Origin of the sequence: Desulfomonile tiedjei (assembly GCA_016212925.1) — a bacterium.
In the GTDB taxonomy this organism is placed as follows: domain Bacteria; phylum Desulfobacterota; class Desulfomonilia; order Desulfomonilales; family Desulfomonilaceae; genus JACRDF01.
In genome coordinates, this window is sequence record JACRDF010000010.1 from 346,029 (window position 1) to 402,309 (window position 56,281).

Sequence of the window (56,281 nt, forward strand, 5' to 3'; positions counted from 1 at the left end):
ATTCTGCTTCTCGAATAGACGACTCCGGCGACCCTTCGCAACAGTGAGGGGAATATTGTCTGCACATGAGGATTCGAGAACATCATAGGTGCACGGTAACTGGACGGTGAAATGACCGGCAAGATTCTTGACCTCCGCGAAGAGAATTCCCGTAGCCTTGCTATTTTAGTCAGGCTGGAGCACGAACATGTCAATTCGGTTGCAGACTGTCTCAGCGGCCCAAAAGTGCCTTACCTATGGAGAAAGCCTTCCCCAGCAATTTGCCTATTCCGTAATATCCCAGATCGTCCGGAGCCCACAAGATGGGTCTGATTTTGCTTATGTCCGTTCCCTTTTCCGTCAATCCCTCTTCATCCACTTTGATGTCGACAATTTCGCCGATAAACTGAGTATGCAAGCCGATCTTGTGTTGGTGAATCACCTTGCATTCCAGGACAATGGGAAATTCTCCGACATAGGGAGCGTTCACCAAATCGCTTTTGACCGGAGTAAGTCCCGCTGCCGCGAACTTGTCCTCGTGCCTTCCTGAAGCCATGCCGAAATAGTCCGCGTGCACTACGTACGATTCCGAGGGGAGGCTTATGGTAAAGGCCTTCTGTTCCATAAGATTACCATATGTATGCGTGGCTTCTCGAACCGAAATGGAGACGCATGGGGGCGCGGAAGAACAAATTCCCCCCCAGGCCACGGTCATTACATTAGGTTTGCCATTCTTGTCGTAAGTGCCCACGACAAATACCGGAGTTGGATAGACTACTGTTTTGGCGCCGATTGACTTCTTCATAAGCTACCTCCTGACAGCTGACTGTCCCGCGCACCGGTCCAAAGAATGTGATTGTGTATCAGAAAAATATGATGGATCATATAAGTCAAGTCCAAAACGCGAAGGATAGTGAGCATTAAGTCCCTGGGACGCGGGCGGAAGGTCGTGGAATCCCCTCCCGCTTATGCCGAGTTCATGCAGTTTGGCCGGTTAGGAGCAATGTTCGCTCCTTGAATGGGAAAGGAGGAAGGACAGTATCATGGCCGGAAGAGTCGGTATCGTCGGAGCCGCTGTAACGCCGTTCAAGGCGACTTGGAGAGAGAAAACCTATTACGAACTTGCGCAAATGGCCACACGGGAAGCCGTTCAAGATGCCGTGATTTCCATCCGAGATGTGGACGCCGCATTCTACGGGATTTACAACGATATTTTCGAGAGGGCCGCCATTCCGGAGCACGCGATACACGGTTTGTGCGGAATGCAGAACAAGTTCGGCACGCGGATAAGCACCGGGGGCGCCACAGGGGCATACACGATTTCCGCTGCTCATGCCTATCTCGCAGCGGGGCGCTTCAAGACCGCCCTGGTGCTGGGTGTCGAAAAAGCCACGGACTGCTTCGACTTCTCTTCCATGTCAGCCACTCCCGAGGTCATTAAATCCATCGGATGGTCGGGAGACAGCTTCTTTGAACAATCTATAGGCTGGTCAGCGTCGGACAGTTACGCGGAAGTGGTCTTGGCCTATATGGACGAACATCCGGGAGATCTCAAACCGGAGATTACCGCACAGATCTCCTCGATTTTGAGCGAGTACGCAAAAGACAACCCCCTTGCCCAGCGGCAGCATGACCAGGTGACGCGCGAAGAGGTGATGAACTCCAGAATGGTGGTCTATCCGTTCAGAGAGTTGGAGATATGCGTTTACTCCGAAGGGGCCGCTGCGCTAATCCTGGCCGAGGAAGAAACCGCCCTTGCCATCTCAAGGAACAGCGGCAAACCGGTGGTATGGCTCACGGGGCTCGGCGAGGCCAATGAGCACTCATTCGCGGGGAAGAACCAGAAAGACATGGCCCGCATCATGTCGGACTATTACGGTTCACGGCGAGCCTACGAGATGGCAGGTATAACCGATCCCCCACGGGCCATCGAAGTGGTGGAGCTTCACGACGCGTTTGTTCATCAATTGGAAATCAGCATGGCCGAGTTCGGCCTGGTGCCGCTCGGTAGGGCGGACTCCTTGGTGGAAGAGGGACTTATGACGCCCGGCGGCAAGTATGTGGTCAACCGTTGCGGGGGCTTGATCTACTGCGGCCACGCTGTGGGCGCAAGCAACATCATGTCGGCATGGTCGGCCCGAAATCAATTGATTGAAAGGGGCCGCGGGACGGCGTTAGTTCATGGAACGGGCAGCACTGTGGCGCAATACACCTGCTGCATCACCCTGGAACTCCAGTAACCGGAGGGGGCGACACGATGAGCGACCGAAAAGATAAAATCATTCCGTCGAAATTCATACCCGAGGTGGGAGCGCACACCGAAACCATTGACGGCCAAAGGTATCTTATAGCCAATGACACGATGTACACCTTCTACAGGAGAACCAGAGGCGAATTCTCCGCGTTCTTTCTTGGATTGCGAGACCGGAAGAAGTTGCTGGGGTGCAAGTGCTCCAAATGCGGCCTGGTGAGGGTGCCGCCCTTTCTAACTCATTGCCCCGATTGCGACTTCGCCCCCACCGAATCGGTCGAGGTGGAACAGACAGGAGTTATGAACAGCACCCCACCCATCACCTACTTCGCCACCGCTCTGTTTCAGCACATGGCGCCCTACGGAAGGGGCAGGGTCGTTTTCCGGGGAGCGGACACGGCTATGAGCGTGAATTTGTACACCACGACAGGCATTCTCGTACCGGGGATGATCCGGAAAGGAACGGAAGTCAAGCTGGTTTTCCGAGACAAGAGAATCGGTGACGTGACGGACGTCTTTTGCGTGCCTGCTTCGGAACTTTCGCCCGAACAGATTAACAAAGAAGGGCTCCAGGAATCGGAGATCGATTGGGAAGCTCCTGTAGAGCCCGAGATTCCCTCGGCCTCCGAGCAGGATCAGGCGATTTTCCGCCAAGTCTTTGGCGAGATCAAGAGTGTGATATCTCAAATGAATTCAAACGATCGAGCCCGTAAGGATATTGCGGACTGGAAGCGCAACATCCTGGTCAAGACCAGAGGCGGTCAGTTCGTGATAGCGATTGACGACGGAAACATCGAAGTAGAAGAAATGGAGCCACTCACTTTGGATTTCGTCATGGTATGCGACGATCCTCGAACTCTTCTCGACGGCCTCTCTTACAGAGGGGCTATCACCGATTCAGTAATCAACAAGAAGCTATGGATCAGCAAGAACATGGAGTTCACCACGGTTTTCAAGCTGGACCGGATGGCCCGTTCCGTCGCGCGGGCCAGAAAAGCGGCCGAGTGAAGCAGAAACTGCGGGGAGAACTTTTTTGTAATCCCGCGGGACGCGGGACTCCCCGCACCCCTCTCCAAAAACTTCTGTATCATGCTCGCTGGGCAGCTCCCGTTGTTAGCGAAAACTGGCCGGAGCACACGACATAGAAGTATCTGGAAGGCAGCACCGAGAAACTTTTGTTACAAGAAGGTTCTGCTGGCGACATTCTTGTCTGAGCGAAACTCGGTATAACGCGAACAGAAGGTGTGACGAGGCATGGGAAACAACAGATTCCACTATGGTTGGGTTGTGGTTTTTGCCGGGTTGTTGGTGACCATCGGCGCTCACGGTTTCGGCCGCATGTCCTACACCGTGATCTTGCCGGCCATGAAGGACGGGTTACATTTCAACTACACCCAACTGGGACAGCTCGCCACAGGAAACTTTGTGGGCTATCTGCTCATGGCCTTGGTGGGGGGCTTCCTCGCAGCCAGGTTCGGGGCTCGTGTGGTGATCGCGTTGGCCTTGGTGCTGATGGGAATAACTATGATCCTCACCGGGTTTGCCGAGGCGTTTGGGTTCGCGTTTGCAATGAGGTTGATGACGGGATTAGGCAACGGGGCTGCTTACGTTCCGGCCATGGCTTTGGGGTCGGCCTGGTTTTCCGTTGAGCGCCGCGGTTTCGCCACGGGGATAGTGTCGGCAGGCATCGGCGGCGGTACGATGATAGCGGGATTTGTCGTCCCTGTTATCCTGAATGCGTACGGAACGGAAGGGTGGCGACTGGCTTGGTATTGCATGGGCGGCGCGGTCCTGGTGATCGCGGCAATTGCCGCGTTGCTGGTCCGTAACAGGCCTGAAGATCTGGGGCTCCATCAGGTGGGCGCGAAGCACACATCCGGGAATCCCGGATCTCCCAAGCCTATTGTGGCCCCGCTTGACTGGGGAAGCGTCTACAAGATGCCCGCGGTTTGGTTCCTGGGGCTCGTATACTTCATGTACGGCTTCTCGTACCCAATCTATGCGACCTTTTTTGCCGGATATTTGATCAAAGAGATGAAACTAAGCGGGGCCGAGGCAGGGGCGCTTTGGGCTCTCGTCGGCGGGCTAAGCATCTTTTGCGGGGTGCTGTGGGGCAGTTTGTCAGACAAACTGGGCCGCGGCCGAGGCGCGGCCCTGGCTTACGTTGTCCTTGGGGTGGCGTATGGGATTTTCGCCTTGTGGACAGCAAAGACCGGATTCTACTTGTCCGCGGTTGTGTTCGGTTTGACGGCCTGGAGCATACCCACGATCATGGCTGCAGCGGCAGGGGACTATGTGGGCCCGAGGTTGGCGCCCGCGGGCTTGGGATTCGTTACACTTTTTTTTGGAATTGGACAGGCCCTCGGGCCTTGGATCGGCGGTTATTTGGCGGACGTCACGCAAACCTTCAGGTGGTCGTTCCTTCTTGCTTTGACAGTCTCCGTCCTTGGAGCGCTTCTTTCTCTGCGACTTAGGCCGATCGCCACCAGGGATGGGTAGTCGCGTTTTATTGCCGGGTGTATGACAAAGCCGTAACCCCTGTGTGATTTTCAGACGCGTAACATATTGAAAGTAATAGCCTAAGGTTTTTTTGGCTGTTGGGTGTCCGATTTTAGGACACTTACCGGTCAATATTCGGTATTGATAGAAGAAAGAACGATAACGCATAGCACACATAACACAATAGTATTACAGTTAATTTAGTGTTTTGCTGTCCCGCCGCACGTCTTGGCACAAAAAATGCTTCTACTTGTAGTCATAGCGGAATGGGTGTCCATCACAGACTTTCACATTTGAAAAGCTCGGCCACGGTGCTCCAGGGAGGGTCTCAAACGGCCGGAAATGTGACAGCCAGAGGGCTAAGCATCGACGGGAGAGTTTTTGAGAAAGGGTGGACGATGATGGTGGAAAAGCGGATCGATGACATGATCGAAGCCGGTTGGCACGTGCTTGACAGCGACTTTGATACAGCAGCATTCCAACACTGGCGAAAACAGGCCTTTAAGTGCGTGAACGATCTGCTCGGTCCGGACCATACGTACACCCGTTCTTTCAAAGACTGCCTCCAGTCTGTGGAGGGAAAGAAAAGGTCACCTCAAGGGGGGGCACCCATTCCGAGGCCTGAGAAGGACTCTCCATGAGAATTGCTAGGTAGAAGAAGTAAGGGGGGAAGTCGCGACTTCTTCCGGCCGATCCTTTTTTGGGCCAATTACGCTGTGGGCAATCCCTTGAGGTTGCCCATATCTTTTTCGGCGCGTACACGCGGATTTCCTGCCAGGTTACCAAGCTTCATCCAGCCGCATGGCGTCCTTGATGTGGCTGCCGAATTCCTCTTTGTTCCTTTTCGGGTCGAGCCTTATCCCGACTTTTTCCACCTATACCCGGGCGCTTAGGCTTTTCCGTCAACGGAATTGTTCACTTTGCAAATAATGCCTCACTTTCGCGGAAATCATAGCGCCGACCGCATGGTATCCGTGCTTGTTTCTCATCGCCTGCTCCTGTACCGCGCGACCGGTGGTCGCCCTAACACGGGCGCATGCCATGCGCGCCGTACAGGAATTGGAGATGCAGCTCTGGATGATGACCAGCTAGCAGCCTCTTATTTGCCAAGTGCATGATTCCCTCGTAATCGAACAATATTCTTGACACTCGCTATATCTCTGCGCTCTCCGCGGCCTCTGCGGTGAAATGGTTTGGTGCAAGCACTCGGCCTCCCCGCGCAATGGAACAGGCGCAGGCACAATTTTTTTCATGTGTAAAAACCGACATTATTGTGATATAATACAACGAAAAACTAGTTAACTCCATAAACTCTGAGGTCCCACATAGGACTCAGACGGCCAGGAAAGCCGGAGAGTCGTTGGACACTTTAGACCAGCTTCTTCAGTGAGTTGCGCTCTGATCTCAGAATTCAGATTTATTTCGTTGCAAGCAGTAGGATAATGCAAGAACAGTTGATTCAGGCCGCGGCCTCGGGATCGCTGGCCAAGGTAAACGAACTCATCGCAGCCGGCGCTGATGTAAATGCCGACCTGGGTGCTGGGACGCCCTTGACGGCGGCAGCACTTGCAGGGCACGCGGACATCGCGGAGGTCCTTTTGAATTCCGGCGCACACGTTGACGCCACTGATGCGACCGGCTCAACGGCATTGATGGAAGCTGCTGTTGCCGGACAGACCCACGCCCTAAAGTTGCTCTTGGACCGTGGAGCGGATGTCAACATAAGGAACCTGGATGGGGAAACGGCCCTGGTCCGGGCCTGTGTATGGGGCCATGCTGAAGAAGTAGGGCTGCTTTGCGAACGTGGTGCGGACATCAATCTGCGAGACAAGGAAGGCAACACGGCCCTTGCATGGGCAATCAAGCAGGGCCACGCCGAAGTAGCCGAGCTACTTCTTGAGAGGGGCGCAGTTGTCGATTCCGAAGACAACCGGATCAATGCCGCTTTGGTTTTGGCTGCAGGGGCAGGGCAGCCTGCATTGGTAGAGCTGCTCCTGGATCGTGGCGCGGACGTCGAAGCAGAGGACGGCAACGGCGATGTTCCTCTGACCATTGCAGCTAGGGCCGCGGACGCGGAGGTAGTTGAATTGCTCCTTGAAAGGGGAGCGCATGTCAATGCCATTGATCCGAGGTTCGAGTGCACGCCGCTGTTCTGGGCCGCTTACAGCGGCAATACGAATGTGGTTTCACTCCTGTTGGATCGGGGCGCGGAGATTACGGCAACCAATAAGTACGGAACCACAGCGCTTCATTGGGCTTCGGTTGAAGGCGATGTCGAAGTGGCTACACTCTTGCTGGACCGTGGGGCTGATGCCAATGCAGCCAACCGCCTGGGCATAACCCCGTTGATGCTGGCCTCAAGGGCCGGAGATCATGCTGTGGGGCAACTTCTGATTGCTCGAGGAGCGAAAGTACAGGCACGAGACAAAGGCGGAAAGACAGCCCTGATATATGCTTGCAGCGTTGGCGCGGTGCCGTTGGCGGAACTGCTTCTGCAAACCGGCGCGGACGTTAATGCTCGCAGCAGACACGGGAATTCGGCCCTCTTTGTTGCTTCCTACAAAGGCCACGCAGAAACGGTCCGACTCTTGTTGGCTCACGGGGCTGATGTCAACGCGGCCAATCGCAATGGCCACACCGCCCTGTTCTGGGCCGCTCTGGCGGGAAGGACGGAAATCGTCGATCTGCTGCTGAATGCGAGGAGCACTGTGGACGTTAGGGACAAAAAATACGGGAGCACCGCGTTGTGTTGGGCCGCTTACAAAGGGCATGTCGACACGGTAGAGCTTCTTCTGGATCGAGGCGCAGATGTTCAGGCACAGGATGACGAGGGTAACGCCACTTTGATGTGGGCATGCCGATCAGGCCGCCCCGCTGTTGTTAGACTTCTCCTGAATCGCGGGGCAAGGCTGGACAGCAAAAACTCGGCAGGGTGGACCGCTCTCTCGTGGGTTTGCCGTAGAGGACTCACGGACATGGCCGAGACATTGTTGGACGCGGGCGCCACCGTCAACGGCTCCGTCGGGTGTGCTCTGTGCCAAGCCGCTTCCGGAGGCCATTTGCCCATAGTGAAACTGCTGGTATCTCGCGACGCCGGCGTGGATTCGGCCGATCAGCGTCACGGAAGCACTGCTTTGTCCTGGGCGGCTTATTCAGGGCATTCCCAGGTTTCAGAATGGCTTTTGTCCGCCGGCGCCTACGTGGATGCCCGGGATCGCAGGTACGGCAACACCCCGTTGTTCTGGGCTTCGTACAAAGGGCACTCCCAGGTGGTGAAAAACCTTCTGTCTTTTGGGGCTGACGTGAACCTTGCGAACAACTTTCGCAAGACGCCTCTCATGGTGGCCTCAATAGCCGGCCGACTCGAACCCGTGAAGCTGCTTCTACAAAATGGAGCCAATGTAAACGCGGAATGTGTCGACGGGAGGACTGCGCTGTTTTACGCTCTGAGTCAAGGCCATTCGGAATGCGCCGAAGCGCTGTTGAACGCTGGCGCGCAGATTGAATGCTGCGGCAAGACCCCGGATGAAGCTTTGATCGAGGCCGCTCATTGGTCCACTCCACCGCTCTTGGAGCTTCTTCTTGCCCGCGGGGCTGATCCAAACTCGACAGACGACAAATACCACAATACCCCGCTCTTTTGGGCCTGCCGTGGCGGCCGCGCGGAAGTGGTTGAACTCCTGCTGAATCATGGCGCACGGGTCGATGCAAGGAACAAGTTCGGCAATTCCCCGCTCTTCTGGGCGGCTCGAAACGGCAATCCTCGGATAGTCGACCTGCTACTTCAACACGGGGCTGACCCCGACGCTGCCGACAAAGACGGCAAGACAGCCTTAATGGTTGCATCATCCGCGGGGAAGCTTCCCGCGGTCAGAGCCTTACTGGCCGCAGGCGCTCAAGTCAACGCCAAAACCTATTTCGGCTGGACCGCATTAATGGAAGCCTATTTCGAGGGTAACGCCCAAGTGGTGGCGTTTCTAAAGAGAAACGGCGCTAATTTGGACGGATTCATGAAAAGCCGGTCCTGGCCTCCCGGCGGCTGGCAGGAATTGCATGCGTAGCTGAATATCGGTAGAGTGGCTTTGGAATCGCGTTAGCTCGGGCAAGACTGCTTTGAACACGAGTTGAACCAAGCTCGCAAGAAAAACGAAGTAACGAAATGAAACCGCCAAGTCTGAAAGAAATCCAAGCAATCTTGCGGGAACGGCGTGACGAGATGGCGCGGGATTACGGCGTCACGGAAATCGGCGTCTTTGGCTCGTGCCTCCGGGGGGAGGCTGCCGGCGACAGCGATATCGACATCCTGGTCACCTTTAGTAGGCCGGTGGGGTTCTTCAAGTTTCTGGAACTTGAGGAGCGCCTGAGCGAATGGCTCGGCGCCAAAGTGGATCTGGTGACCAAGGCGGCGCTAAAGCCTCATATCGGACGCCGCATTCTGAGCGAGGTGGCGATGCTGTGAAGCGCGAATATCGCGATTACCTCGAAGACGTACTGAAAGCCATCGACGAGTCGGCCGATTTCACCAGTGGCATTTCTTTTGAGGCGTTCACTCAGGACCGCAAGACGATTAATGCCGTGGTGCGCAGCTTGGAAGTGCTCGGCGAGGCCGCCAAGCACATTCCTGACGATCTGCGCTCCAAAGCGCCCGGTATCCCATGGAAATACATGGCGGGAATGCGCGACAAGCTCATTCACGAGTATTTCGGCGTTGACCTGAGCATCGTATGGACGGTCATCAAAAACGAACTGCCGCCTCTTCGCCCGGAAATCGAAGGTCTGAAGGCTAGGTTGGAACAAGAAAAATAACCCAAACTCGGTTTCGGATCGCTTGGCGAAGCACTTGTCCCTCATGAACCTTTGCTCTACAACTTTTGCGCCTTTCACACCACAATGAGAGCCACTTGATCTCAGTTCTTAATCGCAGACAGTTCACACTTGCCATGACGCCAAACATCCCGTGCTAGGGATCTCGTGATTGACAAGGTTACTCTGGGGTCTTATGGTTTTCACACAAAGGGCAGATCAATACTACGAAAGTTGAGACCATTCTCATGGATGATATCCAAAAAAGCAGAATTCGCCTGGTGCACTGGATCGAACACAACGTCGAGCACTTGAAAGGGTACGACGAGGTCGCAACGACTCTCGAAAGGGAAGGGCTCCACAGCGTTGCCGCAAAGATCCGAGAAGGCATCCATCTGATTGAGGCTGCCAACAGCGAGTTTCAGAAGGCCTTGGGGGAACTTCCGGGAATGGTGGGCCAGGCTGAAACCATGGGCAAAGAGCACCATACTCACTCGCACTCTCATGGCGAAGGTCATGAGCACTCGCACGAGCATGGCCATGCACATGGTCACCAACACCATCACAAGGACTAGTGCCTTTGGGGAGTCGCTTCTTGCGGGAAAGCGCTCCCTCTCTCACGCTGCTCAGTTTGCACTCAAGGCCTGATCAAGGTCTGCAAGAATGTCGTCGATGTCTTCGATGCCCACCGAGAGGCGGACCAAATCAGGCGGAACGCCGGCAGCTATCTGCTGCTCGCGGCTCAACTGTGAATGGGTCGTGCTTGCAGGATGTATGACAAGACTCTTAGCGTCTCCCACATTGGCCAAATGTGAAAACAGCGCCAGGTGGTTGATGAATTTCTCCGCGGCCGGCGTCTCCCCTTTTATTCCGAAGACCACCATTCCCCCGCCCAGGCCCTTCAGAAAGTAACGCTGGCACAGGTCATAGGACGGATCCGACGCAAGGCCGGGGTACCGGACCCAGTCGACTTTTTTGTGGGCTTCCAGGAATCGTGCAACGGCCAGTGCGTTCGAGCAATGCCGCTCCATGCGTAAAGAGAGTGTTTCGAGGCCCTGAAGGAAAATCCAGGAATTGTCAGGGCTGATGCACGCACCCAGATTTCGGAGAGGAACCAGGCGCATTCTCAGGATGTAGGCCATCGGGCTTAGCTCGCCGAGGTCCCGTCCAAACCGAAGGCCCCCGTAGGAGGGCTCGGGCTCATTAAACAGACGGAACTTGGAATCGGTCCAGTCAAACTTTCCTGAGTCGACGACAACGCCCCCTACTGCGGTCCCATGTCCTCCCATCCATTTTGTGAGGGAGTGAACCACTATGTCCGCGCCGTGCTCCAGAGGTCGAAAAATATATGGCGTGGTGAACGTTGAATCAACGATTACGGGAACATGGGCATGCTGCGCGACGCGAGCTATCTCCTGGAAGTCCGGGACTCCGAGTTTGGGATTGCCTATTGTTTCGAGGAAAATAGCTCTTGTCTTGGAATTCAGGGCGGCTCGGAATTCCTCGGGCCGGTCGTGCTCGACAAATCTTACTTTGATGCCAAATTGCGGGAGGATGTCGTTGAACATGGTGTACGTCCCCCCGTAAAGATTGCGGGCAGAGATGAATTCTTCGCCGGCCTCCATCAAGTTGATCAAAGCATAGAAAACCGCACTGGTGCCGGACGCAAGCCCTAATGCGGCAATTCCGCCTTCAAGCGCGGCCGCACGTTGTTCAAGGACATCGGTCGTGGGATTCATAAGTCTGGTGTAAATGTTGCCCAGTTCTTTCAACGTGAATAGATTTGCGGCATGTTTTGAATCCTTGAACACATAAGAAGATGTGCGGTACACGGGAACCGCGCGGCTCAAGGTCGATGGATCGGGCTTTTGACCCGCGTGAAGGGCCAGGGTGTCAAATCCATATTTCCTTTCTTCGTGGTTCAATTTACGGACCTCCTCGCCGCGTTGGCGACCCGCTCTACATGGCTCATTTTGAAGTACCTTAATTCGACAGAGTTGGCAACCTATAAGCCCACACGACACATAACGCATAGATATAGTTACCTAAACCCCATATCACTCCGATTGAGGAAATGTTTTTCAACTAATCCGACTAGTTAGCAATAAAAATCCTTGACAAGGCCTTAAATCCCAACTATACGCACCCAAGTGATTACGGCTGATTAGCCGTAACCTGGGGTGATGACAGGTGGAAACCGTCCAATCTCGGAAGTCCGACTATCTAATCGGATCTTCCCTTTGATGCTTAGATTTTTTGAATTTGGGGGTAAGGTTCATGGTTGCAAAGGCTGGATCTCCGCGGCAGAACGCCATCTCCTCTGTGAATGCCGGACCCGGAGCATATGACGATCTCAAGGCCATCTTAGCGTTGGCCACGAAAAACGGATGGGATGTGGAAAGCCTTGGGCTCATTTCCAAAGACCTCCGTCCAACCGAACACTCTCCACTCACGAGAAAACAGAAGCTGGAGCGAGACCGACTAGTAAAAAGTATTTTCAGGCGCTTCAGCTCCTTCCTTACCCCGCCCGTGCCGCCCGACCTGGAACAATCAATACTCAGCAGAGCCAAAGAAACCTGGCTCCCCTGGGAACGGGAAGTAATCGAACGAATTACCTCCTGGCGCCTGGAAATGAGCAAGGTCAAGCCCACAATCCTCGCGGAATTAAATAGCGTTCTGGGGTGAACCCGCGACCGCTCTTGGACGGAATCGCTGCCACGCAGCCTCTTATATTGTCGCACGCAGAGAAATGCGGTAGCACTAAATCCCTCTCTGAATCCACGGTTTCTTTGGGCACGGCGCGCCGTGCCCACTTCATACCAATACCCTTTCATATAAATGAACATGGCGGGCATCCCGCGTCTCGGGGGACAGCCACCACACTACGGTAGGGGCCATAGCCTGCCCCGGACCGCGATCCGGGGTCCCTGTCACGCCGGGGGCGTGATTGATTTATATGCGCATTGACCACCGGCACGGAGGCCGGTGGCTACCAAATCCAAAAACGTTTTTCACAATCGGACACTATTCTCTCTTTCGGGGAATGGGAGAAGCACCTGGCCTTCAGGGGAAGACTCCACCGCTTTCAGGCGGCGGAGTCTTCACTCTTGGCAATTGCTAAAATCCTCCTGTGCCGGCAGCGGCACCCAAGGAATGAGCCCGGTCTGTTGGACGACAAATAGGAAAAAGCAGAACATTTGGTACCCAACATGATGCCCGGAGCTTCAATGGTTCGAATGCAGGACATTGTCGATAGTATTTCTTGACATTTGACGTAATATCGAATAATTATCCGCACATGTTAAACAAGTTTATCGTACAACTTGAGAAGCGCACCTCCGTCAATGGCCTGGTCCACCGTTTCAGCAATTTGTTTCAACCCGATTCAACTGGGCAGCCCAGATTCTCAGACGACGCCTTTTCCGAGTTGCTGAGCTTTGTGGACAAGGGAGACGCCTCCTATCAGAGCGTCGCTGTGCAGGCCGGAGTAAGGTGGTCGGCATCGTCCCAGAAAGTGGCGTTGCGCAACACCCTTGTGCAGCGAGGCTTTTTTACGCCGTCTTGTCTGTGGGCCTACAAGCAGATGCGAGGCAGCGCCGATCACCTGTACGAGGATTTTCCTGCGCCCGAGATGGGGCTCATGCAAATCCTTCTTTTGAAGGAGTCGGACCCGAAACAATCTGTTCCGTTCCTCATAGAGAGGTTTTTGACCAGGCGGGAACTGCCGGAAGAGCTGAGAACCGCTTCGCGGCTTTGCATTCTGAGGCTGCTGGATTCCGGGATTTCTCCCGACCAGCTTGGATCTTTTCGAAAGCGCTATCCTGAGGTAGAGGTCCTGCAACAATGGCGTCCGGGCATTCCTGGCGGCCAGTCGCGGCTGCATCCGGTTCGCGACCCCGGCCCAATCGACTTCCACCAGATGGTGCGGTCTGTCCACGATATAAGAGAATTCTCTTCGCTGACCCGAACGGTTTACCTGCTGTCATTGTTTTATGTTCCTCTGGCAGAGAAGGAGTGGCGCTCCCTCTGGCTCAGCCGGACCGACCAGATCTTCCTGCAACGCCTCCAACTGGCAGGTATAGTAGAACAGAACGACAGTGGGCTAATGCTCGCCACTGACTCAGGCAAACAGTCGGTGGTGAAGAAGTTCTTATACGAATCTTATGCGCTTGCTAAGGACTCCGTTCGTCGTAATCGGGCCCAACGCGTTCGAGAGGAGAGGGAAAGGCGGGTCCGCACCAGTGAGCTGGACAGGCAGGCCCTTGAAATGGTCCCGGACGGAATCATCTGCGTGGACGGCCCCGGATTTTTGTACTATATGAACCCCGCCGCGGAACGCATGCTCAATGACAACAGACAGTTAAAGGAGAGCCTCTTCGGCGCGGGCTCCCTGGAGGATTCACTCAGTCTCTATTCCCGTGACAAAGTTATCGCGAGGATAACAGCGGCGATCAGACAGGGAGACGAATCTACCGAGATTTTCGGGGACCGGATAATAATCAAAGCAGGTGGAAAACGATTTGATGTCGAACTGGGGTCTCAGGTGGTTCTCGTGAGAGATGCCACGGATCAGCATCTCATTGACGAAGAAATTGGAAGACTCTACCGCCATGAGCTTAAGGCGGCTTTGGAAGTATTGGGAGTCGGTTTGGACAGTGTCAAACAGCTCGTGGCCGAGGACCGCAAGGAGGAGGCGACCGAATTCCTCGGGCAAGTAGAGGAGAAGCGCGCGGAACTCGTTTCCATGCTTGAGGAAAGGATTGACTTTATTCGCCTTCATTCAGACGCCTTCCAGATACGCCCCACTGCGATCAATCTAAACCTGGTGGTGGACAAATGCGTGTGCAACTACCGTGAAGCCGCCTTGGGCAAAGGCGTCACCATAAAATCGAATCATTTGCACACCACAGCGGAACTCGTCTCAGGGGAGGAGTCTTTTCTGGTGCGAGCATTGGATAACATTATCCGCAATGCCGTTAAATTCTCCAAAAAAGGGGGCCGCATAAAGGTCTCTCTGGGACATGAGGGGTTTGAGGCGTTTGTTCGCGTGGAAGACAACGGCCCCGGAATACCTCCGGAAAATCTGGGCAAAATTTTCCAGTTGGGGTTCACCACCGGAGGGACCGGGAGAGGCCTATACCTGGCTCGGAGAATCGCCCTAGCCCACAACGGTAGAATAGAACTAAAAAGCTCCGGCGGCCAGGGGGCTTGTTTCACTCTGCGATTGCCGTTGTTGACGGAGTCATAGGTGAAAAGACGAATTTCGGTTCTCATAGCTGACGACGAAATAATAATCAGACGCAAAGTGTGCATGATGCTGGGGGACAGATTCATACTGGACCAGGCCCCCACCGCTCAATCAGTGCGGGAGCGCGATCTTGCCAAATACGACGCCGTGCTCCTGGATATAGTCTTCCCTGACGGCAATGGGATAGATCTCTGCCGCGAAATCAAACAAAAATCACCACACTTTACCGTAGTCATAAGCTCGTCTATGGAGAGCGTTGACGCATGGAATCAAGCCTTTCAGGCGGGTGCGGACGGTTATCTTGAGAAAAGGGAACTCCTGGCTCTGGATCCGCGTAAGATTCAACTGATGATAGAAAACCTCGTCGAACGCAACGAGCTGCGGCAGAAGAACGAAGAAACGCACCGACGCCAGGTGGAGCTGATGGCCGTTCTATCCCATGACGTTCGAGCGCCGTTTCAAGCCCTGCTTGGGACGATAGACCTGCTCCGCAAAAGTAGCATACCGGTCGAGGCCGCTCAGAGCGTGGAAACCCTCTATGGTTGCGCCAAGGATCAGTTGTCATTCATAAATTCGCTGCTGGAGCTACTTCGGCTCGAATCAGGCGTCACCGAGTTGCGTCCTTTGCAGATAGACCTGAATCTCCCGGTCAGCCAGTCAGTCCAGGGCCTGAAAATGCTTGCTTCGGCCAAGGGAATTGCGCTTGACGTGAAGCTTGCGGCTGAGCTTCCCCAAGTTGTGGGAGATATTGGAAAGACATGCCAACTTGTGGGCAATCTCGTGTCGAACGCCATAAAATTCACGCCCCGCGGCGGAAAGGTTTCCATACGGACAGTGGCTGTACGCAGAAACGGCGTTGCAGGAGTCGAAATCGTTGTCGCTGACACCGGCGTGGGCATAGTCCCGTCCCATCAGGAGAGGATCTTTCAACGTTTTCGGCGGGGCCGCGATCGTGGTACCGAAGGTGAGACCGGAACCGGGCTCGGTCTGTCCATCTGCAAAGAGATCGTTCAACTTCACGGAGGAACGCTGGAAGTTAGCAGTCAAGTCTCCAAAGGGAGCATTTTTGTGGTCTGGTTCCCGGCGAAGACCGCGATTGGTCCGGCTGCTTCCGGGGGGCACGTCCGAGAAACGTCCGAGGCGCAGTTGACGAACCGGTTTACCGCATGCTAATTGACAAAACGCAAAGTGGCGGAATCACCGAAGCCGTTCCATTCCGAACAGGTGATTCCACAGGGGCTGCACCAAGACCCGCAGGGTCATGGCACAAATTGCTGAAAGCGGCGCGGTTTGACCCGGACCGGGAACAAAGATCCCGGCCTCGTCAAACCTCGAGGCTTTTCCGCCCGATCGGATGAGCCTTACGTAAACCGGGACTCAGCGGAAAAGGAGTGCAGTCCCATTCAAAGATCAGCCTGCCAGACTAATACGAGTTCGCTTGCCGTCGGCGCACATTTTTCAGATGTGACAAGGCCGCCTCGGGTAGATGGCCTCCGCTACGGACGGCACGGCCTGACTGTGCTTCGGTGCCCTGCCGGGAGCGGCTGCAAGTCTCTCCACGTTTTGAAAGCAAACTCCCATGAGAAATCATGCACGCGAGAACGCGAGGGAAAGGGACCGTGGCCGCTGAGATTCCCCGTCGATCTGGCAGCATGCCTGGTCCTCGTAGTATTCCTACTGGCCGGCTGTGAGCTTGTTCCCACCAAACCGGACGTTGTGTTAACGCTTTACCGAGATCGCATGAAGTCCGAGAACCTCCCCGCTGCCCGCGAGCTTCTTTCCGAGCCATCCAGAAGCCTCGTTGAACAGTTGGTTTCCCGGTACAACCTCAAACAGCCTCCGGAAAACCTGGCGTTGATCAACATCCTGGACCCCGTGACCCCGCCTTCGGTCATGAAGTCAGAAGACACATATGCTTTGCTTCAGGTAAGAACGTTGAAGGGTGACTTCCGGTTGGTACGGCTGATACGCAAAGATAGCAGCGCGCCGTGGAAAGTGGACATGACCGAGGAACTCAAGGCGCTTGAAGCTTTCATGGAAGCACGCGGCACACTGGAATTAATGAGGGAACAGGCCGGGGAATACGCTGAATCATGGAAGGCCTTCAATGAGCAGCTCGGAAAGATGCACCTCGCCGAGCCGGAAGCCCCCAAGCCACCCGCTGCCCCGAAACAATTGAAGAAGCCCAGAGAGAAACCCGCAACATCCAAGCAACCTCCGAGAAAGCCCGGAGCCACTTCCGGCCAGTAATCCCAGCTCGCATTCAAAGCCTTATAGCCGCTGCCATAATTTTTGTCCGATTTGCAGGCACCCTTCATTCCGTCCTTCCTGCGATCCCCAAGATTACCCCGGTGAAAACCGGGGCAGGAATCCAGTCCCGCGTCTCGCTGATTCCCTGGGTTCCACCCTTCGCGGGAACGACGGACGTTATGACGCTCTGGCAATAGGCCTCGTCGATACGGTCTGAAAACCAGACTGATCGTCTCGTGGCTAAACGGACATTACTTTTGGCAACTGGTATAAGCGTCGCGGCAGCAGAGTTAAGGGAGTGGGACATGATCCCGCCTGCGCCCTCTCACTAAAGGGCGCGGGTTGGCGGGGTTTTCTCAAAAACAACCAATGCACCTGCCACGTTGGGTGTTGTTTCCGTGTTTGCGCATCGGCATAACGAATGAACCCACAGAAGGGCTTTATTCCCTGAGCGGCCTCAGTACCAAAGGTTCGATCCAGCCCCATCCATTGCCGGCAATTGATGGTACATAACAGGATTGAAAGGTTGGGCGCCTTGGGGCATGGCAGGAGCGTGTCCGCAGTTCATCCCGGGGGCGCAGTCTCCCCCCATCAACGGCAGGACCTGGTGCTGAGGAGCGCCGGGATAGGGAGGCTGAGGCTGTGGGTTCATCATTCCACCCGGTGCACCGGGATTTCCGACTGACCTGATGTCATTCGTGCCCAATGACCACGTTGTGATTTTGCCGTGCATTACAGTGTAAGCGCCTATGGGCGAGGCAGCCGCGATTACGACGATGAGCGCCAGTAGACATGTGGAAGATAGTTTGGTCATACCCGGTTACTCCCTGACTATATTAATCCTATATCTTATAGGATTCTAATAATGGCTTAAATTTACGAGATTAAGCTACCATATTCAATGGTATAAGTCAATAGACATGTAATTGTCCGCATATAAATCAATACGATCTGACATATAATTATATTAATGGTATAACATCCCATCAATACATAGGTGATGGCCGAAGGTCATGACAAACGCCCGGCTCCTTGACCAGTCTCCAGCGTCGTGGTATGCCTGTAAACGAGCGTTCAGGTCATTCTTCTTTGTTTTGGCTGAGACTTCCTGCGCGGGGGCCGCGCTGCTGGCCAAGGGTGGCTTGTGTGATGCAAGGCGCCACCCCGGTGCGGGTTGTGATTCTCATCGGTCCGGTTAGTTTTCATAAGCCGCGATCCGATCATCTGCAGGCGTGAGGCAAACGGAATGCTTTCTAAGACGTTTGAGGCCAAGCAAGCTATTGATCTTCTCGATTTGAAGGACAGGACGGAACTGGATCGAGCCGTGGCCGAAGGCGGGATTGAGGAGATAAAGAAGGGCAAGACCGGGGCCCGTTTTCGGCTGGCAGACCTGATTGTGTTCAGGTTGGCCGCAGTGATGGGGCAGGTGGGCGTGGAGACCCAGAAGGCCTTCAGATACGCTGAGGCCGTATTGGGACAACGACTCCGGGCGCACGACAAGAACCCGTTGGACTGGATTGAAAACGAGCAACAGGAGCTGTTCTGTTTCATCGAGGATGGACAATTGACTCGAATCTTCTTGCGAGCAAAGGAAGATCCCCGAGAAGTAGATGTCGGCGCGGTGAAGCCCGTGCTCTTCCCGACCACTAGAACCGAGATCAACGTCTTCAGAGTTATTAGGCCGGTACTTGTCAAGGTCCGACACCTGGACGATGCGGAATAGCCGAACCCCGGGTCTCTTAAGCCGAGCATATTACGGCTTTTCCAATCTGCTTGGGGAAGGGTCTACGGTGGGGATTCGCCGCTCGGGGGTTTTTAGGAAAGGGTCCAGGGGGGCCTTTTCGATCGGCCTCCCCGGTCATATTCCACGGAATTCCTAAGGTTTTGCAACAAATCTGGGCAGGGCGGCCTGACCGGCCGCTTGGGAGCAGAATCGCCGTCAGGCGAGTAAATTTGCTCGCCTTTGTCGGAACTATGCGACATTAAAATCATTTTGAGCCGGTGGCCGGATCAGGTACCCGGTCTCGCGCGCAAGCTTCCACTGAGCCGGAGCGATTCGCCGATCTGGAGCCTCATCGGGTCTTTGGCGGAAGTTGGCCTGTCTGAAGAGGCGCTATCTTGGTATTAGCTTCGGCTTTTTGGGCCGCTTCGGCTTTCTGAGCAGCTTGGGCTTTCTGAGCCGCTTCGGCGTCCTTCTGAGCGGCCAGGCTCGCCATCTGCTGCTTGATGTTGGCCATTTCGTTGTCGTACTGTTTCATCTGCCGGCCGCAGCTAGCCACCGCGTTGCTTTTCAGGGCTTCCACCTGTGATTCCAACTGGGTGATCTGGGCGCCCAACTGGACACGTTGCTTGACCAGGTTTTCAATGGACGTGGTTAAGGATTTCATCTGACTGTCGAGGCTGGCGCCGCACTGTTGTTTGGCTTCATTCATCTGGCTCTGGACGGCTTCCGCTTTTTGCTGCAGGGCCGCCATCTGCACCGAAACGTCCTCTGCATATGCGCTGATGCTTAACGTGACAACGGCGATGGCGACAATCACTGTCAGCACTAGGCTCTTGTTCATCTCCAAACTCCTCTGTCGGGTGATTCGAGGCGCAAGGCCTCAAGGTCGGGTGAGATTTATAGCAGATCCTGAGAAAAATACCAGCAAAATTTAATGATTATAGTAAAAGATTTATTTTATGATTTATGATATTATAATAAACATTGTATAATACTAGATACTGGCGTGGAACAAACGGAGAAGCGGTCGCGGAAATGCCGGGATATTCTGGTGCCTATTCATTTACATGACGACGCATCCGGGAGCGAACAAAGCGGATTTCCCACCGCGGAGATCGTGGTAGCAGATGAGAAAGGGCATCCCGCGTTATCAGAGGGCCGTGCCACTACCCCCCTGCTTTGTCTGCGGTAAAATGGTATTCTGAAACGTCGGAGGGAATTCCATTGGATTGGAAAACCATGATTACCGGACGGATTGTCGCAATCCTTGCGTGCTGTTTGTTGATCTTCACTGCCTGTTCGAGAAAGCAGGAATCAAAACCGCCCCCTCCTGCCATGAGCGTGGGCGTCGTGACCCTGGATCGTGGAAACATTGAACAGACCCTGGACGTGTCCGGAACGCTGACTTATGTTGCAAACACCACGGTGTCGGCCGAGGTCTCGGCTCAGGTGAAGTCAATAGAAGTTTACGACGGCGAGCCTGTAGCATTAGGCCAATTGTTGCTGATATTTGATGAGACCAAAATACAGGCTACCAGAGATCAGGCCTTGGGAAACCTTCAAAAGGACGAGGCCACGCTGGCTTTCAGCAAGACCGAATGGGAAAAGAACCTGGAGCTTTTTAAGAGCGGGGCCATTAGTCAGACCCAATATGACCAGAAATTTTCGGTCTATAGGACCTCGGTGGGTCAGGTGGAGGCCGACAGGGCCGCGCTGGCCAAAGCCAACGAGGACTTGAAAAAAACCAAGGTGCTTGCGCCTATTCCCGGCCTCCTTTCGGACAGGTACGTTGAAAAAGGCGACTGGGTCTCTGAAGGCCGAAAGTTGTTTCAAGTCAGTGATTACAGCAAGATCCGCCTGGAGGCCTTCATTTCCGACCTGGACGTGGGCAAGTTGAACGTCAAGAAAGCGGTTACCGACGGCGTGGACGCGGAAGTCACCGTGGATTCTTACCCGGGAACGGTGTTCAAAGGCAAGCTTACCTATATCCAACCGGTGGCCAACCAGAGCAGGCTCTTCCAGATTCGCATCTATCTGGAGAACCCGGAGATGCAGCTCCTGCAAGGGATGTTTGCGCGCGGGCGGATTGTGGTCAAGGTCACGCCGGACATGGTCAGGGTGCCCATCAGCGGTCTTCTGGAGCAGGTCCGTGAAAACGACTCCAACACTGTTTTCGTAGTGGATCAAGAAGAGAAGGCTAAACTGGTCCGAATAAAAATAGGGAAGAGCGATGCCAGAAACGCGGCTGTGTTGGAAGGCGCCAACGTGGGAGACAAAGTAGTGGTGAGAGGCAAGGAGATTCTCAGTTCCGGTCAGCCTCTGCAGGTTACGGAACTCCCGCGGACTCGAGACGGCTTTCAACAGGCGGGCAATTCCACTTCGCAACAGGCCGGCGAGAAGGGGCCTGACACCTCAGGAAATGCTTCTAAATCTAATTCCTCTCCACATGAGGGACAGAAATAAGTGTAGCCGAGTCCACTCTTACCCCTTTGCCGGCAGTTGTCATTGCGAGGGCGTCAAGCCCGAAGCAATCTCTCAGTACCGAGATTGCTTCGTCGTTTCACTCCTCGCAATGACAGATCACGTCACCTGCGTTACGAAAATAGTAGCTAACCGGTATTACCTCGTTGCTGGCCAACAATTATTAGAGGGACAGTGAAATGTCCAAAAAGATGATCAAAGTTTCCGAAGAATTGTACGACTATATTTTGTCGGTGTCGCTGCGCGAGCCCGACGTATTGCGCCGACTGCGGGAAGAGACGGCCCCGTATCCTCATTCGGTCATGCAAATCTCTCCGGATCAGGGCCAATTTATGGCTCTTCTGGTACGATTGATGGCCGCGACGAAGACGATAGACCTGGGGGTTTACACCGGATACAGCTCGCTGTGCGTAGCGCTGGCCATCCCACCGCACGGCACGGTCATAGCCTGTGACATTAATGAGGAATGGACGTCCATGGCCGGAAGGTATTGGGCTGAAGCCGGTGTGTCCCACAAGGTTGACCTCCGGATGGCCCCCGCGTTGGAAACGCTGGACCAACTCTTAGCTGAAGGCCTGGCCGGAACTTTCGACTTCATCTTTATCGACGCGGACAAAGAAAACTACGACAGCTACTATGAGCGATCCTTGGAACTATTGCGACCGGGTGGACTGATCGCTGTGGATAACGTGCTCTGGAGCGGAAGAGTACTGGACCCGCAATGGATTGACCGGGACACTGTCGCGATAAGGGCCTTCAATTCGAAGCTGCTCGCTGACGATCGCATCCTGTTAAGCATGATCCCCGTCGCAGACGGTCTGACACTCGCGTGGAAACGGCCTGAAGACGCTTGATGAGCAAGAGAACCAGCCATGACGGAAACGGGGCATGAAGGAGAAGGATAGAGTCGTTTCCTTTTTTCCAGACTTCGAAAATCCGTATAGTGATTGAATCGGGCAGGAATCTAGGCCTGCGCTATTCCTCTCATTTCCGTTTTGTGCGGGCATGGACCTGGATTCAAGCCTCTCTTCGCATCGACAGCCCCTATCACTCCAAATCTCTTCTTTAACAACTGTCAAAAATGGTGTCCGATTACCTGCGAAGATGTCCTTTGTGGTAACATGCTGAAATCATGCGATGTACTCGTAGTGGGTGCCACTGCTGGCTTGTCCAGCCGTGCATTCTCCAAGAACACTGCTGGACAAGCCAGCAGTGGCACCCCAGCGATAATCCGTACTCTTTCAGGGCCAGATGAAAAACGACAAAGATTTCTACAACCGTTGTATGATCCCTTTTCACGAAAAACGCTCTCCATATTCTTGACAAAATTAATTGGCAAGCCGTTTCCGATATTGTATTATTTTTGTAGGAAAGCTCGAACTTCACAAATTTTCTTGAATCAACCATGTCCCTCCCTTGTATTGAAAGGAGCGGGCCATGAGCCGGCACGATTCGCGCGCTATTTATTCGCGCAAACTCAAGCTTGCCCTGGTCGTAGCTTGTATTCTGTCTGTTTCGCTCCTTGCCGGCGAAACGAGCCAAGCAACCTACGTGGTCTTCACTATAGATGTCTGTTGGACCTGCGGGACCGATTTTCAGGGCGCGTGTGGCGGAGTTGAATACGGCGTTCCACTGATAGCGAAGAAACTGGAGCAGTACGGTTTCAAAGGGACTTTCTTCGTAAGTCCTTACTGTCCTGCCGGTTCTGAAGGGAAGATGTTTTCAAACCTGGCGCTTCTGGTTTCTCAGGGGCATGATTTGCAACTCCACCCACACACAGAGACCTTCGATCTGTCCAGGCCTTCTCTGAACATGTACACCAAGGAAGAGAAGAGGAGGATTCTTTCAATTGGAATGGACAACATAGTCAGAGCCGGCGCGCCGCGGCCAATCGCACACAGGGCAGGGGGCTTTGCCCTGGACAACGAGACGCTCGAACTCCTCCCGGAACTCGGCATCCACGTCGACTCGTCGATATTCCCGTTGTGGTCCGCGTGCAAGGTGCGCCTGCCGGATAGCCATATCAACCGGTTTGTGAAGGTTGGTGACGTGTATGAGTTGCCGGTCACTCTCATCAAGATGGTCCCCTTGGTAGGCTATGCCGGAATGACTCCTCTGAGTCTGGACAGCACCACTTGGGAGCAACAGCGAGAGGCCCTGAACCAAGCTGCGGACCATTGTCTGCCTTTGGTGACTATTTTCTTCCATTATCACACGCTGTTCACCTGCACGTGGTCCGGGGTTCCTTACGAGCCTTTAGAAGCAACGGGGCCAAACAAATCGAATGTGGAGGCATTCGAAAATATGTTGAAAATGCTAACTTCGGATGAGCGTTTCAAAGTAGTGACCGTGAAAGAACTTTGGAATATTTTCGTCAATAATCCCCAGGCCCTGGAGGGCCCTGCTTTCATTCCATACACCGGCCTCTATTTGACTTACATGAAATCTTGGCGCCACTTCTCCGGCCACCACAGCATCAAGAACAAAATCGTAGCCCTGGCGCCGATTCTAATAATTTTGGTTTTGGCAGTTATCTCTGTGTACTTGTACAGGTCCGGACGATCTTCACGCGCTCGATGACCGGTCACGATTCCCGCGCCATCTCCGAGAAAGCGGAAATTATCTCTTCAGGGTCCCAACGCTTGGTGTAATCCGTGTCCAAAAAGGCCATTCGAATCTTTCCATCTCTATCGATCACATAAGTGGCGGTCAATGGAAGCTCAAACGCGTCGTCCGCGTTTGTAGCTTTCAGATCGATCTTGAAACTCTCATAGACGGTTCGCAGGTCCTCGGGGAGTTGGAATACAAGTCCGAATCGTCTGGCTACACGGTTCCCTTGATCGCTGAGCACATCAAAAGTCACCCCGCTTTTCTGGACCGTTGAATTGGCGCTCTCGGGGGTTTCGGGCGAAATGGCCAGGACAGTCCCACCATGCTCTTTAATCCTCGGCAACGCGAGCTGCAATGACCGCAGCTCCAGAATGCAGTACGGTCACCATCCTCCTCGGTAGAAACTAAGAACCACAGGGCCCGCGGCCAACAAGCCGGCCAAGGAAATCGGTTTGTTCTCGGCATTAGGCAAAACGAATTCCGGCGCGGCGTCTCCAGCCCTCAGGCACTTGTCCAGAATCCCGGATTGCTCAAGTTCCCCGGCAGCTCGGTCCATTACAGCCAATTTCTCGCCGGGAATCCGATTTCGCGATCCTTCTCGATACTTCGCCAGTTCTTCTGTCAGGGACATGATCGATGCTCCTCCTACATTTGTCGCTGTCAACGCACAAGCGGTTGTTTGTCCGGTTCCCGGGCTCCGCCTGGGAACGAGGATTATCACGCCTTTGGGGGCCACAACCTCTAGGGTCTGGTCGCGCTCTCTCTGATCAGTGCAGGGGTCCGTTCGTCCAGCTCTCGCTGGAGCTGGAGCAAGACAATGGCCCCGATTACCATGGCCGCGCCTGCCAACTGGAGCGGCTCCAACTTCTCGCCGAGTGCGAAGTAGGCCATGAAACCCGCGCAGATCGGCTCCAGCGTAGCTGTGATCATGGCCCTTGTTGACCTGATGAAGTTTATCCCCACGAAGTAAAGCCCGAACGGCACAATAGTGCCCATCACCACAATGTAGAGCAGTCCTGCCCACTGGGTCCAGTCATACGTGGCGTGTAAATATTTGAATGGCGGGTGGATCAAATGCCACGTCACAGCGGCAAAGACCAGGGAATAAAAGACCACCGTCCAGGGAGAATACTTGTGCATGGCCCATTCTCCGAACAGGGCGTATGCCGCGTAGCATACGGCCCCGGCCAGGCCGCCCAGTATTCCCAGGCGGTTCATCTGGAGCAGCTGAAGATTGTAACCGCCGACCACCAGGTAACATCCTCCAATTGCGGCTATCAACGCGACTATTTTGTACCACTTGGGCTTTTCGCCCCAAAAAAGGATGGCAAAAACCGCCACCAATACTGGCGCCAAGTATTGGAGGAGTATCGCAGCCATAACCTGGATCTTGCTGATGGCATAGAAATACGTGATTTGCACCAGGGCCATGATCAGCCCGCCAAGCACAATGAAGTAGCCGATGTCACGGAATCGAATCCTGAACAAGGGGCGAGCGAACAGTGTAAAAGCCCCGGCCAGGATCAGAGATGCAAATGTCACCCGGAGCTGGACGAGGTCAAAAGGCGTGATGCCGCCTTGAAAGAGCGCTTTGCCCGCGGTCCCCGAAGACGCCCACAAAACCGCTGCAATCATCACACACAGGTAACCTTTTGTTGAACTTGAAATCATGGAAACCACTTTGGCCTACCCCGGCCGGTGCATCAAAGAAAAAGGCGGGCACGGCCCGCCCCGCCACGGTTGTTACTTATCACTTACATTGAACGCGAATTGTCATAAGTTGCTTCGAAAGCAACCCTCAGACACGTCAGGCTTACCATAGTCGAGAGAGCCCGTCAAATAGGCATTTCATACGCCTCGATGCCCTGTCCCTTCAGGTAAGTCGCGGCCCTCCATCCAAAATCGACGTTCCTTGCTTGGCGACTTCCGCTGCCAGCGGAAGTCGCCAAGCAAGCGAGATATGGAAGTTTTTGGAGAGGGGTGCGGGGAGGTCCCGCGTTCCGCGGGATTACAAAAAGGTCCTCCCCGCAGGATCTCGACGCCTGATATACGAAATCAGCTCCTGTGCCGCCTTGGATGCCGCTTTGATCCGGTCGTAATCAATTGGAACGTTGTTCAAATATTGCAATATCAGGGCATCCCCGCGACGAACCGCGGCGGGCAAAATCCCCGCAAAGAAGAACCCCTGTTTTTCGAATTCAGCGGTCAGGTGAAACGTTGCCGGATCGGAAAGATCGAGGTACAAATTGATTACTTCTGTTCCTTTAAGGCACAGTTCTCTTACTGTAGACCTCAATTCTTCGACCACACGGCTGCCGTATTGGTCAATTTCTATGCGAGCGAAGTTCAGCGTTCCAATAGTTGTGGTTCTGATTATCGAGTGCGAATCGTCTGCTCGGAAGTCCACGCTCGTTGGCCTGCTAAATTCCGGCACCGGGCCGAGGTTCTCGTACAGCTTGCCGATGATTTCCATGTGATGTTCAGGAACGTACAGGGCAGCATTCGGAGGCTCTCGGAGGTATTTGAAATGTACGATTAAGCTGCCGCGTTGGCTTAATTGGTCGGCCAACTCCCTGAATTTCACGGTCGTGGGGATGAAACCAAGAATCAGGGCGCAATCCTTGAATCCGAAGCGATGGCCGACCTGTTGGGAATACGTGTGATTGGTTACGGCCTGGCCGAACACACCCATTAAGCCGCGGATTTTAGCTTGTTCAACGAGGTAGCCCGTTAGCTTGGCAAAGCAGCCCTGGGAACGATATTCAGGCTTTACCACTCCTTGTCCCATTTCAGCTATACGCGAGTTGCTGTCCCATGAAATGAGAGCACAATGCCCTGCGATTTCGCCGTCAATTACCGCGACAGCGGAGAGGACCCGGCCGCTCTCGTTCAAGGCCGCGAGCTGGTCAGGGTAATAAAGCAGCTCATACCCGTACGAGTACCCGTAAGCTCGATAAATGCACTTGGAGACCTCGACCGCCTCGGAAGGCTTCATCGCCCGGACAGTGCATTCGAGATCTTGTGGCACCCGCGGCTTATCCGCGTTGGGCCTGGCGTAAGGCTCCAGTTCACAAGCCTGGTAATAATCCGTTATGCTTCTGTTCCGCAGATATTTTATCAGGACGGTTTCTTTTCCATCACGGCCCAGGTTGTGGAAGCGAACCTCGTCCATATAGTCCTCTATGCACAGCAGTTCGGAAGGACCTTCGTCAGCGTCGACAGAGCATTCTCCGGTTTGAGTGCGCTGCGGGTCAAGCGGGAGCCCTTTATCGTCTATCGCCACCTTCAGACCCGCGGGAATTCGCTCGCACGATACATCTATGGTGGCGCTTTCATCGGGGTCGAACGAGTATCGAACCACTTGCGAAACCGCCTGAGAAACACCCAGCTCTATTTTCCGGCAGTCCTCGCCGTCAAACCCGATAAGCCTGGCCACCCCGGCCGCGTAATTGCCCGCGACGCCTGCGTACTCGACATCCGCGGGTATGGTGAGCTTGGAAAACTGGCACTTTGTTTCCATCATCGCCTCTTTAACTAGTTCGTCATCCCATGATGGAAAATCAACAGCAAGGGCAACTCGCTGTGGGTGCGCAAGCACGAGGCCCGATCATTTTGTCTGGTATCGGGAATAGGTCTCTTTCATCAAACACGCGCAAACAAAGGCCACCACCGCGGGAACCAGCAGGACCAGAAACATGGTGGAATAAGCATCAGGCGGGTACGACCCCGGTGCGGACTCGCCGTACGCATCCAGCGTCCGTCCGACAACCAACTGGAAGACCGCGCCGCCCAGGAAAGGAAAACCATTCACCATTCCCACGGATGTTCCGATGATCTGGACCGGGAAAAGTTCCTTGGTCACAGTCACGCTTACCACCGCGGGCGCCACCGAAAACAGTGAAAAGAGGAAAAACAAGGGGTAAAGCAAGGGAATCGGCAAGGCTTGGTAAAAGAATTTTAAAAAGACCAGCTCAGCCACCAGTGCAGCAGAAGTCATTACCAGCACCTTCTTCCTGCTGCGAAGGACACTTTCCGAAAGAAAGCTCATGCCCAGGCAGCCGAATAGAGTGCCGAAGGCGAGCATGTCCAGAATGCCGCCGGTCTGTGCCCTATTCAGGCCATAGGTATTCATCAGGTACGGACCGGCCCATAATCCGCCGAACGAGAAAAAGATCCCTATGGTGCAAAACGCCCAAAGCGCCACAAGCCAGAAATACTTTTCTCCAAAAACTCGCCGAGCGCCTTGCCACAAAGGTATCTCAATAGCCGGGTTCATTGAAGCGTCCTGAATCCCGGCGCCGCCTGTCGTTGAAGTCGTGGCCAGTTCCGAGGGCCTGTCTCGCACAATCAGGAACACCAGGACTGCAAGAAGAAGGGTCGCAATTCCTATGATCTCGAACGAAGCCCTCCATCCCCATAATGAAGTGAGGAAAGCGAGAGGTGAGGCAGCAACCAGCGCACCCAGTCCGCCGGAGGTCACAAATATGGCGTTCATCCTGGAAAACTCGCGTGGGCTGAACCACTCCGAGATGATCTTCATCGTGGGCGTAAACACCATGCCCGCTCCAACACCGACCATCACCCGGCCGACCAATGCCTCGTCCAGGCGCGGGGCAAGGCCAAAAAGTATGCTGCCGATCCCTCCGATTAACAGAAACAGGCTTGCCGATTTGCGAGGGCCAAGGGAGTCTGAAAGCAAGCCTGCGGGCAACTGAATGATTGCGTAGCTGTAAAAATAGGTGGATGCCAGAAGCCCCAGGAGGCTCCCGGAAATGGAGAAGGCTTCCTGGAGGTCCACCGCCACCACCGCGGGGCATATCCTGTGAAAGACGGAACCGACGTAGGCCAGGGACATGATCCCAAAGATGAGCCATCTAATAGGGGGTGCCTTTTGATCGAACGAAATAGTCATTGTATAGTCTCCGGCGCTCCTTTCACGGCTCCGCCGGGCTTATTCTTTTCCTTTTCGGAATGTGTTCGCGCACGGTCCTTAGTTGTTAATACATGACCACGGTTTTGTCCAACCGGCGAATGCGTTTCACACTCCGACTGACATGTAACCATTAACTTCTCCAGGGATTTGTCGATTCTCTGTCATTGCGAGGAGTGAAATCCCGCGTTCCGCGGGAAAGCAATCTCATTTTCGGTAGGACCGGCATCCTGCCGGTCATTCTTATAGACAGGCTGGAAGCCTGTCCCACCACTGGAGATTGCTTCCCCCGCTTTTCAGCGGGGTCGCAATGACACGTTTCGGGCGAGTTGTCTCTCTTACAAGACTGCACAGCGACATTTGGCATTCTCCTCACATGGAAAATTGAGCGGCACTTGTGCTAGACTCCTTCGGATCTGAACGTTGTCGCGATCTCAAAGGCCGGACTTCCGGCAATGAGGTCGTGTCAGAGGTTGAGCATACTCAAGCAGAGTGCATTAAACAGTCATGGCAAATTTCAAACACGGCGGGCGCACAAAAGAATTAGCCGAACGAGCGGGTCTTCCCGAATCGCGATTGCTCGATTTTTCGGCCAATATCAACCCGCTTGGGCCGCCGGAATGGCTGCGTGCCGTGGTCAGCTCGTCGCTGGAGTCTGTGGTCAACTATCCCGATCCTTACTGCCGGGATCTGAAAAGAGCCGTGGCATCCAGATACAATGCTGAATTGGCGGAAGTGCTTGTCGGCAACGGTTCCACCGAGCTGATCTATCTTATCCCTGCGGCACTGCAGAAAAGCCGCGTTATTGTGCCGGTCCCGTCTTACTCGGATTACGTTTCCGCGTCGGAGCTTGCCGGACTCGAAGCGATCCGAGTTCCGCTCCGAGAAGACCTCAATTTCAGAGTAGATTTTGAACAGATTGAGTCCCATCTCACCGGCGATGAGATTGTCTTCCTCGGCCATCCCAACAACCCGACCGGAGCCCCTCTGGATGTAGGCCTTCTAAGGGCGTTGGCGGCACGCCACCCATCGACGGTCTTTGTAATAGACGAGGCTTTTGTGGACCTGGCACATGAAGTCCCTTCTTTTTCGGCCGATCGGGCCGCGGACATCATCGTGCTGATTTCACTGACCAAGACCTTTGCCATACCGGGCCTGCGTCTGGGGTGCGCTCTGGCTGAACCGAAACTGGTGCGCAAGGTCGAAGCAATCCAACAGCCCTGGTCGGTAAATCGGATTTCGCAGGCTGTCGGTTGCGCCGCGATGGCGGATTCCGATTACGTTGCGACTAGCCGCACCTTCGTGCATGAACAACGCCAAAGCCTGGCAGCTCAGATCAAGTCCATCCCGGGACTGAAGGTCTATCCGGGGCACGCGAATTTTCTGCTCGTACGAATCGACCGCGGTGACATTGAAGCTCATGGCCTGGCTGCCAAATTACTTGAGCGTGGTATTGCCATCCGCGTATGCGACAATTTTGAAGGGCTGGACAAGCGCTATTTCCGTGTTGCAGTGAGGACCGCAGAAGAGAATTCTCGGCTGGTGGAATCCCTCGGAGAGGCCTTGGGCTTAACAAGCCGGACTCGAAGACGGCCCACGCGGCCGGCGATAATGTTCCAGGGGACAAGCTCCAACGCGGGGAAGAGCGTCTTGACCGCGGCCCTTTGCCGGATACTTTTGCAGGACGGCTATCGCGTGGCTCCGTTCAAGTCCCAAAACATGTCGCTGAACTCTTTTGTGACACGAGCCGGCGGTGAAATGGGGCGGGCGCAGGTGGTTCAGGCCCAGGCATGCCGCCTGGAGCCGGACGTGCGCATGAATCCCATTCTGCTCAAGCCCAACAGCGACACGGGCAGCCAGGTAATAATCAATGGCAAACCTGTCGGCAATATGGACGTGCTGGAATACGTGGAATACAAGCCTCAGGCCTTTGCCTCCGCGTGTGAAGCGTTTGATTCGCTGGCCGCGGACTTTGACGTTGTGGTCCTGGAGGGCGCGGGCAGCCCTGCGGAGGTAAACCTCAAGCATCACGACATAGCGAACATGAAGATGGCCAAGTATGCAAATTCACCGGTCATCCTCGTGGGAGACATCGACCGGGGAGGGGTGTTCGGCTCATTTGTGGGCACCATGGAGGTTTTGGCTGAGTGGGAGCGTCGGCTGGTTGCAGGGTTCTTGGTGAACCGTTTTCGAGGCAGGGCTGATATCCTCTCGGATGCTTTGGACTATACGGAGCGGCATACCGGCCGGCCTGTAATAGGGGTAGTCCCGTTCCTTCAGAACCTCGGCCTGCCCGAAGAGGATTCCGTGACCTTTAAGAGCGGCTTCTTCGACGATCATCGCCCGCAGGGGGACCATGTGGAAATTGCGGTGATTGACCTGCCCCATATTTCCAACTTCACGGATTTCGACGCTTTCCGAACGGAACCGGACGTGCGGCTGCGTGTGGTGAGATCGTCTGAAGACCTTGATCGTCCTGACGCGATAATCTTGCCGGGAAGCAAAAACGTGCCCGGCGACCTCGCTCACCTCCGCGAAAATGGGCTCGCAGACAAGATTTCAAGTCTTGGCCGGAGCGGTCGGACCGAAATAGTAGGCGTTTGCGGCGGCTTCCAGATGATCGGACAAAGCATCGCGGATCCCCATAAAATAGAGTCGGATGGACAAACCATTGAGGGCCTGGGCCTTCTGAAGCTATCAACAGTAATGGCCATCGAGAAGACGCTTACGAGGGTTCGCGCGGTTCATTTGGAATCAGGCCAGCAAGTCACAGGATACGAAATCCACCACGGCCAAACCCGGTCCGACGAAACCCGGCCGATGATACGACGCGACGACGGCCAGATCGAGGGGGTCGGATCCCCGGACGGAGGCCGCTGTTGGGGAACGTATTTGCACGGAATATTCGATGCGGACGGGTTCCGGCGATGGTTCATCGACAGGCTTAGGGTCCGAAAGGGGTTACCCGCGCTGGGCAAGATCGCCGGCCGATACAATTTGGAGCCGGCCATCGACAGGTTGGCCGACGCGGTTCGCTGCAACATCAAAATGGACTTCATTTACAAGCAACTGGGGCTTTGATGGCGCTGGAATACCAGATCCTGCTCGCCTTGGCCCTTGATATTGTCCTGGGCGACCCGCGTTGGTTGCCGCATCCTGTTAAATTTATCGGGCGATTCGCCATTTTGCTGGAACAGCCCCTCCGCAGGATAGCAAAGAACCCCCGGCTTGCAGGCATCGCAACAGCGGCCTCGGTAATTCTTGTGACCGCGGGATTGACCTACGGCATAGTGCGCCTGGCCGCGATTGTGCACCCTGCATTCGGTGAGGCTGTATCCGTATGGATCATTTACACGGGTCTGGCCGCACGGGACATGATCGACCACAGCGTCGAGGTCTGGAAAGCCCTCGCTGCGGGGGATCTCGACGAAGCAAGAATCAAGGTCGGGATGATTTGCGGCCGTGATACCGAGGCTCTTGACTCCAGCGGCGTCATCCGTGCCACAGTGGAAAGTGTTTCGGAGAACATGGTGGACGGTGTGACGGCCCCGTTGTTTTTCGCGGTCATCGGAGGCCCGGTTGGAATTATGGCCTACAAGGCCGTGAGCACGCTTGATTCCACCTTCGGGTATAAGAACGAGAGGTATCGGGAATTCGGATGGGCATCGGCAAAGCTGGACGATGTGGCCGCGTTTGTTCCCAGCAGGCTTACGGCCATTCTGGTCCCGATCGCGGCTTTGATTCTCAGGCAACGGGCTTTGAATTCGCTGAGGGTATTCCTTCGCGACCGAAACAAACACCCGAGCCCAAACGCGGGCCAATCGGAAGCAGCGATGGCCGGCGCACTGGGCCTGCGTCTGGGAGGTCTCAGTCATTATCAGGGGAAACCATCCAACAAGCCTGAATTGGGTGACCCGCTGGTAGGTCCCGAGCCGTACCATATCAGGACTGCCAATTCCATGATGCTGGTGACCTCTGGCATCACGCTGCTGGCCTTTTTGGTCTTGCGCCTCCTTCTGGTTCAGGCATGGAGTGGAACCGTTTGAGGTTTTCCGCTGACACTTGTGGAGGAAAAGGAGTTTAACCCTGTCCTGCCCCAGAATAGTCATAGCAGGCGCGAACAGTGGTGTAGGCAAGACCACCGTATCGCTCGGCCTTGTCGTGGCCCTGAAGAAGCGCGGGCTAAAGGTTCAGACCTTTAAAGTGGGGCCGGACTATCTCGACCCGACATACCTGTCGCTGGCTTCGGAGCGGCCCTGCTACAACCTCGACGGCTGGATGACCGGCAACGACTACGTGCAAGACCTCTTTGCCAGGGCTTCCGCGGATGCCGACATTGCTGTAATTGAAGGAGTCATGGGGCTTTTCGACGGCGCTGATTTTGACAGCCTCGAAGGAAGCACAGCCCAAATCGCCATGTGGCTGGACTCCCCGGTGCTGCTGCTTGTAAACGTGCATGGTGTAGCCCGAAGTCTTGCCCCTATTGTCAAAGGTTTTGCCGAATTTGAACCGAGCTTGAATATTGCTGGTGTGATCTCGAACCACTGCGGTTCCGCGCGGCACGGAGAATGGTTGGCAGAGGCGCTGAAGTTCTCTCGGCTCCCCCAACAAGTGGGCGCGGTTCCCAGGGGCGCTTTCTCGGAGCTTCCGAATCGACATCTTGGTCTTGTCACTGCTGATACCGGGATTCTGACACCCACTATCCTGGACTCTCTGGGAGAAGCAGTCGAACGTCACTTGAACGTTGCAGCAATCCTGAAAAAAGCTCAGGCCTTCGCGCCGTTCCAGCACACAAATGTGACGGCTGCTCCGCAGCCATCAGGGAGGCCCGTCAGAATAGGCTTAGCCTGTGACCAGGCCTTTCACTTCTATTACCTGGACAACTTGGAAGAATTTGAGCGGAACGGATGCGACCTGATACGTTTTTCGCCCTTGGAGGATAGCGAATTGCCGCGGGGAATCGATGGGATATATATCGGCGGCGGATATCCTGAGGAGTTCGCTGAACGGCTCGCTCAAAACACGAAGATGCTGCGAGCTTTCAAGGACTTTGGTGAAGCGGGCAAGCCGATTTACGCAGAGTGCGGCGGGCTGATGTACTTGGCCCAAGGAATTGAAACGCTGGACGGGAAGCGCCACAATCTTGTCGGACTATTTCCCGCATGGACCAGAATGCTGGACCGGCTCAGATCGTTAGGATATGTTGAAGTGAAGTTCACGCATGACTCCCTTTTCGGAAAGCGGGGAGACAAGCTCAGGGGCCACGAATTCCACTACTCGGAGCTTGTGGGCGAGGAATGGCAAGAATCCGGTTGGACCGCCGCGTATAATGTGCAACACCGGCGGGCCACCAAGGCTGTGCCGGAGGGATTTCAGAAGGGCAGAATTCTGGTCAGCTATATTCACATGCATTTTGCATCAAAGCCTGAATCCATAAGGCATTTCTTGGGCATTTGCCGGGAAGGTGTTCGGTGATGCTGGGGACGTGAATTAGACAGATGCGGTGCCAAGTGTTGTAGGGGCGGTTCGTGAACCGCCCCCACCTGGGCATCCCTGCGCTCCGGCGTTTTGAGATGGCCTTCGTGCAGTGCGCTTATGCATGGGTGCCACTGCTGGCTTGTCCAGCAGTGTTTCCTGGTCATGCACTGCTGGACAAGCCAGCAGTGGCACCCGAACGGAACGCTCCTTTCGGCAGCTCTTAGAATTACCAAGAGCACAGGATCACCTCCCGCCGAGCGATTGTTTATGGTACAACGGCGTCAGGAGGAAAGGCCGAGGAAATTTTTCAGATCGAGGTTGAAAGACGTTCCTCTGATGGAGGCTCCCAATGTTGGGGAGAATTTTTGTCATAACAGCAATTGTCACCATCATTGTAGCATATTGCTACAAAATATATGTGTGGTGGAATGTGTTCATCCCACCGATATGGGAAACGATTTGATTTCTTAATATCTCAGGCATGGCCAGCAATGCCGATAATTGATCGGGAAGCCACCAGCGTAAGCGGTGCTTGGTATGACATGTGTCATCGCTCTCAGAGAAGGAAGGTATGAAAACGGACAACCCCTCTAAACCGCTTATTCATGGCCTCTATAAGCGCCCCATGAGTGGAGAGCAAATAGAACAGCGCTCCTTCGAGATAATCGACCAAGAGGCGCCGGCGCATGACTTCTCTCCGGCCCAGTGGGAGATCGTGAGGCGCATGATCCACACCACCGCTGATTTTTCCCTTGCCCGAGAGGTGCGGTTTTCCCCGGATGCGGTTGATTCCGGCGTGGCTGGATTGCGAGCAGGCGCTCCTGTATATGTGGATTCCAACATGATCAAATCGGGGCTGTCTCTGGCCCGGCTGAGGCAAGTTCGCTCTGAATACGGCCCAGCCGATATTCAGTGTCATGTGGCTGATGACGATGTGGCCAAGGCGGCACGTGAGAACGGACTTCCCCGCTCCCTTTTCGCAGTGCGAAAGGCCCGGGCTGTTTTGCATGGGAGCATTGCAGTCTTCGGCAACGCTCCTGTGGCTTTGATGGAGCTGAATCGCCTCATCATGGAGGATGGCATCAAACCGTCTCTGGTCGTGGCAATGCCGGTGGGCTTTGTCCACGTGGTGGAGAGCAAGGAAGAGCTGATGTCCCTGGATGTCCCGTTCATAGCGATCGCGGGCAGACGGGGAGGGAGTCCGCTGGCTGTGAGCACCTTGCATGCGCTTTGCTCAGTGGCGTTACGCCAGGGCTGACCGAAGATTTGGATGGAATGAAACGCTCCAAGCTCCGTACAGGATTCACCACCGGAACTTGCGCCGCGGCTGCGGCCAAGGCAGCTACAATAGTTTCGGAAGGGGTGTCAGCCCCGGCACAGGTGGAGATCGGCCTTCCTGACGGTTCCAGGGTGACCCTGCCGGTCGAGGCAAGCGGCCGTGGTTCCCATTCGGCCTGGGCCGCGGTTCGTAAGGACGCGGGGGACGATCCCGACGTAACTGACGGTGTGCTGGTTAAGGCCGCAGTGTCATGGCTGGATCAGGAAGGCTTTGTCATCGCAGCAGGAGAAGGAGTAGGTACGGTCACCAAGCCCGGCCTCGCTCTGCCTCCTGGTGAACCGGCCATAAATCCTGTTCCGCGGCGGATGATCATGGACGCGGTCCGTGAGGTCACAGATCGAGGTGTACGGGTAGCAATTTCCATACCGGGCGGCAAGGAACTGGCCGACAAGACCTTCAACCCGCGGCTGGGCGTTCAGGGTGGGCTCTCCATACTGGGGACTTCCGGAGTCGTGCGGCCCTTCAGCAGTTCAGCCCTTCGGGATGCGCTGAAGTGCTCACTGAGTGTGGCGCAGGCGTGCAAAGTCACCGCGCCCGTTTTTGTGCCGGGACGCATCGGAGCGCGGGCCGCGGGAAAGCACTTTCGCCTGTCACCGGAGCAACTGGTCGAGGTGAGCAATGAATGGGGATTCATGTTGGACCAAGCAGTCCCTTACGACTTTGAGCGCTTGCTGGTACTGGGCCATCCGGGGAAACTAGCCAAGCTTGCAGATGGGAACTGGGATACTCATTCATCGCGATCTCGGAGCGCCGTGGGATTTGTTGTAAGCCTCGGTGAGAAGCTCTTCGGCCAACCCATGGGCGAAAGGCCCCCGACGGTTGAGGGCATCTTCTCAGCCCTTTCGGAGGGCGAGCGAAAATTCTTAGCGAGCGAACTGGCCCGCTTGATAGGTGAGGCCGTGTCCGAACGAACCAGAGAGCGATTCATCATTGCGGTAGTGCTGGTCAATCTTCGCGGGGAAATACTTGGGCAGCACGGAGACCTCGAAACGTGGCAATGAAGATCACCATAGTTGGATGCGGTCCCGGCTCCCCGGATTATCTCACCCGAGCGGCCATTCGAGCGGTCCAACAGGCTGAATTGTTGGTTGGTGCACAGAGGCTGTTGGACTTGTTTCCCGATGCTGAGGCTGAACAGCTACCTATCGGGGGCGATGTAGGCCAAGCCCTGGATTTGATTGCGGCACACGCGGAACATAGACCTGTGGCGGTCCTGGTCAGTGGGGACCCCGGACTTTTCAGCCTTGCGAAACGCGTGATACAACGCTTTGGACGTGAATCGTGCGAGGTTATTCCCGGTGTCAGCTCGGTCCAAGCCGCGTTCGCAAGATTGGGACTCGACTGGGCTGATGCGAGGATCATTAGTGCACACAAGGAGAATCCCGATGAGGCCCTGTTGGCGTCCCTGAGGAACGAGGATAAGCTCGCAGTGCTCGCCGGACGACAGGAAGCCGTGGAATGGATTGCAAATCTCGCGGTTCAGCTCGGGAAGGACCGCAGGATATTCGTTTGCCAGGACCTTACGCTGGATAACGAACAGGTGCTTGAAGTATGCGCGGACGAGCTTTCCGGGCTTAGAGTGAACTCTCGAACAGTTGTTCTAATCATTAATGGCACGATGGTCAAATGAAGCAAGGAATCCTCTACGGCATAGGCATCGGCCCCGGCGATCCCGAGCTAATTACGGTAAAAGGCGCCAGGCTGCTAGCTCGATGCCAGCATGTTTTCGTGCCCAAGGCGCCTCCCCGTGATGAAAGCCTCGCCCTGTCCATCGCAAAGCAGCACATTCCCGGCGCATGTAATGTGACAATGATCGAATTCCCGATGACCAAAGATCGAGAGAAACTTCGAACAAAATGGGAAGCTTCCACTCAGGCGATAGCCTCGGTATTGAGGACCGGCGAGGACGCGTGCTATCTGACCCTTGGCGACACGCTGATGTATTCCACGTACATTTACATGCTCAAAGGCCTTCGAACGCATCTCCCTGATGCAAAAGTTGTGACCGTTCCGGGTGTTACCGCGTTTAGCGCTGCTGCTGCTCTTGTTGAATTCCCCATTGGGGTAGGGCAGGAGCCTGTGACGGTGGTTCCGATTTCTGACGATCTTGAGGCCCTGGAGCGGGCATTATTACTGGGCGGAACAGTTATCCTGATGAAAATTGGAAAGAGGTTCGGCCAGGTCCTGAAACTCCTGGAAACCTCCGGACACATTGACAACGCAATACTGGTAAGCCGAGCCGGACTGGCCGGGGAGCGGATCGAAACGGACCTCAGGAACCTCGCGGCCAAGGCTCCCGATGAGGCTAACTTGAGCGTGATACTGGTCCATGCTTTCAAAGGGGAGGGCGGATGAAGGTTTATTTCGTGGGAGCAGGGCCAGGCGACCCGGAACTCCTCACGGTCAAGGCAGCCGGTCTCTTAAGGAATTGCCGCATATGCATTTACGCTGGTTCGCTGATAAGCCCTGGTGTCATTGCATTACTTCCCCAACGGACGGAGAAGTATGACTCCGCGAAATTGAGCCTTCAAGAGATAGTGGACCTTTGCAAGGATGCCCAAGCGAGAGATATTGATGTGGTGCGTCTGCATTCGGGCGATCCGTCAATCTACGGGGCCATCAGAGAGCAAATGAACGAGTTGGATAGCCTGGGGATAGAGTACGAGGTGGTTCCGGGGGTAAGCTCGTTTCAGGCCGCGGCAGCCGTGTTAAAGTCGGAGCTGACCGCGCCGGAGGTCGCGCAGACGATCATCTTGACCAGAGCGCCGGGTCGGACTCCGGTACCCGAAGAGCAGGACCTGGACCGGCTGGCTCGGACCGGATCTACTCTGTGCATTTTTCTGTCAGCCGACAAGATAGAAGAAATAGCCGATCGTCTGGCCGAACATTACGGCCGGGAGTGCCCCGCAGCCCTGGTCTATAGGGCCACATGGCCGGATCAAAAAGTAATTGTGGGGACTCTCGGGGATATTGGCGCAAAAACGCAGGCCGCGGGTATAAAGAAAACCGCTCTGATCCTGGTCGGTCAAGCGCTGGGCAGGGAAATCCCTGCGTCAAAGTTGTACGACGCGACGTTTTCTCATGAATTCCGCAGAGGGACTCCCGAGTGAGAATTGCAGTCATAACGCTCTCCACGGAAGGAGCTGCCGTGGCCACACGGCTGGTCGAGGGATTGCCGGACGCGGATGTTTTCCTGCACGAAAGCGTTGGCCCTGAATGGCAGGGGCGCAGGTTCAAAAGCATCGTCAGTCTTACAAAAGATATTTTCAACCGGTATCAAGGACTGGTTTACGTTGCTCCGTGCGGTGTGGTCGTGAGAGCACTCGCTCCGAATATAAAGCACAAGACCCGGGACCCCGGCGTTGTGGCGGTGGATGTTTGCGCCCGGTACGCTATCAGCGTATTGAGCGGTCATGAAGGCGGTGCGAACGATCTTGCAATGGCGGTGGGGAACATCATCGGAGCTGAACCGATTGTAACGACCACCACAGAGGCAAAGAAGAACCTTATTGTTGGAATCGGCTGCCGTCGCGGAACACCGGCCGCGCGGATAATCGAGGCCATCAAAGCGGGACTGGATGAGGCCAACGCGTCCCTGGACCAGGTCCGGGTACTGGCTTCAGCGGACTTAAAGGCTGATGAAGAGGGATTGATCGACGCGGCCCGCGAGCTTGGACTGCCTTTACGATTGATCCCCTCGGACGAGATTCGCAACTCCACGAAACGATTTCAACGCTCAGACTTTGTTCAGGAAAAGGTCAACCTGCCTGCGGTGGCCGAACCTTCGGCTCTTCTGGCAGGGAGGAGGACAAAATTAGTTCTTCGGAAAAAGAAGTTCAGCGGCGTCACAGTGGCCGTGGCTCGGGAAAACTGTTTGTGGTAGGCATCGGACCAGGTGGCCGGTTAGATCGCACCAGGCGTGCCGAAGAGGTGATAGCGTCTTGCCGCGTGGTGGTGGGCTACAAAAGATACCTGGAATTGATCGAAGACCTCCTTGCAGGTAAAGAAGTCATCTCGTCAGGCATGACCAAGGAATTGGAGCGATGCAACGCGGCCCTGGAGCGAGCCCGGCAAGGGGAGAACGTGGCCCTGATATCGTCAGGCGACGCAGGGATCTATGGTATGGCAGGACTGGCCCTGGAGCTGGCCACGACTAACGGAATGGATGTCCCTATCGAGATCGTCCCCGGGGTCACTTCCGCTACAGCCGCGGCGGCCAAGTTAGGGGCCCCGCTCATGCTCGACTTTGCCGCGATCAGTCTCAGCGATCTCCTCGTGCCGTGGGAAACCATCCGGAAGCGTCTGGAAGCCGTGGCCGCTGCCGACATGGTCGTAGTCCTGTACAATCCAAGGAGCCGCAAGCGCAAGGCTCAGCTCACAGAAGCCGCGGAAATACTTCGCAACCATCGTCCGGGCACAACGCCGGTTGGGGTCGCTACAGCCGTTGGTACGGAAGACGAGAGCATTGTGATCTCAGATCTGGACCACTTCCTCGAAACCGAGATCAACATGAGGAGCCTGGTGATAGTAGGGAACAGTTCCTCCAGGTTGATGGACAGATGGTTTGTTACCCCACGAGGGTACAAGGTATGATCCTTCTTCTCGGGGGCACGGCTGAAACCGCCCCGCTGGCCGCAGCTTTGGCCGACGCAGGATTTGAGGTGCTGGTATCTACGGTTACGGATTTGCCCCTTGAGTTGGGCCACCACGGGAAAGTCACTCGGAGAATCGGCCCGCTGGATGAACAGGCAATGCTGCTGTTGGCACGAGATCGCGGGGTAAGGGCCATAGTGGACGCGACCCATCCGTACGCTGAAGCAGCCCATGCAAATGCGAGGAAAGTAGCTGCGACCCTCGATTTGCCTTGCCTCAGGTGGCGTAGGCCGGAAGTCATCGAGCCTGCGGCTGACCTGCATTTTGCAGCCAACCACGAGGAAGCAGCCACCCTGGCTTGCTCTCTAGGTGGTTCGATCCTGCTTACCACAGGCTCTACCCATTTGCGGCCGTACGTCAAAGCATGCTCCAGAACCGGATCGGCGCTGTTCGTCAGAGTGCTCGATCATCCCGAGTCCGTAAAAGCCGCTCTCACCGCTGGCATTCCCGAAGCAAACATTGTGAGAGGCCGGGGGCCATTTTCAGTAGAGGAAAACCTTGCTGTCATTACGAATTTCAAGATCGGGGTCCTCGTCACAAAAGACAGCGGTGAGGCCGGAGGCGTTCCGGCCAAGCTCGAAGCCGCGCGTATCGCGGGATGCCGTGTGGTGGTCATTCGCAGGCCTGATGAATCTTGTGAGCACTGTTATGAGGAACTCTCCGAAATGGTTAGAGCGGTACGATCGGCTGTTGACGATACCGAACCCTAGCAGAGCTAGGGATTCCGTAATATCTATCTTCGTAACTCTTTAGTTAGGTGGGCATCTACGGGTCTGGCACTGCGAGGAGTAAAAATCCCGCGAAACCCTGGAAAGCAATGCTGACATAGTACCGTCCCGCGCGAAACGCGGGATTGCCGGTCAGTCGTCACCCCGGACTCCGATCCTGGGTCCAGGCTGGATTCCCTAAGTTCACAAACGAAGTGCAACACCTTATATATGAGGTGTTGCACTTCGTGGGGACGTATGCAGATGGATCAAGATAAACATGGGGCGGATCATCCTTCACTGAATCGCCTCGCGTTCAGCGCCACGGTTCATTGCCTTACCGGCTGTTCCATCGGCGAGGTGCTGGGGATGGTACTCGGCACAGCGCTGGCTTGGGGAAACTGGCCGACAGTGGCTATCTCCGTGGTGCTCGCATTTGTGTTCGGGTACCTCCTGACCCTGCTGCCGTTGTTGCGTGCAGGCGTGGCAGTCAGTGACGCTCTCAAGCTCGCGCTTGCATCGGACACTCTTTCCATCGCGGTTATGGAGTTTGTCGACAATGCAGTAATGCTCGTCTTACCGGGAGCAATGGAAGCCGGGCTCAGTGAGCTGCTTTTCTGGGCAAGCCTCATCTTTTCCCTTATCCTTGCCGGTATCGCCGCGTTTCCCATCAACCGATGGTTGATTGCCCGCGGCCGCGGTCACGCGGTGGTGCACAAGCATCACGGCCATTCGAATACTGGCTTAGCCGGAGGAGCGCATCCGTCTGAAAACCGTAGTAAATAACATTAGAAGGTGGTGCCCTTAGGGGGCTTGATTGGCGGCCGCCCCGGGAACACTCCAGCGAGCCGCGCGAGCCTCAGGTTGCCCGCGGCGCGTGAAGGAATTATTAAATAACTAAGACTCTAATTATTACGATGGTAAGGAAACAACAATGAATGCATCACACCGCTTAATGACTTCAATCGTGGCCGTTGGAATGGCGTTGATGGCTTGTTCCCTTTTGCAGGCACGAGATGCAGGGGACCATATGCTCAATTCGGCCGATATAAAGTGGACAGACGGACCTCCGTCACTGCCGCCCGGCGCACAAGTTGCCGTGATTGAAGGGGATTTGACAAAAGCAGAGCCGTTCACGTTCCGCCTCAAGTTCCCGGCCAATTACAGAATAGCGCCGCACACCCATCCGGTTGTCGAACGCGTGACCGTGGTCTCCGGAACGTTCCATATGGGAACCGGCGATCAATTTGTCCAAGAGAAAGCCGTAGCCTTGAAACCGGGAAGCTTCGCGGTATTTCAACCGGGGCACAGCATGTTCGCGTGGGCCGGGGAAGAGACCGTAGTGCAATTGCACGGGGTTGGCCCATGGGGAATTACTTACCTTAACCCGGCGGACGATCCGCGGAAGAAATAACCAATAGGAAATCGCACGCGGAACTCACTCCGGCTCCGAGGTTGTTCTGACACAGATGTATAGTTTCACCTTGCGCTTCTCGCGAGAGGTAGTAGTACACTTATGCAAGAAATCCAACAACTATTGACAATGTTTTGATATTTATCTTTACTTTTTTCGCGAAATGAGCCAATCTTACTCGGACAGGAGGGATGGAATGCTCTTTCGAAGGTATTGGGAATGATTGTGCGTGTAAAGCTATGTATTATTATGATGTTGGTAATAACTCTTGCTCTGGTGGAGCAGGCGCCGGCGAAGAGAAGGGCCGACAAAGCCACAATGAAGAGACCTCCGGTCGAGACTCCTACGCCTGGAGCAGGTCCTGTCTGGATTGTCGTCAACCTGTTTACAGGGCCTTCGTCCCGGCAGGCGGTGCGAGTGAGAGACACATTGGCCCGACTGGGAGCAGAAGGTCAAGGCATTGTCCTGCCGTTCCGCGAGATCACCGTGGAAAATATGACCAAAATGCGACCCGAGTTTCTGGCTCTGAGTCCAAACGGAATGCCGTGGTGTCGTTACAAGGGTAAAAACGGCGAAAATCTGGACGAGTTCTTGAAAGCGCTTAAGGTAATTGTTGAAGAAATGAACATCCCGGTGATTGGAATATGCGGAGGGCATCAAGCGCTGGCTCTGGCGTTCGGCGGAAAGGTCGGGCCTATCAAGGGCGGCGAGGACGACTGCTTTTCCTACGGCCACAATCCCACCGAGCGCGGGAGGCACGATGTTCACGTTCAGCAGCAAGACCCTCTTTTTTTGGGCATGGGACAGAGCTTGAACCTCGTCCAGAATCACTATGATGAGGTGAAGAAACTGCCCCCGGGTTTCATTTCTCTGGCTGCCAACGAGCTTTGCGCTTATCAAATCATAAGACATCCTGAGAAGCCCGTGTACGGTGTTCAGGCCCATACGGAGTACTTTCTGCCGAAACGCCCGGATGGCGGGCTTCTTCTGAAAAACTTCTTGAAGATTGTACGAATGCACAACGGTCTTGTGCGGAAAGCGCCGGTCAAAGCAGTTGGCGACACGGCCAATTCGAGCGCAAGCCAGTAACGTTCAGCGGTAATGGGTACATCAACGCAGACCATGTCCGGAGCAAACATGAACGACTCTTCCATGTCCGGCTATGTGCTGATCATCGAGGATGACCCGTACAACGGACCGTTCACGCAGCAACTCTTACAAGCTGCAGGTTTTAGGGCTGATCTGGCGGAATCGGCAGAAGCGGGCTTGGACCTGCTCGAACGCAATGACGACGACCCTCCCGACATGATCCTGCTGGACGTCAACCTTCCCGGCATGGATGGATTCGAGCTGGTGACCAAGTTGAAGGGTCATCCGGAATTCCAATACATTCCCGTAATAATTTTCACCGTTAATGATTCGCTGGAGTACAAGATCGAAGGGCTCAACAGGGGAGGGGACGACTATCTGATCAAGCCGTACGAGCCGGACGAACTCATTGCACGGGTAAATGCGATGCTGCGGATAAGAAGGCTGTACAGCAGCTTGAGGCACGAACGGCAGGTGAATTGCCGGTTGAGCCGCACTCTCGACCGGAATGAGAAACTCGCTTCCCTTCTCGGCAGGTCCCCTCAGATGCGAGAGATTTGTGACCTGATATTGGATATTTCAACGAGCGACTCAAATGTGCTGATGCAGGGCGAGTCAGGCACCGGAAAAGAGGTCGTAGCAAGAACAATTCACGAAGAAAGCCTCCGAAGCAAAGGACCTTTTGTAGTAATCAATTGTGCGGCATATCCGGAAACGCTCCTCCATTCGGAGCTGTTCGGCCACGAAAAAGGGGCCTTTACGGGCGCAATCCGCAGGAAGCCGGGGCGATTCGAGCAGGCCGACGGCGGAACCATCTTCCTCGATGAAATAGGAGAGATAAGCCTTCCCACTCAGGTCATCCTTTTGCGTGTCATTCAGGAAAAGAAGTTCGAGCGGGTAGGCGGGGAAGAAACGCTTTCCACTGACGCTCGAATTATAGCGGCCACAAATAGGGACTTGAAGCAGGCCATGTCTCACGGCACGTTCCGTGAGGACCTTTATTGGCGGCTTAACGTCATCTCCGTGCACGTGCCGCCGCTTAGAGAAAGGCGAGAAGATATCCCGCAGCTCGTGGCAAATTTTGTAAAACACTACAATGACAAATTAGGGAAAAGCATTCGATCGTTCTCGCCCGATGCTATGGATCTCTTGTTCAGCCATCATTGGCCCGGGAATGTCCGGGAACTGGAAAATGTGATTGAACGCTCCATGGTGCTTGCCCGAGAAGACGTTATTCGCTGCGAAGGCTTACCCCAGGAGTTGCGCTTCCAGGAGCCTTCCATGTGCGTCAACGGTTCCACCAGAACCCTGGACCTTATGGAACGGGATCATGTAAGCTCAGTACTGGAGGAATGCGGATGGAACAAGTACAGAGCCGCCAAATTGATGGGGATCAGCCGGAGCACTCTGTACAGCAAGATGAAAAAGCACCGGCTGCTCCATGCGCACTGAGGCAAGCCGCTGCGCGAACAGGGATGGTTTCGGTAGTCCAAGCATTCCGCAAATAATGATTAATACCCACCAAGTTCCATGAAGGTAGATTTCTTCACAGGGGTCTTGAAGGAGGGAGCACAACCCGGTGTCCGAGTCTGGTGCGCTGTTACTCCGTTCGGAATCAGGGCGCTCAAAGAGGACCGCGAAACGATCATCTTGGACCTTGCTATGGAGCGCTTGTCTACACCCGAGCCCATTGTCACGGTGGACCTGGCCGGTCTTGATCGAAACTCAGCCGAAACCATAGTGGATCTTATCCTGCAAAGCGGACTTCTGGGAAAGCCCGGGGTGAAGCACAAAGGGGACGCGGTACTGTTCATGCTCACAAATGAGGCTCTTCATGCTCTGGCACAAGTAATGAGAGAGGAAGAGGCGGACGCGGACGAGGAGCCGCCTTCAAGCACATGATTGCCTGAGTGTGTACGAGATGCGCAGCGCAGCGACCATCTATTTGTGGGCGAAGGACAGCAGCCATGCGGATTTCGGTGAGTCGTGGGGCAGGCTTTCCGAGACTGTCTCAAAACTCATGGCATGGGCGGAATCGTAGCACAAATGCTCCCTCACCCTGTCCTCTCCCGGCGGGAAAGGGCAGGGCTGCTGTAGCGCCGGCATCTTGCCGGTAGTCCCCCTCGCCCTCTGGTAGAGGGTTGGGGTGAGGGAGGGGAAAGGCTGGATAGTCCTATTCGTGGCACAATCCGGACTAGTCTTGGACTCTTGAGACAGTCTCTTCCAGCCTTCAATCATTGGAATTTGAGAATAGGCAGGCTGCAAAACTTCTTTTACAGGCATGGCAGAAATCGGACAATTCCCGTGGGCCGGTCACGGGTTACCGGCTCCCGTAGGCCTTCCGCATTGTGGGGCAGGCTTTCCAGCCTGCCGGATTAACAGCAGGGAAAATCGCAGGCTGGAAAGCCTGCGCCACATTGGCATAGACGATTCTCCCGGCCGTAACTGAAGGCCTACCGGCTCCCGGCATTTTCCCTTGACAGAGAACTTATCACCCGCTACTTTAGAAAGATGCAGCGTGGCTTCCGTTGCTGGATTGCTGCAAGGTGTTGTAGCCTTGGGGCGGGTAGCTCAGCGGGAGAGCACCGGCCTTACAAGCCGGGGGTCACAGGTTCAAATCCTGTTCCGCCTACCAGTTAGGATGCTTCACTGCCCACTTCGCGGGGGCGTAGTTCAGTTTGGTTAGAACGCCGGCCTGTCACGCCGGAGGTCGCGAGTTCGAGTCTCGTCGCTCCCGCCACCAAACAGCCTGATATCACAGGGAAGCCAAGGAGTCAGGCTTCCCTGTTGTTGTTTAGCATTTGGTCTAGGGTTCCCAAGGAGCCCCTTGGCTCTGCAACTCGGCAATGAGGCTTACATGACCGACTTAACGATAAGTCTTCCCGAAGACAAACTGGCCAAGCTCAAGGAAAGAGCCTCAGCATATGGGGTCAGTGCGGAAGAACTCGTGCGTGCCGGCATCGACCGCCTGCTCGAAAGCCCGGAAGAGGATTTCCGGGGCGCTGTAGACTATGTCCTCAAGAAGAACGAGGGACTTTACCGAAGGCTTGCATGATGCGCTTCTTGACGCTGGAGGAAGTGCTTCAAATTCACAATCGTCTCATAGAGCAAACCGGGGGCGCACCAGGGATACTGGACCTGGGATTATTGGAATCGGCTTGGGGGTAAGGCCGAACGTCTTTTGGCGGTCAAGAGATGTATCCTTCGATCGCTGACAAGGCGGGAGCGCTGTGCTTTTCGATCGTACGAAATCATCCCTTTGTTGAAGGGAACAAGCGCACGGGGCAGGCCGCTATGGAGGTTTTTCTGGTGCTGAATGGTTATGAACTCCTCGCTGGCATTGATGAAGCAGAGATGACTATCCTCCAGTTGGCATCCGGGGAGATGCAAAGGGACCAACTTACGCGATGGGTTCAGTATCATGTCAAGCCATTGTGACAAGGCAAGGGGCACCCGACTCCTGTGGCGCCGGAGGCCGCGTGTTCGAGTCCCGTCGCTCCCGCCACCAAACAGCCTGATATTACAGGGAAGCCTGCTTGTTTAGGCTTCCCTGTTTTCGTTTGGCGGAATAGTCCAGGGCTCCCAAAGGGCCCCTACTGGAAATTAGAGGGTAATGGAAACTTCTATTTTTCTCCCCGCGGTTTCCGGGTTGAGTTTGGCAATCCCCGGCCAATAGCAATAGGGAGCTGAGATCAAGGTTACTGAACACCGGAGATGTCCTCGCCCGTGTCACTGATTCGGGCACGTTGTGGCCGCTGCGGCGTAAATAAACTGATCAGCTGCAATGACCGGTTAACCATTTTGGCCTAGCACCCCTCTGATTCTAGACCCGAAGATTCCCATTTCCTCTGACGCAATAGAGGGCTATAATCACGACATCAAAGAGTAGTCAGGAAAAGCGCTTTCCAATTAGTTTTTCAAATCCGCAGAGCCATCCGTTTTCTTTTTCGGAATTTCGCAGCGGTTGTGTAGAGCTGATTGCCCTTCAAGCAGCGTTGCCACGCCGTTGTCTGCGGGTCGTTGAATCGACCTTTCTTAGAAATGGGTTTCCAGTCCGATATGATCAAGCGCATACCTGACGGTGCAAATCGGGGAAGCAGGACACGATCTTTTTTTTGTGGAGGAGGACTCATATGAACAAGATGATGGCCAAGAATATTGCGCTGCTCGCTGCGGCAGTGATTACCATTGCTTTTGTCTGTGCCGCCGGGCAGGAATCAAGGGCTGCTGAGACCAGGAAACCTAACATCCTAGTCATCTGGGGCGATGACATAGGGGTGCATAACATCAGCGCTTACAACCACGGCATCATGGGCTACAAGACGCCCAACATTGACCGTCTGGCGAAGGAAGGCGCGATGTTCACCGACTCCTACGCACAGCAGAGTTGTACTGCGGGCAGAGCGTCGTTTATTCTTGGCCAGCATCCGTTCCGCACCGGGCTTCTCACAATCGGCATGCCCGGCTCGCCGCACGGCATCCCAGATTGGTCACCTACAATCGCCGACCTGCTCAAAGAGCAGGGCTACACTACCGGACAGTTCGGCAAGAACCACCTCGGCGATCAGGACAAGCACCTGCCGACGGTGCATGGGTTCGATGAGTTCTTCGGCAACCTCTACCACCTCAATGCTGAAGAGGAGCCGGAGACCTATTACTACCCGAAGGACCCGGAGTTTAAGAAGAAGTATGGCCCGCGAGGCGTACTGCACTGTCACGCAGACGGCAAGGGCGGCCAGAAGTGCGAGGACACCGGCCCACTGACGCAGAAGCGCATGGAGACCGTTGACCAGGAGATCCACGCAGCCGCAAAGGGCTTCATTGATCGCGCGGTCAAAGACAAGAAACCCTTCTTCGTCTGGCTCAACACCACGCGCATGCACGTCTGGACTCACCTGAAGAAGGAAACCTACGGCAAAACCGGCATCGGCATCTATCCGGACGGCATGACGGAACTCGACGATATCACCGGGGCGGTCCTCAAGCAACTCGATGACCTCGGCATCGCCGACAACACCATCGTCGTCTGGTCCACCGACAACGGCGCTGAGACCTTCTCTTGGCCCGATGGAGGTACGACGCCCTTCCACGGCGAGAAAGGGACGACCTGGGAAGGCGGCTTCCGCGTACCCCTGCTCGTCCGCTGGCCTGGCGTAATCAAGCCCGGCACGATCTGCAACGACATCATTTCACAGGAAGACTGGATGCCCACGCTGCTCGCTGCGGCCGGGGTGCCGGACATTGTGGAGAAGCTCAAGAGCAAGGATGGCTACAAGGCCAACGGCAAAAGCTGGCGAATCCATGCCGATGGTTATAACTTCCTGCCCTACTTCAGGGGTGAGACCGACAAAGGCCCGCGACAAGAAATCTATTACTTCAGCCAGGGCGGCGAGCTGAACGCTCTCCGCGTGAAGGACTGGAAGATCCATTTTGCGACGCAGGTCGGCAATATCGCCACCGGCACGCGAGCGGTACCCGGCTGGCCGCTGATTGTGAACCTTCGGGCTGACCCGTATGAAAAAGGCCCGACCGAAGCGGCCTTGGGTTACCTCAGGTGGTATGGGGACAATCTGTGGACCTTCGTTCCCGCTCAGGGCTTCATTAAGAAGTTCCTGTCCACACTTCCGGAGTATCCCTTCCAGGAAGGCAGCAGCCTGAATGCAGCGGGAATCAACTACAACACGCTCAAGGCCGGCGCGGCACTGAAACGGCTGCAGGAATTGGAGACCATCCCCCTCGACAAGTAGGCACCCACCTCAGCAGGTCGCATCCCTCACACGGGAGGGATGCGACCCGTTTGAGGAAAGGAAATGACTGTGAAGAATGCACACAAGAGAAGCATCCTCGCCGCCATGATTATTGCAGCGCTGGCAATGAGCGGACTCACAACGCAGGCTCTGGCCCAGGAGACCCGCTTCGATACACTGGCCAACCTCCCGTTCGCCGAAAACCGGCCCACGAAGGAGACAGCGCAGACACTCCGCGACGAATTGCTCTTCCAGAGGGCAACGCAGGCCTATCTCTGGGCGTTGCCTTTGATAAACACGCTCGGCATGAAGACCGGCTCAGAAAAGGTCTTCGGCGCAGGCTACAACGTCTTGCCGATCTGGAAAAAGCGCCTCGACGCAAAGACTCTCATAACAACCCCTAACTCAGATGTCATCTATGCAATGAGCTACGTTGACCTCGGCAAGGATGGTCCCCTGGTATTCGAAGCGCCGCCACACTTGCAGGGTATCCTGCTCGATTTCTGGCAGCGCCCTATCCCGGTTGACGGTGGCAAGTTTTTTGGAGATGTCGGCCTGCCCGGACCCGACGGCGGGAAGGGCGGTAAGTTTCTGCTGTTGCCCCCCGGCTACAAGGGCGAGGTTCCTGAAGGTTACTTCGTTTACCGCTCGGCGACTAACAATGTCTTCATCTTCCTGCGCTCGTTTTATCAGGACCCCAAGGATCTGGCACCGGCAGTTGCGTTGATTGAACAATCGAAGATCTATCCGCTGAACGGCAAAGACAAGGCCAAGGCGATGACATTCCCCGATGCCTCAGGTGTCCCGGCCAACATGCTGCCGATCGGCGACGGCAGCGCCTTTGATCATCTCAAAAGTCTTGTGGACAGAGAAGGCTCCAATCTGGCCGATTCAGATAGTCTCGGCACGTTGGCAGCCATTGGCATCACAAATGGACAGCCGTTCAATCCCGATGCGCACACACGGAAGATCCTCGATCGGGCCGCCAAGACCGCCTATAAGATGAGCCGGGTGATCGGCTTCCAAGAAGTCGTCAACGGCCGATCTCTGCGTGTTTATCCAGACCGTCGGTGGGTCAATCCCGTGGCTGACGCGACGCCTACTAATCCGGGAGGGCCGTTCGACTTGAGTTGGAGGAGAATCGCCGGAGGGTATCTAGATCTCGATGCCCGCATTTGGTTTTTCACCAACTACTACTCGATCAGTCCGGGGATGGTTTCCCAAATCCCTGGGAAAGGCGCCAAATACATGATTGCCTTCACCGACAGCGAGGGCACGCCCTTGTCTGGAGGCAGCAATTACCGCCTGAACCTGCCGGCCGACATCCCCGCTGCCAATTTCTGGTCGGTGACGCTCTACGAGGTTGAGAATGCTTCGGGGCTGGCAAACGGCCAGCCGTTTCCCTCCAAGGGCTCACGCGACAAGCCGTTGCGGAATTCCGACGACAGCACGGACCTCTACTTGGGGCCCCAGGCGCCTCAGGGCAAAGAAGCCAACTGGCTCGCCACAGTGCCCGGCAAAGGGTATTTCGCCATCATCCGGCTTTATGGGCCGACCGAAACCGCCATCTACAAAAGTTGGAAACCGGGCGACATCGAGATGGTCAAGTGACATAAGGCCGCCGCTTCATACAAGGTGCGGCGGTCAAACAGTTGCTGGAAAGTTGTCCCTACATTCCCTCTCGAAATTTCGAGAGGGAATGTAGGGTGAGGATTTCCGACTAGGACAACGACTTTTGGCAACAAATATAAGTGATCTTCCGTGACCATATCGGCGCTCGGAATGTTGATTATTACGAGCACGTCATAATACCCCCTCACCGCTGAGAGACCTCATCATCTCCGCCCCCAAGTCTCGCTTTTCCCATGATCGAAGGTCAAGCGGCCGAGTTCCCTTGCCAAATCAGCGTCACTAACGGTCAGGTACACGCTTTTCACGTTCTTTTTCCTGTCTCCATGACCTGCAATCGCATCGGCTATAAGGGGATGCAGACCGCTTCGCATAGGGTTGGTCTTCCAGCAGTGCCAGAGATCGTGAGTTCGGGGCATCGGTTCCAACTCAAGGCTTTCTAACGCCTCTCGCCAGGGCTTCTTCAAAGAATCCTCATGAGGCACCCTGCCTTCATCAGGGGTACGGAAGAATCAGCCTGAAAATGAACTCACCTTGCCTGCTGCCTGGAGCACGGGAATCAAGTCCTTGTGGATCGGCACTCTTTTCGGCCTTCTCTCCCTCGTCTGATAGGCTATCAATCGTTGAGCACTGCCATGCTGACCACAATGCGAAATGAGCAAAGAGTCGACTTGAGCCCTTGAGGCCCATTTTACCGCAAGGCCATCGCCCCTCTCGCTCTCTTTGGAAGTGCGACTCTATCGTTACCGCATCCTAAGCTCACTAAATCCCGAGGATATCCGTAACTACATCTCGTGCCCAGTACGTGGTTTGGCCGTGGCGCGAGAGTCGTCGGATGCCGTCGAGATGATTACCCAGTGTAACAATGGCCGGTTCCTCGGCCAATTCTCCATTCTGTTTGACAACTTGCCCGAGCCCCACGCACGAGAAGAGGCCGTTACAAATGCAACGCCGATCTTCCGTGTTGCGTTGCAAGCCACGTTTGCTGACAAAGTCCGAGACCGGTCCAGCCGGGCAGCGGTGGAAAAGTTGACGCGTTCCATCTGCGGTCGGTTTGCTGAGCCCCCGTTGCTGCAAAAGGCCAATGTCGCAAACCCGACGCCGAGCGGAAAAAACCGTATCATCCGCAACGGTGTCGTTCAATTGAACTACTTTGAATGGGTACCCCGTGGGAGAGAACAGTGTCGTCCGGACCAGCGTGGCGTCATCTGTTCCCTTTTTGAGTTCACCGAGAATCGCGGTGCGGAAGGTCGGTTTCATGCCGGATTCCTCGGCCAGGGCAAAGACCGAGCCCACCTGAACACCCGTGGCCCCGGCGTCCAGAGCTTGCCGCAATTTCTCACGAGATCCATAGCCACCGGCCAACCAGAAGGGAAGTCCGACTTCTCGGATAGCAGGCAGGTCAGGCTCGTCAATGTCGCTATAGAGGGGCTGTCCCTTGCTATCCTTCGTCATTGGCCCTTGCGGACCGGCGTTGTGGCCGCCCGCGGTGTGGTGCTCGACGATAAAGCCGTCAGGCGCTTCGCTTTGGCTTTGAGCCAGGGCCTTGGCCAGACTGACCTGCGACACAATCGCCAGAAAGGCCGGCCGGCGCAGGGGGGATTGTGCCAATTTGCCGTCAGCCACCAGTTGGGGATCGAAATGCAGGTGGAAAGCCTCACCCGCCTCACGATACAATAGCAACAAATCGTTGGTAACGGCTTCATGGCGAGCCAAACGGGAACAGATCGCGGGTAAGCCGTCGGGATTACCTGCCCCTACGATTACCCCGTCCACACCGGCGAGCATCGCGCCGTACATCGCGTAGATCAGGGGCACATCGATCTTTTTCAAGAAGTTGATGAATATGTTGCCCTCATGCCCTTCCTTGGCAAGCCAGACTTCGGCAAAGCCGGTGGCCGTCAAGAGCTCGACGCTGTCGTCGTCCAGGGTGAGTGCTACAGGCATCCCTTGCTGAACCGGTAGCGGAATGGCATCGCTTCTATTCGGCGCATGCACAATATTCATAGGAAGACTCTTGTAACGATCGGATGGCGCTTTGCCGCCGTCAATGAAGTAGCGGTCACAGATCTTTCGGCCGATAGCGATCCCGAACTGCGCATCAAAAGCAGCCAAAGCGCGGCGAACATGACCTCCGGGATCGCCAAGCTGCAGCAGTCGTACGTAAACCGTATCCAGGGCTGTACCGGAGACAGTTCCGGCCGTTATGCCGGGCTTCTCCATAGCGACGGCTTTGGCCAGCCGCCAGTTGGACACATAGATACCCATACCGCCTTGTATGAGTTTCACTTCTTGCAGAAAGTTCATGATTCGACACCTCATGTCACATGCCTTACACAAGTCTGCTGGCACGGTCGTCAACATTGGGAGTAAACGGGGGACTCGATAGCAGGTGCATACGGATACGCGCAAACGCCTCTTCTAAACGGTTTCAGCCCTTCTTCTCGTCATTCGCATCGAACGTCTTGTCCGCCGCGCGTAAACGCTTCCTCCGGGGCAGGTTCCGCCGATTCATTCGACCGGTCACCTTTACTCTAACACAGCCAAGGATTTCTCTGCAAACTCGGGCACAGGGGTCGAGTCTCCTCTTGGCTCTTTCGCAAAGAGTCCTATTAGGATTTTCACTAGAAAGGCTTACCAATATGGTGTGGAGGTAAGGGGGTCGTGGTCTTTGCTTCCTGTCTCCATGGCCTACAATCGCGTCGGCTATCAGCGGATGCAGGCCGCGTGTCATCGCGTTGGTCTTCCAGCAATGTCGAGGATCGTCAAACCTAGGCGTCGGCGATACGCATGAGCAGGCTCCATACTGTGTTCACGAATTGTGCTATAATAGAAACCAGACTAGAGATTCAGCGCCCTCTGGAAGGACTGAACGATGTCCGAGACTATCATCACACTTCCCATCGATGCCAAGACTGCTCGCGTATATCAAACGGCATCACCGGAAGACCGAAAGAAGATCCAGCTCCTGCTTCGGCTGCGTTTGCGAGAATTGGCTGAACTGCCGCCAAGTTCACTTGTTGAAATCATGGATGAAATTGGAGCCAATGCTCGGGCACGCGGTTTGACTCCTGAGATACTGGAGGACCTCGTCCGTGACGAGTGATTCTCGCTTCGTCTTGGATACTGGTGTCCTCGTGAGTGCTTTCTTGTTACCGCTGTCGGTTCCACGGCAGGCAGTCGATCTCGCATTTGCCCGAGGGATCGTTCTCGTATCGGTAGCTGCCATAGACGAATTGAATGAAGTGCTTCGTCGTCCCAGATTTGACCGTTACCTGACGGAGAAAGAACGGCTTCTGTTTCTCTCAGCTTTTATTCGTGACGCCAGTGTGGTGGATGTAACCCAGAACCTGACGGCGTGCCGTGATCCCAGGGATGACAAGTTCCTCGAACTGGCAGTGGCCGGCGATGCTACCTGTATTGTGAGCGGTGACCGAGACCTCTTGGTACTCAGTCCATTCCGCGGGATACCGATTCTGACTCCCCAAGACTTCGTGAGCATGCGTAAGGTGCGGTGACCAAAGGGGAACTAAATCGGTCGCCCCATTCCATTCAAGAATCGAACCCAGCGCCCTCACAACCGAACTACACGGATCATCTTTGCCCCCAAATCTCTGTCTTCCCATGATCGAAGGTCAGCTTATCCATTTCTCGCAAGAGATCCGCATCACTGGATCGTAAGGTACACGCTTTTCACGTCCTTCTTCCTGTCACCATGCCCGACGATGGCGTCCGCAATGACGGGATGCAGGCCGCGTGTCATCGCACAAATTGTCTGTTCCAGTCAGTGCGTCCCTCTTGCCTCTGGACATTCGGCTTGGGAAAGAGGACATTTGTCAGATGAAAATAGGGACACTGGAAGTCAAAGGAAACGTCTTTCTGGCGCCGATGGCCGGTATCACTGATACGGCGTTTCGGAAGGTCGTGCAACAGTTCGGGGTATCCGCAGTCTGGACCGAGATGATGAACGCTGAAGGCCTAGTCAAGAATCGGCACGCGTTCCGGACAATGGACCTGGATGGACATGTGGTCCCCACTGTCTTCCAGATCTACGGCAGGGACCCTGATGTAATAGCGGAAGCGGCGCGTGTAGTCGTTGACCAAGGCGCCGTAGCCGTTGACATCAACATGGGATGCCCGGCGCGCAAGATTGTCTTCAAGGGTTCCGGCGCTGCGCTCATGCAGAACGTATCTTTGGCGTCTCGAATCGTTTGTTCCGTGCGACGAGCAGCGCCAGTGCCTCTCACTGTGAAAATCAGATCGGGTTGGAGCGAACAAGATCAGAATGCTCCCGAGTTCGCACGGGCAATGGAAGCCGAGGGCGCGGATGCGGTGATCGTCCATTCCCGCAGCCGTTCCGTGCGGCACTCGGGCCCCGTATCTATGGACATTCTGAGAGAAGTCAAGAATGCTGTCCGGATTCCGGTGATTGGCAACGGAGGGATCACCGGGATCCACGATGCCCTGGATATGATGAAGCGATCCGGATGCGAAGGCGTTATGGTGGGAAGGGGAGCCCTCGGTAGACCCTGGGTCCCGGGGAGGATTCTCAAGGCTCTGGCAAAAGGGTCGTCGGTCGAGGAACGGACAATATCCTTGTCGGAGGTCATTCGCACGCACTTCCGTTATCAACTGGAAGCGATCGAAGGGCTACGGGCGGTTCGCCGAATGCGGAAACATCTGGTTTGGTATTCAAACGGCTTGAGCTGCGGCGCCGCATTTCGGCAACAGGTGTTTCGAGTGGAAGAGCCGGAAGAAGTGATGCAGCTTGTGGACAAATGGTTTGACCGCGTGACGGCTCAGGAGTGAACAGCGCACCCAGGTCCGCCCCCAAAGGGTCCCCCAGAAGCATGAAACGTGACCGTTTTAGGTCATAATGTAACCTGAATCGGCCTTGATAAGACGCCACATGCTGTTATCATCATGCGGATCTGGCGCCTGTCACGCCGGGGGTCGCGAGTTCGAGTCTCGTCGCTCCCGCCACTTAACGGCCCAAAATTACTGGAAAGCTGGGAAGTCACCGGCTTCCCTGTTTTCGTTTAAAGCCGATTCCAGAGCACTCGAGGGGCTCCTGCGAAAATGAGTTTGTCGATGTGGCTAAGAAGTCGCTTGAGTTAGCCGCTACTCGCTTTTCGAGCAACGCCGGCTCAGGTCTTTCCTCTTGAATCAGAAAATTATGAGTACCTCGCGGAACGGGAAACACAAGGCACAGTTAGCCTACGCGGGAGAGGACCCCTTGAAAGTAGGGGAGGGAGGTCTGCTCTTGGCTCATCCCGAGCTGCCTCTTTGAGGTTACAAGGCATAGACATTGGCTCATCCGGCATTTGCGTACGTGTAGTTGAAAAATAAAAGAGGACATGCTTGATCCTTCCGGGGTTTGAAAAGTCTTGGAAGGAGGGCAAGGCATGTCCACTAGCCTACTGTACCACGCTTTGAACATCGTGGGATACC

General features: G+C 55.1%; 49 protein-coding genes, 2 tRNA genes and 2 pseudogenes (1 of these 53 running past the window's edge). 41 read left to right on the forward strand and 12 right to left on the reverse strand.

All coding sequences use genetic code 11. The annotated features are described in order from the left end of the window. Nucleotides 1–122: the 5' end (the start) of an alpha/beta fold hydrolase gene (locus HY913_05670; GenBank protein MBI4962749.1), read on the reverse strand. Its footprint begins 847 nt before the window's first position; 122 of the gene's 969 nt are visible here — the first part of the coding sequence; its start codon is at nucleotides 120–122; its stop codon lies off the left edge, out of view. Between the two features lie 89 nt (nucleotides 123–211). After that, entirely contained in the window at nucleotides 212–784 is a 573-nt protein-coding gene (locus HY913_05675) for a flavin reductase family protein (GenBank protein MBI4962750.1), read from the reverse strand. Between the two features lie 238 nt (nucleotides 785–1,022). Here HY913_05675 and HY913_05680 point away from each other — a divergent pair, with 238 nt between their 5' ends. The 8 genes and pseudogenes from HY913_05680 to HY913_05715 all read left to right on the forward strand — a co-directional run bounded on the left by HY913_05680 (nucleotide 1,023) and on the right by HY913_05715 (nucleotide 10,098). After that, on the forward strand, nucleotides 1,023–2,219 hold the full coding sequence (locus HY913_05680) for a thiolase family protein (protein MBI4962751.1): 1,197 nt from the start codon (nucleotides 1,023–1,025) through the stop codon (nucleotides 2,217–2,219). 17 nt (nucleotides 2,220–2,236) lie between these two features. Then, nucleotides 2,237–3,238, forward strand: a complete 1,002-nt coding sequence (locus HY913_05685; GenBank protein ID MBI4962752.1) for a hypothetical protein — start codon at nucleotides 2,237–2,239, stop codon at nucleotides 3,236–3,238. A gap of 246 nt (nucleotides 3,239–3,484) precedes the next feature. Beyond that, nucleotides 3,485–4,729, forward strand: a complete 1,245-nt coding sequence (locus tag HY913_05690; GenBank protein ID MBI4962753.1) for an MFS transporter — start codon at nucleotides 3,485–3,487, stop codon at nucleotides 4,727–4,729. 293 nt (nucleotides 4,730–5,022) lie between these two features. Continuing rightward, nucleotides 5,023–5,370, forward strand: coding sequence for a hypothetical protein (locus HY913_05695; GenBank protein MBI4962754.1), 348 nt, complete (start codon nucleotides 5,023–5,025; stop codon nucleotides 5,368–5,370). Nucleotides 5,371–6,171: 801 nt separating this feature from the next. Continuing rightward, nucleotides 6,172–8,790: an ankyrin repeat domain-containing protein gene (locus tag HY913_05700; GenBank protein MBI4962755.1), complete on the forward strand. Its 2,619-nt coding sequence runs from the start codon at nucleotides 6,172–6,174 to the stop codon at nucleotides 8,788–8,790. Between the two features lie 98 nt (nucleotides 8,791–8,888). Then, entirely contained in the window at nucleotides 8,889–9,188 is a 300-nt protein-coding gene (locus tag HY913_05705) for a nucleotidyltransferase family protein (GenBank protein MBI4962756.1), read from the forward strand. Then, nucleotides 9,185–9,535, forward strand: a complete 351-nt coding sequence (locus HY913_05710) for a DUF86 domain-containing protein (protein ID MBI4962757.1) — start codon at nucleotides 9,185–9,187, stop codon at nucleotides 9,533–9,535. Before HY913_05705 ends, HY913_05710 begins: the two co-directional genes overlap by 4 nt. Before the next feature lie 482 nt (nucleotides 9,536–10,017). Further along, nucleotides 10,018–10,098, forward strand: a pseudogene (locus tag HY913_05715) (high frequency lysogenization protein HflD). 60 nt (nucleotides 10,099–10,158) lie between these two features. On the opposite strand, the gene HY913_05720 reads toward HY913_05715, so the two are convergent. Further along, on the reverse strand, nucleotides 10,159–11,565 hold the full coding sequence (locus tag HY913_05720; GenBank protein MBI4962758.1) for an O-acetylhomoserine aminocarboxypropyltransferase/cysteine synthase: 1,407 nt from the start codon (nucleotides 11,563–11,565) through the stop codon (nucleotides 10,159–10,161). 244 nt (nucleotides 11,566–11,809) lie between these two features. Between HY913_05720 and HY913_05725 the strand changes: the two genes are divergently transcribed. From HY913_05725 to HY913_05740, 4 genes are all read left to right on the forward strand, one after another. Then, nucleotides 11,810–12,217, forward strand: coding sequence for a hypothetical protein (locus HY913_05725; protein MBI4962759.1), 408 nt, complete (start codon nucleotides 11,810–11,812; stop codon nucleotides 12,215–12,217). Nucleotides 12,218–12,830: 613 nt separating this feature from the next. After that, nucleotides 12,831–14,780: a HAMP domain-containing histidine kinase gene (locus HY913_05730; GenBank protein MBI4962760.1), complete on the forward strand. Its 1,950-nt coding sequence runs from the start codon at nucleotides 12,831–12,833 to the stop codon at nucleotides 14,778–14,780. Then, nucleotides 14,781–15,953, forward strand: a complete 1,173-nt coding sequence (locus tag HY913_05735; protein ID MBI4962761.1) for a response regulator — start codon at nucleotides 14,781–14,783, stop codon at nucleotides 15,951–15,953. 117 nt (nucleotides 15,954–16,070) lie between these two features. Then, nucleotides 16,071–17,030, forward strand: a complete 960-nt coding sequence (locus tag HY913_05740) for a hypothetical protein (protein MBI4962762.1) — start codon at nucleotides 16,071–16,073, stop codon at nucleotides 17,028–17,030. Nucleotides 17,031–17,094: 64 nt separating this feature from the next. Here the strand turns inward: HY913_05740 and HY913_05745 are convergent, their stop codons facing one another. After that, nucleotides 17,095–17,337, reverse strand: a complete 243-nt coding sequence (locus tag HY913_05745) for a hypothetical protein (protein MBI4962763.1) — start codon at nucleotides 17,335–17,337, stop codon at nucleotides 17,095–17,097. 150 nt (nucleotides 17,338–17,487) lie between these two features. Beyond that, the gene (locus tag HY913_05750; protein ID MBI4962764.1) at nucleotides 17,488–17,844 is read right to left on the reverse strand and encodes a hypothetical protein; all 357 of its coding nucleotides are present in this window, start codon (nucleotides 17,842–17,844) and stop codon (nucleotides 17,488–17,490) included. A 432-nt stretch (nucleotides 17,845–18,276) separates the two neighbouring features. On the opposite strand from HY913_05750, the gene HY913_05755 reads away from it, so the two are divergent. After that, nucleotides 18,277–18,753, forward strand: coding sequence for a hypothetical protein (locus tag HY913_05755; protein ID MBI4962765.1), 477 nt, complete (start codon nucleotides 18,277–18,279; stop codon nucleotides 18,751–18,753). A gap of 349 nt (nucleotides 18,754–19,102) precedes the next feature. Here HY913_05755 and HY913_05760 read toward each other — a convergent pair whose 3' ends face one another. Continuing rightward, entirely contained in the window at nucleotides 19,103–19,594 is a 492-nt protein-coding gene (locus HY913_05760; GenBank protein ID MBI4962766.1) for a hypothetical protein, read from the reverse strand. A gap of 383 nt (nucleotides 19,595–19,977) precedes the next feature. On the opposite strand from HY913_05760, the gene HY913_05765 reads away from it, so the two are divergent. The 3 genes from HY913_05765 to HY913_05775 all read left to right on the forward strand — a co-directional run bounded on the left by HY913_05765 (nucleotide 19,978) and on the right by HY913_05775 (nucleotide 23,814). After that, a complete protein-coding gene (locus HY913_05765) occupies nucleotides 19,978–21,216 on the forward strand; it encodes an efflux RND transporter periplasmic adaptor subunit (protein MBI4962767.1) in 1,239 nt (412 codons plus the stop codon). A 197-nt stretch (nucleotides 21,217–21,413) separates the two neighbouring features. Further along, nucleotides 21,414–22,088, forward strand: coding sequence for a class I SAM-dependent methyltransferase (locus HY913_05770; GenBank protein ID MBI4962768.1), 675 nt, complete (start codon nucleotides 21,414–21,416; stop codon nucleotides 22,086–22,088). Nucleotides 22,089–22,671: 583 nt separating this feature from the next. Further along, complete coding sequence (locus tag HY913_05775; protein ID MBI4962769.1) at nucleotides 22,672–23,814, forward strand: hypothetical protein; 1,143 nt, start codon at nucleotides 22,672–22,674, stop codon at nucleotides 23,812–23,814. 4 nt (nucleotides 23,815–23,818) lie between these two features. Here the strand turns inward: HY913_05775 and HY913_05780 are convergent, their stop codons facing one another. The 4 genes from HY913_05780 to HY913_05795 form a co-directional block, all read right to left on the reverse strand. Beyond that, nucleotides 23,819–24,475: an AhpC/TSA family protein gene (locus HY913_05780; GenBank protein ID MBI4962770.1), complete on the reverse strand. Its 657-nt coding sequence runs from the start codon at nucleotides 24,473–24,475 to the stop codon at nucleotides 23,819–23,821. A 110-nt stretch (nucleotides 24,476–24,585) separates the two neighbouring features. Then, nucleotides 24,586–25,515: an EamA family transporter gene (locus HY913_05785; GenBank protein MBI4962771.1), complete on the reverse strand. Its 930-nt coding sequence runs from the start codon at nucleotides 25,513–25,515 to the stop codon at nucleotides 24,586–24,588. 337 nt (nucleotides 25,516–25,852) lie between these two features. Then, on the reverse strand, nucleotides 25,853–27,364 hold the full coding sequence (locus tag HY913_05790) for an ATP-binding protein (GenBank protein ID MBI4962772.1): 1,512 nt from the start codon (nucleotides 27,362–27,364) through the stop codon (nucleotides 25,853–25,855). An 87-nt stretch (nucleotides 27,365–27,451) separates the two neighbouring features. Beyond that, a complete protein-coding gene (locus tag HY913_05795) occupies nucleotides 27,452–28,756 on the reverse strand; it encodes an MFS transporter (protein ID MBI4962773.1) in 1,305 nt (434 codons plus the stop codon). A 525-nt stretch (nucleotides 28,757–29,281) separates the two neighbouring features. On the opposite strand from HY913_05795, the gene HY913_05800 reads away from it, so the two are divergent. From HY913_05800 to HY913_05905, 22 genes and pseudogenes are all read left to right on the forward strand, one after another. Beyond that, nucleotides 29,282–31,855: a cobyric acid synthase gene (locus tag HY913_05800; protein ID MBI4962774.1), complete on the forward strand. Its 2,574-nt coding sequence runs from the start codon at nucleotides 29,282–29,284 to the stop codon at nucleotides 31,853–31,855. Beyond that, nucleotides 31,855–32,820, forward strand: a complete 966-nt coding sequence (gene cobD, locus HY913_05805) for a cobalamin biosynthesis protein CobD (protein ID MBI4962775.1) — start codon at nucleotides 31,855–31,857, stop codon at nucleotides 32,818–32,820. The genes HY913_05800 and cobD overlap by 1 nt, the downstream gene beginning before the upstream one ends. A 40-nt stretch (nucleotides 32,821–32,860) precedes the next feature. Continuing rightward, complete coding sequence (locus HY913_05810) at nucleotides 32,861–34,249, forward strand: cobyrinate a,c-diamide synthase (GenBank protein MBI4962776.1); 1,389 nt, start codon at nucleotides 32,861–32,863, stop codon at nucleotides 34,247–34,249. A 574-nt stretch (nucleotides 34,250–34,823) separates the two neighbouring features. Continuing rightward, complete coding sequence (locus tag HY913_05815; protein ID MBI4962777.1) at nucleotides 34,824–35,510, forward strand: precorrin-8X methylmutase; 687 nt, start codon at nucleotides 34,824–34,826, stop codon at nucleotides 35,508–35,510. A gap of 17 nt (nucleotides 35,511–35,527) precedes the next feature. Beyond that, complete coding sequence (gene cbiD / locus HY913_05820) at nucleotides 35,528–36,592, forward strand: cobalamin biosynthesis protein CbiD (GenBank protein ID MBI4962778.1); 1,065 nt, start codon at nucleotides 35,528–35,530, stop codon at nucleotides 36,590–36,592. Continuing rightward, nucleotides 36,583–37,221, forward strand: a complete 639-nt coding sequence (cbiE, locus tag HY913_05825) for a precorrin-6y C5,15-methyltransferase (decarboxylating) subunit CbiE (protein ID MBI4962779.1) — start codon at nucleotides 36,583–36,585, stop codon at nucleotides 37,219–37,221. Before cbiD ends, cbiE begins: the two co-directional genes overlap by 10 nt. Beyond that, the gene (gene cobI, locus HY913_05830; protein MBI4962780.1) at nucleotides 37,218–37,946 is read left to right on the forward strand and encodes a precorrin-2 C(20)-methyltransferase; all 729 of its coding nucleotides are present in this window, start codon (nucleotides 37,218–37,220) and stop codon (nucleotides 37,944–37,946) included. Before cbiE ends, cobI begins: the two co-directional genes overlap by 4 nt. Beyond that, a complete protein-coding gene (cobM, locus tag HY913_05835; GenBank protein ID MBI4962781.1) occupies nucleotides 37,943–38,701 on the forward strand; it encodes a precorrin-4 C(11)-methyltransferase in 759 nt (252 codons plus the stop codon). The genes cobI and cobM overlap by 4 nt, the downstream gene beginning before the upstream one ends. Then, on the forward strand, nucleotides 38,698–39,474 hold the full coding sequence (locus HY913_05840; protein ID MBI4962782.1) for a cobalamin biosynthesis protein: 777 nt from the start codon (nucleotides 38,698–38,700) through the stop codon (nucleotides 39,472–39,474). Before cobM ends, HY913_05840 begins: the two co-directional genes overlap by 4 nt. Continuing rightward, nucleotides 39,468–40,184 (forward strand): precorrin-3B C(17)-methyltransferase, encoded by a 717-nt coding sequence (cobJ, locus tag HY913_05845; GenBank protein MBI4962783.1) that lies wholly within the window; start codon nucleotides 39,468–39,470, stop codon nucleotides 40,182–40,184. Before HY913_05840 ends, cobJ begins: the two co-directional genes overlap by 7 nt. Continuing rightward, on the forward strand, nucleotides 40,181–40,954 hold the full coding sequence (gene cobK, locus HY913_05850) for a precorrin-6A reductase (protein MBI4962784.1): 774 nt from the start codon (nucleotides 40,181–40,183) through the stop codon (nucleotides 40,952–40,954). Before cobJ ends, cobK begins: the two co-directional genes overlap by 4 nt. Before the next feature lie 255 nt (nucleotides 40,955–41,209). Beyond that, nucleotides 41,210–41,737 carry a DUF4396 domain-containing protein gene (locus tag HY913_05855; GenBank protein MBI4962785.1) on the forward strand — a complete coding sequence of 176 codons (528 nt, stop codon included), beginning with the start codon at nucleotides 41,210–41,212 and terminating at the stop codon, nucleotides 41,735–41,737. 244 nt (nucleotides 41,738–41,981) lie between these two features. Then, on the forward strand, nucleotides 41,982–42,365 hold the full coding sequence (locus tag HY913_05860; GenBank protein MBI4962786.1) for a cupin domain-containing protein: 384 nt from the start codon (nucleotides 41,982–41,984) through the stop codon (nucleotides 42,363–42,365). A gap of 219 nt (nucleotides 42,366–42,584) precedes the next feature. Then, entirely contained in the window at nucleotides 42,585–43,454 is an 870-nt protein-coding gene (locus HY913_05865) for a gamma-glutamyl-gamma-aminobutyrate hydrolase family protein (protein ID MBI4962787.1), read from the forward strand. A gap of 48 nt (nucleotides 43,455–43,502) precedes the next feature. Beyond that, complete coding sequence (locus HY913_05870; GenBank protein ID MBI4962788.1) at nucleotides 43,503–44,906, forward strand: sigma-54-dependent Fis family transcriptional regulator; 1,404 nt, start codon at nucleotides 43,503–43,505, stop codon at nucleotides 44,904–44,906. A gap of 78 nt (nucleotides 44,907–44,984) precedes the next feature. Continuing rightward, a complete protein-coding gene (locus HY913_05875) occupies nucleotides 44,985–45,356 on the forward strand; it encodes a hypothetical protein (GenBank protein MBI4962789.1) in 372 nt (123 codons plus the stop codon). Nucleotides 45,357–46,014: 658 nt separating this feature from the next. Beyond that, nucleotides 46,015–46,089 (forward strand) — tRNA-Val (locus tag HY913_05880). Between the two features lie 27 nt (nucleotides 46,090–46,116). After that, nucleotides 46,117–46,194, forward strand: a tRNA-Asp gene (locus tag HY913_05885). A 117-nt stretch (nucleotides 46,195–46,311) separates the two neighbouring features. After that, nucleotides 46,312–46,509 (forward strand): DNA-binding protein, encoded by a 198-nt coding sequence (locus HY913_05890; GenBank protein MBI4962790.1) that lies wholly within the window; start codon nucleotides 46,312–46,314, stop codon nucleotides 46,507–46,509. Continuing rightward, nucleotides 46,506–46,892, forward strand: a pseudogene (locus tag HY913_05895) (type II toxin-antitoxin system death-on-curing family toxin). Before HY913_05890 ends, HY913_05895 begins: the two are co-directional and overlap by 4 nt. A 707-nt stretch (nucleotides 46,893–47,599) precedes the next feature. Then, nucleotides 47,600–49,201 carry an arylsulfatase gene (locus tag HY913_05900; protein MBI4962791.1) on the forward strand — a complete coding sequence of 534 codons (1,602 nt, stop codon included), beginning with the start codon at nucleotides 47,600–47,602 and terminating at the stop codon, nucleotides 49,199–49,201. Between the two features lie 63 nt (nucleotides 49,202–49,264). Then, complete coding sequence (locus tag HY913_05905) at nucleotides 49,265–50,812, forward strand: DUF1254 domain-containing protein (GenBank protein MBI4962792.1); 1,548 nt, start codon at nucleotides 49,265–49,267, stop codon at nucleotides 50,810–50,812. 224 nt (nucleotides 50,813–51,036) lie between these two features. On the opposite strand, the gene HY913_05910 is transcribed toward HY913_05905, so the two are convergent. Both HY913_05910 and HY913_05915 read right to left on the reverse strand, forming a co-directional pair. Further along, entirely contained in the window at nucleotides 51,037–51,297 is a 261-nt protein-coding gene (locus HY913_05910) for a hypothetical protein (GenBank protein MBI4962793.1), read from the reverse strand. A 295-nt stretch (nucleotides 51,298–51,592) separates the two neighbouring features. Further along, nucleotides 51,593–53,137, reverse strand: coding sequence for a nitronate monooxygenase (locus HY913_05915; GenBank protein MBI4962794.1), 1,545 nt, complete (start codon nucleotides 53,135–53,137; stop codon nucleotides 51,593–51,595). A gap of 568 nt (nucleotides 53,138–53,705) precedes the next feature. Here HY913_05915 and HY913_05920 point away from each other — a divergent pair. The 3 genes from HY913_05920 to dusB all read left to right on the forward strand — a co-directional run bounded on the left by HY913_05920 (nucleotide 53,706) and on the right by dusB (nucleotide 55,639). Beyond that, nucleotides 53,706–53,936: a hypothetical protein gene (locus HY913_05920; protein ID MBI4962795.1), complete on the forward strand. Its 231-nt coding sequence runs from the start codon at nucleotides 53,706–53,708 to the stop codon at nucleotides 53,934–53,936. Further along, nucleotides 53,926–54,348, forward strand: a complete 423-nt coding sequence (locus tag HY913_05925) for a putative toxin-antitoxin system toxin component, PIN family (protein MBI4962796.1) — start codon at nucleotides 53,926–53,928, stop codon at nucleotides 54,346–54,348. Before HY913_05920 ends, HY913_05925 begins: the two co-directional genes overlap by 11 nt. A gap of 322 nt (nucleotides 54,349–54,670) precedes the next feature. After that, the gene (dusB, locus tag HY913_05930; protein MBI4962797.1) at nucleotides 54,671–55,639 is read left to right on the forward strand and encodes a tRNA dihydrouridine synthase DusB; all 969 of its coding nucleotides are present in this window, start codon (nucleotides 54,671–54,673) and stop codon (nucleotides 55,637–55,639) included. Nucleotides 55,640–56,281: the final 642 nt, after the last annotated feature.

Excerpts from the sequence above, each read along its gene's own strand:
- HY913_05905 (MBI4962792.1), top strand. The coding sequence starts at position 49,265 with ATGACTGTGAAGAATGCACACAAGAGAAGCATCCTCGCCGCCATGATT.
- HY913_05675 (MBI4962750.1), bottom strand. The coding sequence starts at position 784 with ATGAAGAAGTCAATCGGCGCCAAAACAGTAGTCTATCCAACTCCGGTA.
- cobM (MBI4962781.1), top strand. The coding sequence starts at position 37,943 with ATGAAGGTTTATTTCGTGGGAGCAGGGCCAGGCGACCCGGAACTCCTC.
- HY913_05680 (MBI4962751.1), top strand. The coding sequence starts at position 1,023 with ATGGCCGGAAGAGTCGGTATCGTCGGAGCCGCTGTAACGCCGTTCAAG.
- HY913_05720 (MBI4962758.1), bottom strand. The coding sequence starts at position 11,565 with ATGCGTTATGTGTCGTGTGGGCTTATAGGTTGCCAACTCTGTCGAATT.
- HY913_05800 (MBI4962774.1), top strand. The coding sequence starts at position 29,282 with ATGGCAAATTTCAAACACGGCGGGCGCACAAAAGAATTAGCCGAACGA.
- HY913_05790 (MBI4962772.1), bottom strand. The coding sequence starts at position 27,364 with ATGGAAACAAAGTGCCAGTTTTCCAAGCTCACCATACCCGCGGATGTC.
- HY913_05915 (MBI4962794.1), bottom strand. The coding sequence starts at position 53,137 with ATGAACTTTCTGCAAGAAGTGAAACTCATACAAGGCGGTATGGGTATC.
- cobD (MBI4962775.1), top strand. The coding sequence starts at position 31,855 with ATGGCGCTGGAATACCAGATCCTGCTCGCCTTGGCCCTTGATATTGTC.
- HY913_05700 (MBI4962755.1), top strand. The coding sequence starts at position 6,172 with ATGCAAGAACAGTTGATTCAGGCCGCGGCCTCGGGATCGCTGGCCAAG.
- HY913_05920 (MBI4962795.1), top strand. The coding sequence starts at position 53,706 with ATGTCCGAGACTATCATCACACTTCCCATCGATGCCAAGACTGCTCGC.
- cbiD (MBI4962778.1), top strand. The coding sequence starts at position 35,528 with ATGAAACGCTCCAAGCTCCGTACAGGATTCACCACCGGAACTTGCGCC.
- HY913_05725 (MBI4962759.1), top strand. The coding sequence starts at position 11,810 with ATGGTTGCAAAGGCTGGATCTCCGCGGCAGAACGCCATCTCCTCTGTG.
- HY913_05755 (MBI4962765.1), top strand. The coding sequence starts at position 18,277 with ATGCTTTCTAAGACGTTTGAGGCCAAGCAAGCTATTGATCTTCTCGAT.
- HY913_05870 (MBI4962788.1), top strand. The coding sequence starts at position 43,503 with ATGAACGACTCTTCCATGTCCGGCTATGTGCTGATCATCGAGGATGAC.
- HY913_05730 (MBI4962760.1), top strand. The coding sequence starts at position 12,831 with ATGTTAAACAAGTTTATCGTACAACTTGAGAAGCGCACCTCCGTCAAT.
- dusB (MBI4962797.1), top strand. The coding sequence starts at position 54,671 with ATGAAAATAGGGACACTGGAAGTCAAAGGAAACGTCTTTCTGGCGCCG.
- HY913_05750 (MBI4962764.1), bottom strand. The coding sequence starts at position 17,844 with ATGACCAAACTATCTTCCACATGTCTACTGGCGCTCATCGTCGTAATC.
- HY913_05865 (MBI4962787.1), top strand. The coding sequence starts at position 42,585 with ATGATTGTGCGTGTAAAGCTATGTATTATTATGATGTTGGTAATAACT.
- HY913_05890 (MBI4962790.1), top strand. The coding sequence starts at position 46,312 with ATGACCGACTTAACGATAAGTCTTCCCGAAGACAAACTGGCCAAGCTC.
- HY913_05795 (MBI4962773.1), bottom strand. The coding sequence starts at position 28,756 with ATGACTATTTCGTTCGATCAAAAGGCACCCCCTATTAGATGGCTCATC.
- HY913_05875 (MBI4962789.1), top strand. The coding sequence starts at position 44,985 with ATGAAGGTAGATTTCTTCACAGGGGTCTTGAAGGAGGGAGCACAACCC.
- HY913_05745 (MBI4962763.1), bottom strand. The coding sequence starts at position 17,337 with ATGTCCCACTCCCTTAACTCTGCTGCCGCGACGCTTATACCAGTTGCC.
- cobI (MBI4962780.1), top strand. The coding sequence starts at position 37,218 with ATGAAGCAAGGAATCCTCTACGGCATAGGCATCGGCCCCGGCGATCCC.
- HY913_05785 (MBI4962771.1), bottom strand. The coding sequence starts at position 25,515 with ATGATTTCAAGTTCAACAAAAGGTTACCTGTGTGTGATGATTGCAGCG.
- HY913_05815 (MBI4962777.1), top strand. The coding sequence starts at position 34,824 with ATGAAAACGGACAACCCCTCTAAACCGCTTATTCATGGCCTCTATAAG.
- HY913_05900 (MBI4962791.1), top strand. The coding sequence starts at position 47,600 with ATGGCCAAGAATATTGCGCTGCTCGCTGCGGCAGTGATTACCATTGCT.
- HY913_05760 (MBI4962766.1), bottom strand. The coding sequence starts at position 19,594 with ATGAACAAGAGCCTAGTGCTGACAGTGATTGTCGCCATCGCCGTTGTC.
- HY913_05860 (MBI4962786.1), top strand. The coding sequence starts at position 41,982 with ATGCTCAATTCGGCCGATATAAAGTGGACAGACGGACCTCCGTCACTG.
- HY913_05855 (MBI4962785.1), top strand. The coding sequence starts at position 41,210 with ATGCAGATGGATCAAGATAAACATGGGGCGGATCATCCTTCACTGAAT.
- HY913_05770 (MBI4962768.1), top strand. The coding sequence starts at position 21,414 with ATGTCCAAAAAGATGATCAAAGTTTCCGAAGAATTGTACGACTATATT.
- HY913_05705 (MBI4962756.1), top strand. The coding sequence starts at position 8,889 with ATGAAACCGCCAAGTCTGAAAGAAATCCAAGCAATCTTGCGGGAACGG.
- cobK (MBI4962784.1), top strand. The coding sequence starts at position 40,181 with ATGATCCTTCTTCTCGGGGGCACGGCTGAAACCGCCCCGCTGGCCGCA.
- HY913_05690 (MBI4962753.1), top strand. The coding sequence starts at position 3,485 with ATGGGAAACAACAGATTCCACTATGGTTGGGTTGTGGTTTTTGCCGGG.
- HY913_05775 (MBI4962769.1), top strand. The coding sequence starts at position 22,672 with ATGAGCCGGCACGATTCGCGCGCTATTTATTCGCGCAAACTCAAGCTT.
- HY913_05685 (MBI4962752.1), top strand. The coding sequence starts at position 2,237 with ATGAGCGACCGAAAAGATAAAATCATTCCGTCGAAATTCATACCCGAG.